The sequence below is a fragment of the Chryseobacterium sp. DZ-32 genome (assembly GCF_059587025.1).
The window spans coordinates 1-57,671 of record NZ_JCAIOM010000023.1; the positions used below are offsets into that span (position 1 = coordinate 1).

A 57,671-nucleotide genomic window follows, 5' to 3' on the forward strand; every position below is an offset into this window, starting at 1 on the left:
TGAGTTATTTAGCCAAAACTGTTCTCTCACCCCTTTTGCTTTGTATGTAAATTTATTCTTTTGCAAACATAGGAGCCGAAACTTAAAATATTTTCTAACATAAGTGATTAAATTTTAAAGCCGTATCTTTACGTCACCAAACAAAATATTACAATATGTCATTTATAACACCAGAAGGAGCCAGGAAGGCTCAGCTATCCCTATCTGAAAGAGCACCCGTTGCTCATTCCATTCTCTCTGGGGAAGAGAATATTTCGAAATACAACAGTGGAGTATGTCATGATGTGGTTGCCTATGCATTGTATATGCGTGGTGCCAGGATAAGTCCTACTCAGCTTGCCGAATCTGCAGGACAAAAATGGTTAACCTTATTCAATTATCCTGCTGGAGAAAAATGGGACGGATACACACCCATTCCGGCAGGGAAGGCCATTGGTTTTTACAGGCTTATTGATAAAACATTCTTTCACTCAGCAATTACTACAGGAAACGGAAATGAAATCAGATCTGTGAACGGATTTTCATTAGGATCGGCATGGACAGTACCTGTGGATATGAAATGGGTATTGGGCAAAAAGAATTCTGACGGAACCTTCAATTATGATGGTACCAAGATAGAAGTCTATATTTCTTCTTTATAACAGAATTTATATTTCAGTACAACAAAAGGCAGATCAGCATATTCGCTTTTCTGCCTTTTTCTTTTTCAGGCATCAGCACATTTCGGGCATATCCCGCTGATAATAAAATTATATTCCTGTGCAATAAAATGTTCCGGCAGACTGATTTCCGGAATAGCATTTTCAATACACGTAACGGAATGACATTCCTTACAGTTGAAATGAACATGATTATGAAAATGCTGTTCATGGGTACATTTTCCACTGCACTTTGCAAAATTCACTACACCATCAATATTGACGATCTTGTGTATCGCACCTTCGTTTTCAAGCCTTTCCAGGACCCTGTAGATGGTTACTCTGTTGCACAGATCTCCAAGTTTCTTCTGAATATCAGAATGGGTAAGGGCAACATCCGAACTATTAATAAGGTTTAAAATTTCAGTTTTGGCGTGAGTATTTCTGACCTGTTTCATATTTTAATGCAACAAAGTTGCGTTATTTGAATTTTTATTTCTACTTTTGCAACAAAGTTAAGATAAGAAAAATTAATCCATACTATTATGAAATCAAAAATTCTTGATGCTGTAGGAATCTCCGCTGCTGTTTTATGCCTGATTCATTGTATTGTCTTTCCACTGCTATTAATTGTTCCATTGGGAATCTCCCATAATCCTTATATTGACCTGGTTTTCCTTTTTATAGGAACCGTTGTGGTATTGAGAATAACAAAGAAAATGGAAAACCGGTGGCTGAAGTTTCAGTTCTGGATATCATTAAGCCTTATTTTCATTTCTATATTGACAGATTTTCTGTTTGAAGTTCATCTTCCTCTGATCTATATCGGAGCTGTCGGTTTGATTACAGGTCATATCATCAATTTTAAAAATCATAAACATTAAAACATGACTAAGAAACTTCCTGTAACGGTACTCAGCGGCTTTCTGGGAGCGGGTAAAACGACATTATTGAATCATATTCTACACAACAAACAAGGTTTGAAAGTAGCTGTGATAGTGAACGATATGAGCGAAATTAATATCGACGCACGCCTGGTTGAAAATCAAAACACGCTTTCAAGAACAGAAGAAAAGCTTGTTGAAATGAGTAACGGATGCATCTGCTGTACACTTCGTGAAGATCTTATGGTAGAAGTAGAACGTCTTGCCAGTGAAAACCGTTTTGATTATCTCCTTATCGAAAGTACGGGAATCAGTGAACCGATTCCTGTAGCTCAAACCTTTACTTATATTGATGAAGAGAGCGGAATAGATCTTTCCCGTTTCAGTTATGTAGATACAATGGTAACGGTTGTAGATTGTTTTAATTTCATGAAAGATTTTGGATCTAATGAACTACTGATGGACCGCGATCTTACTGATATGGAAGGCGACTACAGAACGATTGTTAATCTTCTGACCGATCAGATTGAATTTGCCAACGTGATTATTTTAAACAAAACAGATCTTATCAATACTGAGACACTTGGCTTTTTAAAAGCAGCAATCAGGAAGTTAAATCCGGAGGCGACCCTTTTACAATCAGAGTTTGGAAAAATTGATCCTCAAAAGATTTTGAATACACAGCTTTTTGATTTCGAAAAAGCACAGTCATCCGCTGGCTGGCAAAAAGAGTTACAATCCGGTCATCACACACCGGAAACTGAAGAATATGGAATAAGTTCACTTGTTTTCAGAGATAAAAAACCCTTCCATCCTATAAGACTCTGGGAATATCTGAACCATCATTATCCGGAAGGAACCATCAGAGCAAAAGGCCTGTTCTGGCTGGCTTCAAGACCTGACGATGCATTGAATTTCTCTCAGGCAGGAGGTTCATTCAGGCTCGAAAAAGCAGGAGTCTGGTGGTGCAGCATGCCAATGAGTCACAGGGTTCAGTATTCTTCATTTTCAGATAATCAGAAGTTTATAGAAAGCAGATGGGATAAAAACTGGGGCGACAGAATCAATGAACTGGTGTTTATCGGGCAGAATCTGGACAAAAATCAGATGCTGGCAGATCTTCAGCAATGTCTTATTAATGAAAGGGAAAAGGAACTATTTGACAAAAAACAAAGTTTTGAAGATCCGTTTCCAAAGAACATTTAAAATTAACTTTTAATTAATGCAACAATGTTACGATAAAAATTTAAATACAATAACTTACAGCATTATTTCAAAAACAATATGGACAGAAGAAAATTTCTAAAAGGATCTGCATTACTTTCAGGGTTATTGACCTTATCACCATCTGATTTATGGAGCTTCGGGAAAAATACGGAACTGCACCAGAAAGGAAAAGCGAAGAATATCATTTTCATGGTAAGTGACGGGATGAGCCTTGGAACACTTTCAATGGCAGATCTGTATTCACGGAATATTTTAGGAAAAGGAAGTAACTGGCTTAATCTGTATCATGATAAAAAGGTAACCCGTGCTTTGATGGACACCGCTTCAGCAAGTTCTGTTGTGACAGATTCTGCTGCCGCAAGTTCGGCCTTTGGAGGAGGAATCAGAGTGAAAAACGGAGTTTTAAACATCGGAGCTAATGGAGAGAAACATCTTCCGATATGGCAGCAATATAAAAAAGCAGGAAAAAAAGCAGGCTGCGTGACTACGGTAACCATTACTCATGCTACTCCTGCCGGATTCTGTGTAAATTCTTCGAAAAGAAATGCTGAACCTCAAATTGCTGAAATGTACGCCGAGCTTGAACTCGATGTGCTGTTAGGTGGTGGAGACGAATTTTTTAATCCTGCCAAAAGAGAAGATAAAAAAGACCTTTATTCTGTTTACAGCAAAAAAGGATACAGAATTCTGAAAACACAAAATGATCTGAAAGATGTCAATGAAGGGGAGAAGCTGCTAGGTATTTTCAATACAGGGGCATTGCCTTACAGCATCGACAGAGCTCATCTTCCGGAATATAAAAATACACCCACTCTTGCTGAAATGGCCGGTACTGCTATCCGTCAGATGAAAGATCATCCCGAAGGTTTTGTCCTTCAGATCGAGGCCGGAAAAGTAGACTGGTCTGCCCATGCCAATGATGTAGCGGCACTCATCCATGATCAGCTCGCATTTGATGAAGCGGTAAAAACAGTTATGGATTTTGCCGAAAAAGACGGAAATACTTTAGTCATCATCACTACAGACCATGGAAATGCTAATCCGGGAACTATTTACGGAGCAGAGGCTACTACGCATTTTAACAGCATTTCAGAATACAAATACACCAATGAATATATTCTGAACAAGATTAACAAAGATGATTCGGTAAAAGATATTAAAGACTGGATTTATGAAGGCAACAAAATTACTCTGAATGACGATGAAGCCAGACATATGCTAAGTTTCTACAATGGTCTTGAAAAAGAGGAAGCGGGACTTTATAATTACAAGAAACTACCTTTTAAACTGTATTCAGAAATTCAGAAAAGCAGAAACTCCGTAGGATGGATCAGTATGGATCATTCCGGAGATTACGTGGAAGTCGCTGCTTACGGCCCAGGAAATGAGCTTTTACAGCCGTTTATTAAAAATACAGACCTTCACGATCTGATGCTGAAGGCCTGTCTGGTTTAGACATTCATATTTTTTCATATTTAATTATTTGGGAGATACGAGGCGGATTGATTGTGTCCGCCTTGTTTTGTATCAACAGGGGTTTAGATTTCCCCCATTACAAACATATTTTCCATGGTAGGAACATTACTTCCACCTGCTTTTTCAAGTGTAATGGCAAAAGCCTGCGCTTTGGGAATATTGGCCAAAGCAATTCTGCTGTCTTTATCTTCGGTGTACATTCCTGCATTTACCGGTTTTCCATCTTCTATAGCCCAGAGCTGATACTGCATTCCTTCGGGAGCTTTAGGAAGTTTTTCCGCATTCAGATACACTTCTTTTGTTTTTTTATCCCAGAAAACCATTGCTTTGGCGTCTGTGTGCTTCTCTACGCCCTTCAGCATAACCATCTGCATATCGGGATTGGAAAGCATATCCATCTTTCGGTTCATTTTTTCCATAGCCTGATCCTTCTGCTTTTTATCAGCTATCATTAAAGCTATTTCTTTTTGACTGGCAGACTGGCTGTTCATCCAGAATACATTTCCGGCAACACTTACGAGGAACAATACAGAAGCTGCTATGGCATATGTTTTCCAGGGTGTATTTTTCCTGAAATCATTTCTTTCTGTAGTATTTTCTGTTTCTTTTTTTACTTCAGGAAGAACTGCCGGAAGAGCAGGAGTTATTTCTTCAACAACCTGTTCCTGCTGAATTTTGTTCCAGATCTTCGATTTCAAATCACTTGGAGGTGTTACAGCCTGAGCTGTAGCAAGATGTTCCAAAGTCTTCTGTGCTTCTTCAAAAGCTTCTTTTACTTCAGCATTATTCTTCATCACACACTCCAAAATCCCTGCTTCCTCAGGAGAAGCATGGCCAAGAATATAAGATTCTATAATTCCGGATGATATGTATTCTTTAGTGTTCAATTTATTGATAATCTTTTAGCAAATCCTTTAATTTCATCAGCGCATTCCGCATTTTCGTTTTTACCGTTCCCAGCGGTATCTTCAGTTTTTCTGATATTTCATGTTGAGTATATCCCTGGTAATAAGCAAGGTCGATGAGCTCCTGTTTATCTGTTTCCAGACCTTCCAGCACGTTTTTAAATCCGATATAATCGGAAGAATGGTTAGTCGTTGAAAGCTCTGCAGTATTATATACGAAATCCGGAAGTGCTTGGTTTTTAAGCTCATTCTGGAAAGCTTTTGATTTTAAATAATCAATGGCTGTATTCCTGGCAATATTGATGATCCAGGTATAAAACCTCCCTTTGGAAGCATCATACTGATGGATAGAATTCCATATTTTAACAAAAACATCCTGAATCACTTCTTCGGTATATTCCTTAGACTGAACGATCCGAAGAATAATCCCGTACAACGCACCGGAATAGTGGTCATACAGATAATGAAAACCAGTTTCGTTTTTCTCTTTCAATAAAACGATAAGCTCCTCTTCAGAATAGGTTGTTTTAATAGCTTTTATTTTTTCTTTCCAAATGTAATAAAATAAAACACATAGACAATAAAATCTAACACATCTTTTATTTCGTACACAATTTTATATAAATCATTGAAAAATATTCAATATCAGAAATTCTAACCTGTAAAGCTATAGAATAATCCTATTGAGAATATCATTATTGTACCTCAGAATTGGTTTAAAAAACGGTTTTTAAAAATCGAAAGTATTATAAAATCAATACGAGTTTAAAATTAAAAGACTAAAAATCAATACGTTAAAATAAATTTGCTTTTTTTTTCAATCTAAAATAAAACCAACCTCGTAAATGACATTAAAAGCACGAATTAAATATAATTAACAAAAAAATAACTACAATGAACACACAATCAAAAATCACAGTTCTAGCAATGGTAGCTCTATCATTTGCATTCAGTGGGAAGGTAACTGCACAAACGATGAAAGAAAAAACAGTAATGGTAGGGGGAGCTCCTATGTATCCTTCTAAGAACATTATTGAAAATGCAGTCAACTCAAAGGATCACAAAACCCTTGTCGCTGCGGTAAAAGCTGCCGGACTGGTAGAAACATTACAGGGTGCGGGACCTTTTACAGTATTAGCACCTACAGATGCAGCCTTTGCCAAACTTCCGAAAGGTACCGTAGAAAACCTTGTAAAACCTGAAAATAAAGCGATGCTTACTTCTATTTTAACCTATCATGTTCTTCCGGGAAGATATAGCGCTAAAGAAATATGGGCCGCTGTAAAAGCAGGAAACGGAAAAAGCATGATGAAAACTGTACAGGGTGAAGATCTTACATTCTGGACAAAAGGTAAAAATCTTTACATAAAAGACGCAAAAGGAAACAGCGCCAAAGTAACGATTGCTGATGTGAACCAGTCTAATGGAGTGATTCATGTAATTGATACAGTATTGATGCCATAACAAATTCTAAGATTTCAGACAGCATATTCCAATATGCTGTTTTTATCTCTTATTTATCCAACACTAAAAATAAATACTATGAAAAAAACAATTCAGGTTTCTAATCAGGGTGCAACCCTTGATACCAGCAGAAGAAGCTTTTTAAAACTAAGTGGAGTAGGATTGGCTATTGCAGGCCTTACCATCATCGGATGTAATGATGATGATGACTTCCAGATTATAGAAGAATCAAAGTACGATCTTGGAACCGGAGATGTAGGGGTATTAAATTATGCCTATGCTTTGGAACAGCTTGAAGCAGATTTTTATACAAAAGTGGTCAACAATTTTTATACAGGAATTTCCAGTATTGAAAAAGAGATTTTTACAGACCTCTATCATCATGAGGTGATTCACAGGGATTTTTTCAAAGTTGCCATTAGTGGTGCTACAGATCATGTGCTTCCCAAGCTTGAATTTCAGTATCCGAATGTGAATTTTAATGATAGAAATTCAGTACTGGCTACAGCAAAGGCACTGGAAGATACCGGTGTTGCAGCTTACAATGGAGCAGGAAAATACATTTCCAATCCGGCTTATCTCGTTATTGCCGGTAAAATAGTTTCTGTGGAAGCCAGACATGCTTCTGCCATCAGAAATTTAATCAATCCCGGATCTGCAGATTTTTCAGGAGATGATGTGATCGACGCCAACGGACTTGATCTTGCCAAAGAGCCGAAAGATATCGTAATGGCTGCCGGAGCATTTATCAAAACACCATTTACCTGGAAAGAAAGAGGAATCAACTAAACATCACCCTAAAAACTCACATTATGAATATTCTTAGATTACTGGATAAACTTTCTGATGATAAATTTTTCACCAAGGAAGCATCAAGATTAGAAACGATTACTGATATTTCATTATTCGGGAAAAAAGCAGCTACAGCAGCTGTACCCCTTGGTTTGGGTGCTATAATGGCCACTCCTGCCAAAGCAGAAACTACCAAAACAGCATTAACAGGTACTGCTTTAAAAAGTACACTTACAGATGCTTTACAACTAGCGCTGGTACTGGAATATCTTGAAAATGAATATTACAGCATAGGTTTGTCAACCCCGGGACTGATTCCCAATGGAGACCGAACTGTTTTTATGCAGATTTCGAAGCATGAATCGGCTCATGTAAGTTTTTTGAAAAGTACACTGACTTCTTTAGGAACAACTCCCGGAAATAAACCTATTTTTGACTTTACAGCCGGCGGAAACTTTATGCCTTTTACAGATTATAACCAGTTTCTTATCCTTGCGCAGGCTTTTGAAGATACCGGAGTGAGAGCTTACAAAGGGCAGGCAGGAAATGTGATGTCCAACAAAGTGGTTCTGCAGGCAGCGTTACAGATTCACTCCGTTGAAGCCAGACATGCCTCACAGGTAAGAAGAATGCGAGCGAATAAAGGATGGATTGAGCTTGCCAACGGAGGAAGTATGCCCTCCGCCACCAATCCGGTTTATGCAGGAGAAGAAAATACCAACCAGGCAGGTTATAATACCGGAACTTTATTTGGTGCCGCAGCAGGTTCTGCAGCCTACGACGAAATTTTAAGCGGTAGCGATGCACAAGCCATTGCTTCCCTGTTCATAGTATAGTTGTGATTTGGATGATAATAAGTGGTGAGTCCATTTCCGTATTTTCAGGGAATGGACTTTTTTCTAAATCAATCCTCAGGCCTTAAGAAAACACACAATCAATATCTTATATTCATCCCGATTCATCTTTTAAGTACCATATTCACTTATGGTGCTTTTATTTTCATAATGCTCGTTATTTCAATATAAATACAGAATTCACGTAAGCTAATTTAAAATAAATACACATATAGCTTTATTAACAAATTTACTGCAATACAATACAAAATTATTTTGTAATTTGGTTTACTTATTAAAATAATAATTTAAAGCGCTTAAAAATATTTAAAATATAAACTTTAAGGCCTTGATTATCATTTTTTAATAATCAAAAAAGAAAAGTCTCTAATTGTTGATATAATATATGAAGAAGTATCCAATTCCTGCGAATGAAGAAAGCCGAATGAAGAAACTGGAGTATTTTGGTCTTTTAAACCTTGAAAAAGACCCCCAGTTAGATATTTTCGCAGAAACAGCGTGTCTGGTGACAGACTGCCCGGCAGGGCTTATTGCCATGATGGAAAGCGAAACCCAGACTATCCAAAGCTGTGTGGGGCTTGCTCTTGATTTTGTAGACAGGAAGAATACTGTATGTCAATACTCTATCGCCAGTGGTGATATTGTTATTATCAACGATACTTTATTAGACGAAAGATCTTCTGATAACGCAATTATTCTGGCAGGTGGAATCCGGTTTTATGCGGGAGTTCCCCTGATTGATGATGAGGGATTTGTATTAGGAACACTCTGTGTTATCGACTACAAACCTAAAACAATTACAGATGATCAGATTTCAACCCTGAAAAAAATAGGAGAGGCAGTCACAAAAGTTCTCATGGGAAAAAGGAAAAATCTCCAGGCTGAGTATTTTCAGCAGACTTTTACCATTTCCAATAATCTGATCTGTGTTCTGGATAAGGATTTTGTGCTGAAGGATGTGAATCCGACTTTTGAGAGAGTGTTTCAATTAGATAAAGCAGAGGTTATTAATCAGAATTTCATGGATCTGATAGGGAATCACAATTCTCAGCTGCAAATGCTTTCCAAAAATCTTCCCGATACCAATGAAGAAGTTACATTTACGACTTCAACAAAGATAGATGATACTCAAACCATCATTATTGAATGGTATTTAAAGCTCAATCAAAATCACTCGGAGATTTTTTGTTTCGGAATCAATATCACCCAGCGTATAGAAGAAAAGGTTAAACTGGAAAGCTCTGAACGCCGCTTCAGAAGCTTCTTCGAAAACGCCATAGGATTGATGAGTATGCATGATATGGAAGGTAATATCATTGCTGTCAATGAAAAAGGAAGAGAAACCCTGCAATATTCTTCCGAAGAAGTAGAAAGATTGAATTTAAGAGACCTTGTTCCCCAAAAAAACTGGCACCTTCTCGAGCAATATCTCGAAAGAATCAATAAAAACGAGGAAGATTTCGGAACCATGATCCTGAAAACAAAAGGAGGTGAAGAAATGATCTGGATGTATCACAATCTTGTGGAAATCAACAAAGAAGGAAATCCTTATGTGGTAAGTACTGCCCTGAATGTTACTGAAAGAGTAAGTTTGGAAAAAGACCTTGTTCAAACCAAAAAGATGCTGGAACAGACAAGTGCTGTGGCACAGGTGGGTGGATGGGAAGTCAACCTGAAAAACAATACCGTTTTTTGGTCACAGTCTACCAGGGAAATCCATAAAATAGATAGAGATTTCCAGCCCGATTTTGAAAATGCACTGGGCTTTTACAGTGAAAAAAGTAGGGAAAAGCTGGAGTTTTTATTCGAAAAGGCTGTAAAAGAAGGCGTTCCCTACGATGAAGAATTACAGCTTATACAGAATGACGGCGTGATGATCTGGGTAAGGGTAAAAGGGATCCCGGAATTTGAGGATGGAGTATGCACCAGAGTCTATGGAATCATTCAGAATATTGATACCTTCAAAAATATCTACCTTGAGCTGGCCAGGAAAGAGGCTATGCTGCAATCTTTTGTAAAATACGTACCTGCTACAGTAGCCATGTTTGACAAAGATCTCAATTATGTTTCTGTAAGCAGAAGCTGGAAAGATGAGTTTCAGATGAATGACATCAGGCTTATTGGTGAAAATATGTTTAAGATATCGCCCAATGTACCGGATGAAAGAATAAAAATATATCAGGATGCACTGGCCGGAAAGGCCTATAAGAATGAAGACATGGCCATAGAAATTCCTGGTAAAGAAATCATTCAGCATTACAGCGTAGAGGTGACACCATGGTATCTTTCCAATCATGTTATAGGAGGAATTATTGTTTCTGCCCAGAATATTACAGCCTCAGTAAGAATCAACAGAGAACTGAAAAATGCCAAGAAAATGGCAGATATTGCCAGCAAAGCAAAAACTGAATTCCTGGCCAACATGAGCCATGAAATCCGGACTCCGCTGAACGGGGTAATCGGTTTTTCCGACCTTCTTTTAAAAACTCCATTGAACGAAATACAGACTCAATATCTCCACTATATTAATGAATCAGGAGAAAATCTGTTGAATATCATCAATGACATCCTTGATTTTTCTAAGGTAGAATCCGGAAAAATGGATCTTATTGTGGAAAAAGCCAATATTTACGACATGGTAAGTCAGGTAATCAATGTTATCCTTTACCAGTCGCAGAAAAAAAATATAGAATTGCTGCTGAATATAGAACCGGGACTTCCTGAAACAATCTGGCTGGATGAATCAAGGCTGAAACAGATTTTGATCAATCTTCTTGGAAATGCCGTAAAATTTACAGAACAGGGAGAAATAGAACTTAAAGTAGAAAAACTGAATCTGGACAGCAAAAATATCACCCTGAGATTTTCCGTAAGAGACACCGGAATTGGTATTCCTAAGGAAAAACAGCAGCATATTTTCGATGCCTTTACCCAGGAAAACAGCTCGATCAGCAAACGCTATGGAGGAACAGGTCTCGGATTGACCATCTCCAATAATATTCTGAAATATATGGGAAGCAGCTTGTCATTGGTAAGCGAACTTCATAAAGGTTCTGTCTTCTATTTTGATATAGAGGTTCCTTATGAAATGTCCGACCGTCATGAAGATGAAGAGCTGCCAATCAATAAGGTTCTTATCGTAGATGACAATGAAGCCAACAGGATTATTATTCAGCACATGCTGGCTTATAAAAATATAGATTCAAAGCTGGCTGCCAATGGAATGGAGGCGCTTCAGATCTTACTTGCGGGAGAACGCTTTGATGTTATCCTGATGGATTACCATATGCCAATTATTTCCGGGCTGGAAACCATAGAAAAAATCAAAGACCTGTTTAATCAGCAGAATGAATCCTCACCTTTGATTATCCTTCATACCTCATCTGAAGAACATGATGTGATTAATTATTTCCGTCAGGAAAGCGATTCATACTTCCTGTTAAAACCTATTAAATCAGAAGAACTCTATAAAACATTAAGCCGGGCTGTGAAAAATACGGAAAAAGACGTAACCAGCATTTCACAGCAGGAAACCGAATCTTCCTTTTTGATGCAGTCACCACAGGTTTTACTCGTGGACGATAATCCGGTTAACATGGTTCTCAACCATAAAATGATAGGTTCATTGATTCCTGATGCGGAGCTTACAGAAGCTACGGATGGGCTCCAGGCATGGCAGCTTTGTCAGGGAAAAAAATTCAATATCATTTTAATGGATGTCCAGATGCCGGTAATGGATGGTATTGAAGCTACAAAACAAATCCGTTTGCTTCCGGAATATTCTGATATCCCAATTATTGGCGTCACTGCCGGTAATGTGTTGGGAGAGAAGGAAAAGTGTCTGGATTCCGGGATGAATGACTTCCTTCCTAAACCTTTAAGACAAAATGATCTGCTGGAAATACTGAAAAAATACATTCCTGGTGAAAATAATATTCCAGAGGAGAATAATGTTCCGGACGAGAATACCACAGATACAGAAAATGATCTTGATATAAATCTTCTGAACGAACAGATAGGTGATGATGATGAAGATTTTAGAAAAATATTCCTGGATCTTGTCATGCAACAGCTTACTCAGGCTGAAGAAGATATTAAAAAAAGCGCAGCTGAAAAAGACAGTACCAATCTGAAACTGATCCTTCATAAGCTCAAAGGAACAGCAGGAACAGCAGGATTGGTAACGCTTACAAAAAATGCGGCCAGCTGGGAGAGTAAAGCGGAACCCGACATAGATTTTATCTCCATGGAAAAAGAAATGATCCGGGAAATAACAAAAGGATTACAATTAATTAAAAATTTAATACAATAAAAAACCAAATTATGCTGATTCTAATCGCCGAAGACGACGAACTGATTCTAAAAACGATTGAACACAAATTATTAAAAGAAGGGCACGAAGTGATCCTGACCCGAAACGGGAAAGACGCTATTGAAACCCTTAAAACGAGAGAGGTAGATCTGGCTATCACTGATATTATGATGCCTTTTGCCTCCGGAATTGAAATACTTTCTGCCATTAAAACCATGGGCAAGCAGATACCGGTAATCATGCTTTCCAGTATGGGGCAGGAGGAAGTAGTATTGAATGCATTCGATTTGGGCGCAGCCGATTTTATTGTAAAGCCATTCAGTCCCAATGAATTGATATTAAGAATAAAAAGATTTTCTTCAAAATAAACTACAGCCATGTTTCTCACCACTTCTGTGCATTTTCTTTTTCTTGTTTTCCTGGGAATGCTATCTTTAGTACTTTTACTGATCATCGTTGTACTGATCTACAGCTTTTATCAGTACAGAGAATCTATCCGGGTTTTAAGATGGTCTGAGGTGATCAATAAAAAGATCTCAGAAGTGATTGTATATGGTGAAGAAGAATTGGCTGCAGACACTAATTTTTCAACAGCATCTGGTAGTGCTTCATTCAGAAATCTGTTTCTTCAGAAACTGGCAGAATCCGAGAAAAAATTTTCCGGAGCAGCACAGAATAAACTTAAAGATTTATTTCATGAATATGGCCTTCAGGAAGAAGCATTGAAAAAACTCAATCAAAAGAAGGAACATATTATTGCAGGAGGAATACAGGAACTTACCGCCATGCACGTACAGGAAGCGTTGCCAAAAATTTCTACATTTTTAACCCATCCTTCAGCTCAGGTGTATCAGGAGGCGCAATATGCAATGGTTAACTTTAAAGGATTCGAAGGTCTTCATTTCCTGAACAGCATTTCCTCCAAAATATCAGAATGGCAGCAGCTTCGTCTGCTTATTTCCGTAACACATATTCCGGAGAATTCCCGAGACAGCATTAAAAGCTGGATGGAAAGCTCTAATGAATCCGTAGTTATTTTTACCCTTAAACTCTTAAGAAAATTTCAGATATTATCACTTTATCCAACAGTGACTGATTTGTTGAATCATCCATCTGCTGATGTACGGATTCAGGCGGTGCAAACTTTATTATCGCTGGAAAATTCTTCAACAATCGCTGATCTTATGGAAATCTATCCCCATCAGCCAGCTGAAGTACAGAAAGAGATTCTCAAAGTCATGAAAAAGTCAAAAGACCAATACAGTACGGATTTTCTGAAAGATCAGTTATTGGAAAATCCAGATTCAGGGATAAAAGTATATGCAGCAGAAGCTTTATGTGCATTGGAGAAACAGGAATTACTGAAAGAGATATCCCAAAAGGAAACCTCTCCTGAAGAATTAATTCAAATTATTAAATACGCATTACAGGAAAAAGCATGTTAGAATTCTCACACATCATCTATGAAGTTGTTATCTGGCTGTTTCTGATTTACGGAACAGCAGTAGCCCTTATCTATGGCTGGATAGGAATTTATGCGCTTGGCGCTGTATTACGTTATAAAAAAGAAAATACATTTACAGACTACAGCATTATTGCGGCCAATCCCAATGCTCCGGTATTCAGCGTTATAGCTCCGGCATATAATGAAGGAATGACCATTGTAGAAAATGTACGTTCACTGTTATCCCTTTACTATCATAATCTGGAAATTATCATTGTAAATGACGGAAGTAAAGATGATTCCATGCAAAAGCTGATTGAGGCTTACGAACTTGAGTCTGTAGCTTATTTTATTCAGGGAAAAATTGAAACCAATGCGGTAAGAGGAGTTTATAAAAGTAAAAATCCGGCCTTCAAAAAACTGATTGTTGTTGATAAAGAAAACGGAGGAAAAGCCGATGCCTTAAATGTTGGAGTCAATATTTCTTCCGGAGACTATCTGGTCTGTATTGATGTTGACTGTATTCTCGAGCAGGATTCGATTTTAAAACTCGCAAAACCAATGCTGGAGCAGACTGATAAAAAGTTTATTGCCTGCGGTGGAGTGATTCGTCTGGCCAACAACTGTGTCATTGAAAACGGAAAAGTAGTAAGTGTCAATATGCCCAAATCTCTTTTGGGAAGAACACAGGCATTGGAATATATCCGGGCTTTTGTACTGGGACGTATGGCATGGTCCAGAGCATCAGGACTGATCCTGATCTCCGGGGCTTTTGGAGTCTTTGACCGGAAAATTGTACTGGCCTGCGGCGGCTATGATAAAAACACAGTGGGAGAAGACATGGAGCTGGTGGTAAGAATGAGAAAGTACATGGAGGAAAAAAACGAGCCTTACGAAGTACTTACCATTCCGGATCCGCTATGCTGGACAGAAGTTCCGGAATCTAAAGATATTCTCAGAAAACAACGAAACCGATGGATGCGCGGAACCATGGAAACTCTGTGGAAACACAGAAAACTCATGTTCAATCCGAAATATAAAAAATTAGGAATGATCAGTCTTCCTTACTGGTTCTTCTTTGAATTTCTGGGGCCGCTCATCGAATTTTCAGGGTATATTATCTTTATCATCTTTTTATTGCTTGGGATTATCAACTGGCCCTTCTTTCTGATCTTGTTTGCCCTCGTCATCTCAATGGGATTCCTCTATTCCATCTATGCGATATTGGTGGATCTTGTCAGCCATCAGGTTTATACCAAAAGGAAAGACTTCCTTAGACTAATTTTTACCGCTTTTTCCGAACCTTTTTATTTTCATCCTATTGTCGTAAAAGCAGGCGTTAACGGATTTATAGATTATTTCAAAAAATCCCATGGCTGGGGCGAAATGACAAGACAGGGCTTCAACCAAAGCACACAGCATTTACCGCTGAAAGAAAGGATATATGCCATTCTTCAGGCAGGACTTAAAAAATGGGGAATGCTGGCATTGGCTTTCTTTGCCTTATTTTTATTAGGAATAACCGCAGAATCACTGTGGTACAAATATACTTTTCCAAAATTTGAAACATCAGCCATTATTGGTCATCTTTTCTTAGAAAACATTTTATTTGCGCTTCAACTGACATTCTGTGTCGGAATTATATATCTGATTATTAATTTTGTTAAAGAAGGATGGGCAAAAATTCTGGGAATAATCACCCTGGTTATTGTAGCAGTTACTCAATATATTTTGTTCCTGTATTTTTCTGAAACCCGAAATGTTTTGGGTGCCGACCTTTTATACTACAGCAAAGAAGAGATGAAGCAGATTTTGCAGGCAAGCGGAATGCTGAACTTCAAAAACTTTGCATTGCTGGGAATTTTAATCGTGGGATCCTTGATTCCTTTGTGGATTGCAGGAAAAGGAGCTTTAAAATCAATCTATCCGGGAATAATACTATTGATTTTCGGGTTAACAGCATTTTTTATTCCTTCCAATGTAGTGGGAGCAAAGATTTTGAGTTCCGAAAGTGAGTTTAATCAAAATGCAGCAAAAAGTAAATGGGCTTATTTTTTTAAATCCAATAAAGACAATTTTATCAGCGACCATCCGGAACTCACTGAATTGCTGAGTGATAATGAAGATTTTACTGCCAATGCAGAAATGATTGATAAAAACTATCCGTTCTGGAGAAAAGAAAACACACCGGATTTTTTAGGTTCTTACTTTAATCGATCTGAGAAAGTTCCCAATCTTGTTTTTCTTGTGATGGAAGGTTTCGGACATGCGTATACTTCCCCAAAAGGATATATCGGAAACTTCACTCCTTATCTTGATTCACTGTCCCATAAAGGATTGTATTGGGAAAACAGTTTAAGCTCAGCAGGAAGAACATTCGGAGCATTACCGTCATTAACAGGATCTCTTCCTTTCGGAAAGAACGGCTTTCTTGAAATAGAAAAAACACCGGAGAATTTCAATCTTTATAATATCCTTAAAGCAAACGGTTTTGAAACAGGATTTTATTACGGAGGTCATGCATCATTTGACCGCTACCGTGAGTTTCTGGAATACAGCGGAGTAGATCATATTATTGACCAGGCTTCCTTCAGCAGTCCTTACCGTAAACTTCCTGCCAACAACGGGGAGAGCTGGGGATATGAAGATCAGGCTGTTTTAAGTAAAATGCAACAGCAGCAGAAACCACAGAATCAACCGTATTTCAATATGATACTTACGCTTTCAACCCATAATCCTTTTTTAATCAACAATAAGGATTATTATGAAAAGCTGTACAATCAAAGGCTTAATTCAGGAATTTTAACTCCTGAACAGAAAAAATGGGCATCTGCCCACAAAAATCAGCTCATTTCGGTATTGAATGCAGATGATGCAATGAAAGATTTCTTTGAAAATTACAGCAAACGACCGGACTTCAAAAACACCATTTTCATCATTACAGGAGATCACAGTATGCCTGAAATTACATTACAGTCTAAAATTGACAGATTCCATGTGCCATTATTAATCTATTCTCCGTTATTAAAAGAATCAAAGCGATTCTATAAAACGGTAAGTCATTTTGATATTGCGCCTTCGATTCTGGCGTACTACAGAAATAATTATCAAATCAAAACACCTTCTACCGTTACATGGGTAGGACGTGGCTTTTCTGCAGATTCTGAAATCAGCAAGGCCGGAATCCCTATGATGCAAAGTAAAAACCAGCTTATCGATTTTGTTTCTGAGAAATATTATATCCATGACGGGCAGCTTTTCACCCTTAAGAACATGGAGGAAGATAATTCCAATGATGCAGCATCCCTGAACAAGATCAATACCCGGTTCAATCAGTATAAAAGCATGAATGCCCGGTTTTATTCCACAAAGAAACTGATGCCGGATTCGGTAATGGTTAATTTTAAGAAAAAAACAAGGTCAAAGTTTTAAAACTTCCGGGTGTAACCTAAAGTAATGTCAAACTGATTTCCTCTCTCACCAGGACGGAATTCCTGGTTATAATACATGGTTCCTAAAGAAAAAAGATTGACAGAACGGTAAGAGAAATTATACTCAGCACCTATTTTAAAGGTTTTAAGCTTAAAGGTTTCATTTTCCAGAAGGTTATTTCGGTATTCTTCCGGGCTTATCCCGGTTCCGATCTGAAAGGCAACATAATCCTGAGCGCCTTTTGTGTAATATCTCACCGTTCCGGTATAAGAATGTGAAATATTTTTATTGTCAGGTGTAATATAAGTACGAAGGTTGAACCAGAAATTTTTATAATATTTTCCTACAGCCGCAGTATACATCCAGATATTGTTGCTGAAATGAAGCTGACGGTAACCCAGCTCTGCCTCAAAACTATGAGGAAGATTGGCATTCAGGGAAACTCCGGTACGGTATTTCGGAAACAGACCTACATCATCAGAATATCCTCCGCCAACATATAAATAGAACATTTTGGAAAGTCTTGGATACGCTTCCAGCTCAATCTGTGTTCCGCCTTGTGCAAACTTATTGGCATAATTGCCACGAAGGATTACAGAACCAATAGATGTAATTCTTTTGTAACTTACTCCCACAATATGCCAGTCATCATCAAACTGCTTGTCAAAATGGGAATAGTTGTAAATAATTCCAATAGCATTTTTAGAAGACAGATCCTTGATTCTTACTGCAAGAGCCCTCGCTTCTGTATTTTTGGGATTAATAGATAATAGAGTGGTTACCGCTTTGTCAGCTTCTTCATAATTATCCATTCCAAAATATACTTTTGCCTTTAGCAGCAGTAATGCCTCAGATTTTGAATGATAAGAAAGTCCTTTATCTATAATTTCAATTGCCTTTGTATTCTGATCATTCCAGTATTCCAATGAAGCATACGCCAGAAAATAATCTTCATCCTGAACCTCTCTTTTTCCGAGATCTTCAAACACAGCTCTTGCCGCTTCAATATCTTTATTCCAGGTATATAACCTTCCCAAAAAAACAGAAATATCGGTATAATTGGGAGCTTTTGCCAACGCCTCTTTTGCCAGGGCAATAGATGTAGTATAATCTTTCTGTTCAAAAGCGGTGGTGCGGGCTTTAACAAACAGTTCATCAGCAGTAAGATTCTGCTGGCTATACATGGTAATGGGAAAAAGTAATGCTAATAAAAAGGTCGGATATCTTTTCATCGAAGTTTATTATTAATGAGCTACATCTTTAACACAAATATATTGAACTTTTATCTCTCTACCCAGAGATTATTCACCAAAACTTATCTTTTTAAGATTATTCTTCCACAAAATATCAAATAACAGATATTTATGATGGAATAATTATTGTCGTAATTGAAAATAATTGATTTTCTAAAAACCTTCCTCATGAAAATAGCAACCTATAATGTTAACGGAATCAATGGCCGGCTTCCTGTTTTACTGAAGTGGCTGAAGGAAGCTTCACCAGACATCGTCTGCCTTCAGGAGCTAAAGACCCCACAGGAACGTTTCCCTATACAGGAAATCAATAAAGCAGGATATCAGGCGATATGGAAAGGGCAGAAAAGCTGGAACGGAGTAGCCATATTGGCCAAAAATAAAGAAATAACTGAAGTACAAAGATCTTTGCCAGGTAACGCAGAAGATGTTCAAAGCCGATATATAGAAGCGATTATAGATCAAATGGTCATCTGCTGCCTGTATCTTCCCAATGGAAATCCTTATCCGGGACCTAAATTTGATTATAAATTGTCCTGGCTGAAACGTTTTAAGAGACGAACCAACCAGCTTATCAAAATGGAACTTCCCGCCATCCTTATCGGCGATTTCAATATTATTCCGGAACCTGTTGATGTTTATAAACCTGAGCGCTGGGAAAATGATGCCTTATACAGAACAGAAGTAAGAAAAGCATTTAAAGAACTCCAGAAAAAAGGCTGGCTGGATTCTCTGCGAAGTCTTTATCCTGATGAGAAAATCTATACATTCTGGGATTATTTATACAAAGCCTACGACCGCAATGCAGGAATGAGGCTTGATCATATTTTATTAAGTCCTTATCTACAGCCCAGACTGACTTCCGGTGGAGTAGACACACATGTACGGGGTTGGGAAAAAAGCAGCGATCACGCTCCGGTTTGGATTGAACTTTCGGATCATCCCTGATAACTGAAGTTCATATATAAAAAACTCCCGGAATAAACCAGGAGTCTTTATATGATATCTATTTTAACTATTAAGATTGTTTGCGGCGGCGGCCTGAAACCTTTTTGTCAAGATCCCTGATATCCTGTCTCAATTCACGGAACATCTCTTTAAAGTTGTAGCTCTCATAATCACCCGGCTCGAAATCTTCCGGGAAAATTCCTGAAGCATATTGCCAGATTTCCACTACTTCTTCAAAAGGGATATCATAAGGCTCATAAAATGAATTATCAGCACTTACACAAATTGCATTTTCCTTTCTTTCTTTAAAACGTTTGTAGGTAATTCCGTCATTTAAAGTAACAAAAACATAGGTTTTACCCTGTTTCAGTTCATTGATTCCTTCTACATATTTTCCTACAATATAAGATCCGCTTCTGAAAGGAGGCATAGAATCACCATCCGCAGGAAAAGCCCTGTATTTACCATTGGTAAGAAAAGGAAGAGCAATACGCTGAAGACTTTCGATGTATTCTATATCGCTATAACCTTCCAGATATCCCATTGATGCCTTCTGAGGAATAATTTCTATGGTATCATTTCCATGAGTATCCACTGCAACCGGAAGAACGATTCTGTTATCCGGAAGCTTTAACATTTCATCTATCGGATGCTTCTCAATATCTACTGAAAGCATAAGGTCAATACTCACATGGAAATATTTTGAAATTTTTACAAGCAGTTCGATAGGAGGCTCCGAAATTCCGTTTTCATATTTTGAATACCGGACTCTTGAAATCATGAGTTCATCGGCTACATTTTGCTGGGAGAGCTTTCTCCTGGCTCTTAAAAAGCGTATATTATTTGAAAAAACTGACATTGATATAAGTATGTCAGCAAAAATACAAAATTTGATTCCTTTATCAATCAACCCAAGTGGGTTTTACCCGATAAGAATACAAATTTCATTGATGTTTTTTTATTTTTTATCTAAAACTAGGAAATCCAGGTATTTCAGGTCATCCATTTTACCTGTTACAGCACCATTGGAAACTGTTTTAGTCACATTGAAAAATAAATATCAATAATTAACATTTAATGCAAAAATAATAACTCTAAATTCCACAAATTGAGTTATGCTTTTTAACTTTTAGAAAATCAATCACATATAAGTGAAAATAATATTATCAATTATTTGTATTTATATTAATGAAATATTAAATAATATAAACATATAATTAATTTATTTAAAATAATTTGCAATTTCATTATTATTATTCATATATTCGTGATGTAATAATCATATAAAATTATAGTTATGAAAAACTTAAAAAAATTGGACAGAAACGAATTAAAAGCTATTTCAGGTAACGGATTACTAGATCCAATCGGCGGACTTCTAGGTGGACTAGGAGGAGTAGTTGGTGGAGTAGTAGGCGGTGTAGGTACTATCGTTGGTGGCGTAGTTACAGGCGTAGGATCTACAGTAGGTGGAGTAGTTGGCGGTGTAAGCACTGTTGTAACTAACGCTTTATGCCAGACACAATGTGTTGTTAATGGTGTAATCCACATCAAATTACTTGAGTGCGGATCAACTTGCTAGTCAGAAAGCATTACATGTAAAAAACAGACCGCCCTTTTCAGGGCGGTTTTTTTCTTATCCATATCATTCCTTTTCAGTGACTTAGATTTATTAAATGGCTTTTGATAAACCGCAATAAAGCAACAATGTTGCATTAATAAATTTAATTTTCTAGCTTTGCCGAATCATTAAAGTATATGCATATGAAAAGGACCTTTTATTTTTTGGCAGGCAGCTCACTTATTTGTTCGTCATCACTTCTGAAAGCGCAGAAAATTATCCCCGAAAAAAGAACGGTAAAAGACATAGAGTCCATTCAGGTACAGGGAAAAACAAATTATAACGCTGCCAATATTTCAAGAAAAAAACTGGATTTCATTCAATCCAATACACTGGGAGAAACATTGAGTAAAATTCCAGGAATTCAAAATTCGGGATATGGACCGAATTCCGGAGCTCCCGTTATCAGAAGCTTAAGCGGAAACCGGGTAAAAATACTGGAAAACGGAATGGCAGTGAATGACCTTTCGGGATTAAGCCCGGATTTTAATACGGATATCGAAATGAACAGTGTTCAGAATATCACTGTTTACAAAAATTCTGCATCGGTTTTGTATGGTGGAAAAGCTATTGGAGGAGCTGTAGATATTGAAACAGATTATATTGCCAGACAGCTTCCGGAAAAAAAGATAAATTTCAAAGGCCTCCTTGAAGGAGGCAGTAATAGAGGTCAGAAACAGGCTTTTTCAGCCAGAGGAATTATTGCTAAAAACTGGGTCTGGACGGTTGGAGCATCCAATCAGAAGCAGGAAATAGTCAGAATTCCGGGAAAATCAAAAGACGGCAGATGTTATGATCCCGAGCTTGTAGGTTTCAACAGTATTTTACAGTCACTTTGCCAGATCAATGTAGATTCCAGACGTGTCCTGAACAAGAGCCTTTTTCCTTATATCAGCCAGTTTGCCAAAGATCATATGATAGAGTATGAGCTTTCGGAAGATGATCTGTATACATTCAGTTCCACGTATTACAATCCTGCTGACGGTAAATATTATCCCAACCCGAAAAACGATTTGTATGTTCCTGGTCAGGATGCCGTGAAAGACCGATATAAAAGTGAAGTAAACGGAATCAAAGATTATGTGGAAACAAAAGATGGTGAGATCCCCAACAGTCATTCGGAAAGCAATTCATTTTATGTAGGCACCAGTTATATCGGAAAATCATTGTATGCAGGAGGCGCGTATCAGAATTCTTACTCCTATTTTGGGGTTCCGGGATATGCAATCCCTAAAATCCCCAAACATAGCCATGGAAAACCACAACCCAAAATAGAATATAGTCCCATCAACATCAGAAGCCTATCTCATAAAGCCATATTTGAATCCGGTTACAAGTTTACCCATTCTCCGATTTCAAGCATCAAACTGAATTATATGGGGGTATTTTCAAAAAATGCTGAACTTCTGGATCGGTACCGTGCCAACCAGTTTACTGTGAATCAACACAATGGACGCCTGGAAATCAACCAGCAGAAATTACAATTTCTTACCGGAACTACGGGGCTTGAAATACAATACAGAGATATGGAAGGCACCGGAGGCCAGAGATACTTACCCAATAATATAAGCCGTGAAATTGGAATCTTTACCATGCAGCACCTTGATTTTAATTTTCTTCAACTGGATCTTGGGTACAGAAACGATCATGTACAACGCAGGGCAGAAGCAGATAACAAGTATGTCAGAAGCCGCGGACTTTCCGGAGGAAAACTCAGTGACAGAGATTTCACTCTTCATCAGTTCCATAGTTCCGCTCAATGGACTCTCTTTAAAAAAGGGTATCTGAAAGTACAATACAATCACTCGGAAAGAGCACCGGAGGTGAATGAGCTTTATTCAGGAAACAATCATTTTGCGATCCTGACAGAAGAAAATGGTGATGATACACTGGATAAGGAAACAGCCAATACCGTTGAAATCGGGACCGGAGTGAATCTGAAGAACCTGCGGGTATCTGCCAGCTGGTATCATACTTCTTATAAAAACTATATTTATCTTGCCCACACCGGAATTTCCAGAGAAGTTTTTCTGGTAAAAGAATGGCGCTCCGATGATACGGAAATCAATGGAATTGAAGCGGAAGCTGCTTATAAAGCAGATCTCGGAAAAGCAGGAAAGTGGGAGATAGGCGGATATTATGATCTGGTACGAAATATAAGCGTTGCCGACAGCTCCATAAGAAAATGGAGTGATGGCGATTATATGCCCAACATGCCTACCAGCCGTTTCGGATTCAATCTGGAAGGAAATGTACAGAACTTTAGTATGAATGTAAGTTTAGACCATTATTTAAAACAAAAATATTTAGGAAAGAATATCAATCCTGAGCTTCCTATGCCGGCATTTTCATTGCTAAATGTACGTTTGGCCTATAAGGATAACAGTTTAGGCATAGGTGATCTGGAGTATTATATTATAGGAAATAATCTGCTGAACACCGAGGCAAGACTTCAGAACTCTCAGTTAAAATTTCTCAGCCCGCTTCCCGGAATTACTATTTCCGCCGGTGTGAAAATCACCATATAAATCAATCTGTTTTCTGCAGTTATTATTACTTAATAGCTGCAGATTTTTTTTAGGTTATCCATGTAAAACCACCTTTTTTAGGATACAGACTATTTCTGGTAGTTTTTACGCTGTTTTTTATACAAAAATTAATCAAAAAAAAAGAAAAAAAAGAGGGAAAGACTTTTAATACGACGAGTTTTGTCGCTGTGCGCCAGTACCTTTGTATCAGAGATAAGATAAAGAATCCCGGGAAATTAATTGTCTTACCCAAACCAATTTTAACCTTAAAACAACTTTTTTAAATTATGTGTAAAAAACAACTAATAATCATTTTTCTCCTTTTATTTTGCATTTCCTATGCGCAGAATGAATTTACTACCATCTGGAAACCCAATGCAAACGGCGTCATTGATCATTCAATAAGATTCGGCGGCACAGGAACCGATTACACCATTTACTGGCACGAAGTAGGATATCCTGAGCATAACGGGATGTTTGATTATGTAAACTCCATCAGTAGTGAGCCTTTACTTATATATTTTGGGCCATCATTCCATCCAGATCCTCTGCAGGCCACTTACGAATTAAAAGTATCCAGCGGTAACGGATCATTTTACGGATTCAGGGCCAATACCGAAATCATACCTCCGGGTGGAAATCAGGAACTTATAGAACTTAGCCAGTGGGGAAATACGACATGGCTTCAGCAATTCGACAGAGCATTCGCCAACTGTCCCAATCTTAACGTAACGGCTGCAGATACTCCTGATTTGACACAGATAACCAGTTTATCACAAATGTTCCTTAACTGTTCATCTTTGACAGGCCATACTTCATTTTCTTACTGGAATCCATTCCGTATTACGGACATGAGCGGTATGTTCAGCGGAGCGACGCTGTTTAATCAGAATATCGGAAACTGGGATACGGCAAAAGTAACCAATTTCAGCAGCATGTTTTCTTCTGCATCTTCTTTCAATCAGGATATTTCTGCCTGGAATACGATATCCGGAACTGATTTTTCCTCCATGTTTGCAGATGCCACCGCTTTCAACCAGCCATTAAATTCATGGAATACAGAAAATGCGACTAACTTCCGCTATACATTCTATAATGCGGAAGCATTTAATCAGCCCCTTGATAACTGGAATACAGGTAAAGTGACAGATTTTGAGCATATGTTTGAAAATGCAGTATCGTTCAATCAGCCCATCGGAAACTGGGATGTAAGTAAGGCTGATTATTTCGCCGGATTTAATATGTTTGCTGGTGCTTCACATTTTGACCAGGATATTTCTTCGTGGAATATCAAGCTTCAAAACTTCAGCTGGAATACAATCTATTTCGGATTAAAAAATGCAGGCTTATCATGTACGAATTACAGCAATTTTCTCATCGCTCTGAATAATAATCCTACCTGGGCGAGCTCAACAATAACGTCCGGAACTATAGATGCAACAGGATTGGTTTATTCTACACCGCAAGCGATGCTGGCCAGAGCCCAGCTGATCAGCAAAGGGTTTAATATTATAGGAGATTCCTATATTTCAGGTTGTTTTCTGTCAACAAGAGAAGCTTCTCCAAAAACAAAAACTTCCGCTTATCCTAATCCAACGACAGGAGTGATCAACGTGGAATCCTCAGTAGATGAAAATGTTTATTTATATGATAATAACGGTAACCTCATTAAAAATATATTGTTCAGAAAAGGGAAAAACACCGTCGATCTGACTGAATATCCTTCAGGAGACTATATCTTTAAAGGTGATACTTTTTTCCATAAAATCACCAAGCAATAGTAGAACAGCCGAAAGGTTAGCTATTTAAACCCTGCTCCAAAATCTGCGGATTTTGGAGCTTTATGGTTTTCCTCATTTTATATATAAATAACTGTGTTATATTTGTGTACACTGGAATAATCAACTGCAAACTAAGAATTGAATTTCCAATATACAAAATAACAATTATGAAAAAAACAATTACTTTTTTTACTATTCTCTTATCGATAGTAAATATTCAAGCTCAGGAAAATATTGATTTATTGACCTACGAAAACACACAGGATATTAATTTCTTCAACACTATTAAAAACGGTGCTCAGGTTAAGGAATATATAACAGCGAGTAAAAATAGTGTGAAGGTAGGTGATACTTTAATATTAGGATCTCCAACCTCTGAAGAGCTGAATACAAGGACTTATTCAGGAAGTTATGGAAATAAAGCAAGAGGAGGGATTTCACAATCAAGAAGTACTTCCAAAAAGACTTATGACTTTGTACAAATGGGAAGACCGGCTGGATTTGGAAGTATTATGTCTGCTATGGGTGGTGAAGCACAAAATATGGCAGATATCAGCTTAAAAAATACTAAAGTGATTGTCAGAGAAATAAAAACTTATCATAGAGGCAGCAAAAATAAGCCTTTGTACGTAGTTATGGTTTTGGGAGAAATAAATGACAGAGCTTTTGGAATCAATAAATATTTAAGCGTGATGGATACGGAGCTAGGGATTGAATCTGGTGAAATTCTTTTAAAAAATAGAAAAATGACCAGAGAAGAAGCGATTGCAAAATTAAAAGAAGCAAAAGAACTCGTGGAAATTGATATGATGAGCAAGGAGAAGTTTGAAGAATTGAAAAAAGAACTTGCTCCGATTATTAACAATAATAACTAAGAATTACACTTGTATTGATAGTATGGTCAGCAACTTCCCGGATATTTTAACGAACAAAAAGGATAATGAAAAAAAGCCAGAATTTCGAAATGCACTGTTTAATTTAGACAAAAGCATTATCAACAATGACAATGTAGAACATCTGATTACTATTTACAACTCAGCAAAACAATTAGATATTCGAAATAAAATATTGAAATTGCTATATGATTTTAATTATCCATTATTGAAGGATTTTTTCCTGAATGCCTATAAGAAAGAGCGTTACCTGGATATGAAAATATATGCGTTACGCGGGCTTTCTCATTGTATTGAGGAGAAGGAAATTGCTCAGCTTTTAAAAAAATTTAACCTATCACTGGCTAAAAGACAGCAAACGACACCTTATAACTTTCAGGAGTACGAACTTTTAAAAGGAGGAAATGCTTTGCCGTACTTAGTTGAAAAATATGGTTATCCTTGTTTTACAGAAACATTAGAACAAGTAAACAGACAATACGATGCAATGCCTGATGCTTTTAAAGGGCATTATAGAATTGATGACAATGGAGATATCAAAATGCTGAAAAGCCCGGGAGAATCTAAGGCAATTATGGACAGATTCTGGGAAGAGGAGAGAAGCAAGCTAAAATAACTCATTTAAATTTTAAAAAAAGATTTATCAAATCATCCAAAACATAGGATGATTTTTTTGTGATTTATTAACAATCCCATCATCAAAATAAACTTTATATTCGTAGCATAAATGGCTTTATAAAATTATATCAATTAAACTGAGCCTGAAAACAAAACGTAACCATCTAAAATCTAAGAATTAAATACAGAAAAAATGAGAAACACTATTTATGCTTTGTTATTATTATTTTTATTCACAGGCGCTAATGCTCAGGAATACTCAAAATTAATAATTGAAGCTGATCAATTATACAGGGCAAAAGATTATAAAATGTCTACTGATGTATATGGTAAAGCTTTTAAAATCGAAAGCGAAAATCCAAGTCACTTATATAATGGCGCATGCTCATCTTCCTTGGCAGGAAATACAAAACAAGCATTCAAATGGCTGAACCTATCCATAGATAAAGGCTGGACCAATCTCAAGCACTTAAAATCTGATTCTGATTTGGATAATCTACATTCAAAAAAAGAATGGGGGAAAACAATTGAAAAGCTAGAAAAGAAAATAGCGGTCATAGAAGCCAATTATGACAAACCATTGCAGGCTGAATTACTGGCAATTCTTGAGGAAGACCAAAAATATAGAATGCAAATGGATGAAACGCAAAAAAAATTCGGTCCGCAATCTAAGGAAATGAATGACCTTTGAAAAAAAACAATGCAGAAAGACTCGCTTAACCTGTTAAAAGTAAAAAAAATATTAGATGAAAAAGGCTGGGTGGGTAAAGACAAAGTAGGTGCACAGGCTAATAGTGCCTTATTTCTTGTGATTCAGCATTCAGATCTGGAAACGCAGAAAAAATATCTACCGATGATGAAAGAAGCTGTCACAAAAGGAAATGCAAGTGCCGGTTCTTTAGCGTTGTTAATTGACAGAATAGAAATCCGGGAAGGCAGAAAACAAATATACGGAAGCCAGATAGGAATCAATCAAAGTAATAATACTTACTATGTTTTACCTTTACTAGATCCGGATAATGTAGATAAAAGAAGAACAGAAGTTGGCCTGGGTCCAATCTCTGACTACGTTAAAAACTGGAATTTAGCTTGGGACGTTGAAAAGTACAAAAAAGATTTACCTGAATTAGAAAAATTAAATAAAAAGAATTAAATCAATAGAAAAACTTCTGATCACAGCAGTTTATAATATGGCGGATTAAGGGTGTTAAAATCCTTTAATCCGCCATTTCTAATTAGCACAATCTTGAATAGAGTTGTGTATTACCTGAAAAACCCGATATTAAGATCAGGAGAGCAAAGTAATGAAACCTAAGATGTTCTGTGAATCTTTGAAACCAGAATAATATACAATTTAACATAATATAAATTATAGGATTTTTATTATAAAAAAGAAATAGAGCACTAACTGTCTGAAAATCAGGTATTCTTAAACTTTTTCTACCCAATAGCTTTTAACGAATTCTCGGAACTCTTCTCTGTCGTAAACCTATCCGGAAAATCTCCGGCTTATCGTCATCCAATTCTTTAAAATTTTGGTAAGGATAAAACAAAACGAAAAATTTTATTTCAGAGCTTTTTACAACTCCTCGTAAATATTTTTTCTCTATAAGCCGTACAGCTCTTCATAATATTCTGAATTTTCTCTAAGCGATGTAAAACTCAATTATATAGCTTTTAAAATTCAAATAATTTCGCTGTGCCATTGACCGCGTAGAATCCTTTAATTTTTGATAAAGGAAAAACTTTCCTGGTTCAATTATTTGAAAAAATTAGTTGTGGAGAGCAACCCTTGTCAAGGTTTTGAACCTTGACAAGGGTCTTTAAGGGGGTCTTCGATCATTAATTATAACTTAACTCTTTATATTATGTTAAATTACCCAACAGGAAATTTAGAAGGAAACCCATCATAAAAGTCAGCCCTTACGCTCTTAATATTTGAATCTAATTCCTGAAGTATAGTTTCCATAATGTTCATTTACCCCTTAAAAATACGAAATCTTGTCCCATGACAGTTTTTATTCTGTAAAAACAAAATACCTTTATCCTAACCAAAATAGTACTGATATGAAACCTAAAATGATCTGGGCCAATCTGGCCGTAGCCGACCTTGGACGCACACAGAAATTCTATACTGAACTGGGTTTCAGGCCCAATAATCCACATACATCCAATGAACTGGTAAGTTTTTTTATGGCTGGAAATGAATTTATTATTCACTTTTTCTTACAAACTGTTATTGAAAACAATCTGAAAAGTATGAATTTTGGAGATCCCCACCACTCCAACGAAATCATATTTACCCTTTCTGCAGAAAATAAAAGCCAGGTAGACAATTGGGCTGAAGAAGTTAAAAAAGCTGGCGGAACCATTGTGTCAGAGCCTGAGACTTTTGGAGACAATTACTACGGTTTTGTATTTGCAGATCCGGATGGACATAAGTTTAATATATTTTTTATGTAACCCCTTACAAAAACTAAATAATCAGGCTGAAATACAATTTGCCCGTATATCTCCTCTGTTTTCAGTCAGATAGCATAGTTACTGACTCGATAAAAACGGCTTTTTTGGGAGGTTTTATTGCTTTTTTTATAATTGACTAATATTTAACACTTTGTATGATTTAAAGGTTTAAGTTTTATTTTAAACTTCTGAACTCAAGTGTTTAAAAATGATAGCTTTTATAATTTTGTGGTTTTGTACAGCTTACATACGTTTACTATAAAAACAAAACCGGACACTTAAGTAATTTTAAGTGTCCGGTTTATATCATAAGTTTATGTATTACCCGTTCAATCCCAAACTGTTATACAGCTGCACCTGCCATATTCCCAGTAGTTCTTTAAGCATCACAAAAGTAAATGCTGCGTTATAGCTGTTAGGAAACCAGGTAATTTCCGTATCTATAAAATCTGAAGCTTGCGGAACAGGTTTTACTCCAAATGTCTGAAACAAAGCCACAGACCTTTTCATATGAAAACCGGAAGTTACCAGGTAGACATCAGAAGGAGCCATCTGTTTAAGGATCTTGCTGGAATATTTTGCATTTTCATAGGTATTCATACTTTTGTCTTCTTTGATGATATCAGCATCCGGAACCCCCATGTTTTTAAAATTTTCGCTGAAGAGTTCTGCTTCACTTGTATGTCCTCTCCCCTTTCCTGAAATGACTATTTTACAAGGCAGATTATTTTTCCTGTATTCATGATACAGCTGATAAGCCGTCACCAGTCTGGAATAAGACAATGTATGCAGCTTTTCTGTATGGTTAAAATCTACAATGCCGCCACCCAATACAACGATAACAGGATTCTGAGAAGCCCCATTTTTATTCGCAATAGTATTCACATAACTTTTCTGCAGATATTCTGCGGTGAACTTTCCGAGAAAACCGTTCCCTATAAAAATGATCATTAAAACGGCAACAATGCCAATTCCTATCCGTAGGTTTTTACGCTTGTTTTTTCTTCTTAAAAGTGCAATGATAACCACTGCAAGAAATACTAAGAAATAAGGCTCTGTAAAAAGCTGGATCATACGAAACAAAAGGTCTAATAAAAACTTCATCTTCAAATACTATTATTTAATACCTGCAAACATTAAAAGCCCAAAGATAAAGCAATTTTCTGAGTATAACTTTTTACAGCAGCAGACCATTCCATATAATCAGGATGATTTCGTCTTATTTTTCTTTTGATTTTTTCCATTTATTTTATACATTTGCACACAACACACTTTTTAGTGTGTTAAATTAAAATACCTACCCCAGTGAAAAAGCAGAAAAGTATCACCGTTTTGATGACCGTACTCCATATATTTTTGGAAAGGCATTTTTGTAAAGGAAAAAACAAAAATTCTTCCTCACGTATAAAAAAACGATTTCTACTTTAATAAACTGAAAGCCAAACTGATCTATTCAATTAAAAACAAGAAGAGATCTCACCGATAATTTCCGGACTGTATTTATTACAAAACCTTAATAGATTTACTGTTAAAATTAATGTTGTCTCAATGCAATATGGCCTTTAAAAAAAGTACATTTGCTGAAAACTATAATACAACATCTGTGAAATGTCAACAGTCCTCAAAACATTTGTAGCTTATCTTAAAAGGCCCCCTCTTTATCCTGAACTGGGCAGGAAAATTATCAAAAACACATTCAACAGAAGAAGTCCATCCAAAGGAAAAGCCAGAGCAAATTTCTGGGCTGCATCCATAGCCGTTTCTCAGGAAGAGGTGATCTCCAGACTTTTCTCCAGCAATGCTGATCATTTCAGATCTGCTTATGCCGATATCCTGCAAAAAGCCGGTGTAAAAGAAAAAGAATGCCCTGTTAAAATGGGTGAACATGGTGCGTTGGAGCTTATTTATTATGCATGTGAATTCACCAAAGCACAAAACGTTCTTGAAACCGGAGTGGCTTATGGATGGTCTTCACTGGCTATATTGCTTTCGCTTCAAAAAAGAAACGGTATACTCTATAGTTCAGATATGCCTTTTCTTGCTCAGAATGGAGATCAGTATGCAGGATGTGTTGTTCCTGATCATCTTAAAAAATACTGGAAGTTATTCCGTTTTGCCGATAGAGAATCTCTGCCTAAAATTTTCAAACAGGCTTCCTCTTTTGATGTTTTCCACTATGATTCCGATAAAAGTTACCACGGAAGAATGTGGGCATACCATCAGATCTATAAAAAACTGAGACCTGGCGGAGTGTTTATCAGTGATGATATCGGAGACAATTCTGCGTATCAGGATTTTTGCAACCGAATGAATATCAGCACTTGTGTTGTAGAATATAATGGAAAATATATCGGCATTTTTGTAAAAGAATATATTCCGCTCATCAGAGCTAAATAACGCGATTGATGAGATAAAACTATACTTAATTTAAAAACCATTAAGAAAGCGGTAAGCTGTTAAGGATATGAAGAGAACACAAGACATTCATGAAGCCTTACCGCTCTATTCAAATGCATTCTCAATGAAGGCTGAAGCGAAGCTTATCTTAATCCTCTTAACCTCTTCACACAATCTTAATGGTTCAAAATAAAAAAACTTTAATTTTAAAAATTTAAGCCTCCTGATGGTTTAAAATTATACTTTCACTCATAGCTCACTTCCCTTTCCAAAATAATCTGGTTCCTGCTTACGGTAACCAATATTTTATCTCCTGCCTGAAAGCCACATTGCTGTACCCACTTTCCTGTAATTCTTATTTCGGGAAAGTACACGATTCTGCCATACGCCCTTGAAAACGATTTGAGGAAAACCGTAAGGTTACGATTGTGCAGTTCATTATATTTGCTGCTGTTCATTCTTCTTTTTCTTTTCATCTTTGTTATTTTTCAACAAATGAAGGGATAATAAGAAGAATAAACCATCCGGATAAAGGATATTTTATTCTTAAAGACGGATATTTTAGAATAGTATTTATTTTAAAACAGAGCATTATTTTTTTGTTCTAAAGCTTTATATTTGTTATTATGATTGACACAGATATGCAAAATAAAAAAATACATCAGGGTAGAAATATAAAGCGTTTCCGCGAAATGCTGGGCATCAAACAGGAAGCTCTGGCTTTTGAGCTGGGCGACGACTGGAACCAAAAGAAAATCTCCCTTCTGGAACAAAAAGAAACCGTAGAATCTGATATTCTGGCACAGGTAGCCCGGATTTTGAAAGTTCCCGCGGAAGCGATTGAGAATTTTGATGAAGAACAGGCGGTGAATATTATTTCTAATACTGTCAATAACAATGATAATGCTACAGGTAATTCCTTATACAGTTATCAACCTACCTTTAATCCTATTGATAAAATGGTGGAGCTTTATGAGCGTATGCTGGAGCAGCAGAGGGAAATGATTGAGAAATTGGAGAGGTTGATTGAGAAAAATTAACTAAACTATTTCACAGAAACTAATAACAATGAATCGTATAATATTAATCGGGAATGGTTTTGACCTTGCTCATGGGATGCCAACAAGCTATGGAGACTTCATAGATAACTATTGGGGAAATAAAAGAAAGGAGGTTTTAGACAAAAAATATTATGGTAAGTACTATCAAGATGATAATATTACAATTAAACGGGTTCCATTAGTCTCATACCATGAAGCAGCTAAAGGTGAATCTGAATATAAAAGTCTTTTAACAAGTTTAAAATTTAATAAGGGTTATATAGATTATCAAAATAAATTTCTTGAAATATTAACAGAAAAAAAACATTCCCTAAATTGGGTAGATATTGAAAAGGAATATTATTCTTTGTTAAAAAAGAGTTATAAAGAACGATCTGCACGAAGTTACGATATAAGTAATCTGAATAAACATTTCCAAATTATTGAATCTTTATTAGAAGAATATCTTACAACAATTCAAACAGAATTTAATAAGAATTTTGCAAGTACTGATTATCAGATGTGCTTAAAAAGATCAATACATGAAGTGATATATTCCGATTTTAATTTTAGAGATTTTTCAGAGTTATACATTAATCAATTAACAGAAGAAATTTTTCAGACTGTTTACCCTAATATTAAACATTTAGATTCAAATGATATTAACACCCTAGAACTTGATTTATCAGATCGAGAAAAGAGGTTATATCAAGAGTTAATGAGCTTAGATGATAAAGGGACTAAAACAAAAATTAAAAAACTACTAAAATCAGAGGCATCAGCAAATTACTTTCGATATAGACCGGATGAAGTTTTATTCTTAAACTTTAATTATACATCAACTGAGATTCACTATCATAATCCTCCAATCGATAAAGAATTTGATAATGATATATCAATTGATGTAATACATATCCATGGGATTTTAAATAACAAAATAGATAATAGAATCATCTTTGGTTTTGGAGATGAAATAGATAAAGATTATTTAGAAATTGAAGATCTTGATGACAATGAATATCTTCAAAATATTAAATCTATGAAATATCTTGAAAGCGATTCCTATAAAAGGCTTCTGGACTTTATAAATTCAAATAATTATCAAGTTTTTATATTTGGACACTCTTGTGGGATTTCAGATAGAACTTTACTTAACACTCTTTTTGAACATAAAAACTGTTGTTCTGTTAAACCTTACTATCGCAAAAAAGATAATGGAACGGATAATTACAGTGAAATGATTAGAAATATCTCTAGAAACTTCACAGATAAGGCATCGATGAGAGACAAAGTAGTTAATAAAAAATATACTCAAGCTTTATTTAGCTAATAAAATGGAGAGCATTAAGTTCTCCATTTTTTCTTTTAATAATCAGGTTTTTACTTATTTGATCAAAATTTTTCAAAAAAAACTTGCGTAGCTAAATAACTACACATATATTTGTAGTCAAATAACTACACAATGAATTTAAGAAGAGATGTATTTCAGGCGATAGCAGATCCTACAAGACGGTCTATATTGATGTTGGTGGCGGCACAGTCGATGACAGCAGGAGCCATTGCTTCCAATTTTGATACGGCAAGACCTACCGTTTCAAAGCATCTCCAGATCCTTACAGAGTGCGAACTGCTGAGCTCTGAACAAAACGGCAGAGAAATTATCTATCACCTAAATCCCAATAAAATGAAAGAAATAGCCGATTTTATAGAACCTTTCCGCAAAATGTGGGATGAAAAGTTCAACAAGCTGGAAAGTGTGATGAAAGCGTATCAGAACAGAGAAGCGTGATGCGAAGTGCGAGATACGTGTTTCGGGGTGCAAAGTTCCGAGATCGATTGGATAAATGAATGGCAAATTTAAAATCCAAAATACCTCGAATTTCTTACCTCGAACCTCGCAAACACAAAACCCCGAATCCGCAAAAAACAAACCCCGAAACACGAAACCCGAAACCCGCATCAAACTCTCCCACTCTAACACTCTCAAACCCTCAAACTTAAACACCCAACTCAAAATATGGAACTTAAAACAAAAATCCACGCAGAAGACGGAAAACAGGAAATCTTCATCATCAGAGAATTTGACCTTCCTGTAGAACTTCTTTTCAAGGCATATACAGAAGCTGAACTTTTCGGGCAATGGATGGGAACGAAAGTCACCAAATTCGAAAACAAACCGCACGGAAGCTACCGTTTTGAAACCTTAAATCCTCAGGGCGATGTGGTCTTCAGTGCCAACGGAACCATTCATGATATCGTTCAGAACGAGAAGATTATAAGAACTTTCCAGATGGAAAACACGCCTTTTCCTGCTCAGATCGAGTTTTTAACATTTGAAAAATTAACCGATATCACCAGCAAAATTACCATCCAAACCATTTATAAATCTGTAGACTTCAGAGACCAGCACCTGAAAATGCCATTTGCACAGGGCATTAATATGGCGCATAACCGTTTGCAGGAATTGTTGGGTGGAAGGTAGCAGATTATAGATAAAAGATAATAGACGAAGAGATAATAGACAATGGGCAACAGGGCTCAAATTGTGAACATCAATGTCAATAGTGAGTTTTGCTTTGCAAGTGAATCGTCAATGATCAGTGAAGGATAACAACTTTAAACATCAAACTTTAAACATTAAACCTTGAACCCTTATACTCTCCCACTCTAATACTCTCAAACCCTCCGACATAAATAATCCCGAAACCCAAAACTCTCCCACTCTCAAACCCTCTAACCCAAAAACCCAGAACTATGAATCCAAAAGTTAATTTTTTCTTCGAAAATGCCGGACAATGGCAGGAAGAATTTGAGAAATTAAGAACGATTGCTCTTAGTACAGAACTTACAGAAGATTTAAAATGGGGCTGTCCCTGTTATACTTATGAAGGGAAAAATATTTTCCTGATCCACGGTTTTAAGGAATATTGTGCGCTTCTCTTTTTTAAAGGAGCTTTAATGAAAGACCCGGACCATATCCTGATTCAGCAGTCTAAAAATGTACAGGCGGCCAGACAGATCCGCTTTACAGAGGTAGGGCAAATCAATGATCTGGAAGATGTTCTTCGTGGTTATATGTTTGAAGCCGTTGAAATTGAAGAATCGGGCGCTAAAGTGGAAATGAAGAAAACAAAAGAGTTTGAAATGGCTGAAGAGTTTCAGGAGAAACTGGATCAAAATCCTGCTTTACAGGAAGCTTTCAAAGCACTAACTCCCGGAAGACAAAGAGCTTATCTACTCCACTTTTCTTCTGCCAAACAATCTAAAACCCGCGAAGCCCGCATTGAAAAATGCATTCCACAAATCATGGACGGAATAGGATTAAACGACTAATTATAAAAAAAACAATCATGAACACACCACAACCCTCACAAAAAAGAACAAAAATCATCTATTGGATATTCACCCTATGGATGGCTCTGGGCATGGTTTCAACAGCTATTGTCCAACTGATGAAAAACAAAGATGAACTGGCCAATTTTACCAATCTCGGCTATCCTTCTTATCTGATGACGATCATCGGAGTATGGAAAATTCTTGGCGTTATCGCTATTTTAATTCCTAAGCGTTTGCTTTTAAAAGAATGGGCTTACGCAGGATTTTTCTTTGTGATGTCAGGCGCTGTTATTTCCCACCTTATCGTTGGCGATACAGCCGGCAGAACTTTTCCGGCAGTATTACTATTGGTATTAGTACTTATTTCCTGGTATTTCAGACCTGCAGAAAGAAAAATTACTATCATTGATTAATCATTATGATATTAAAATTTTTTAAACTTTTATTTTGGAACATTAAGATTGTATTAAGCTATTTAGAATATTAAGATGAGCTTCGCTTTAAGCTTAAAGTCAGAATAATTCATCTTAATATTTATCAATTAAATCCTTCTTAATGGTTCAATATATACTGAACATTCTTTGATAGGTTTAAACAGTTTTTATTAAAATCATTTAAGATTAAAAAAGAAAGAAATTTTATCGAAGATAAAATCTTTGCGCCTTTAAACAAGCCATTATTAATAAAATTTGCGTCTTCGCGATTTCCAACAACACCAATCAGCATATCCACATAACAAAACAAAATTTGACATGAAAAAGAAACTAACCCCGGAACAAACCAACGAGCTTTTAAAAACACTAAAAACCCGTTTCGAAAAAAATATGAACCGCCATAAAGACCTGAAATGGGAAAAAATCCAGCAAAAACTGGAAGTCCATCCCGAAAAAATCCGGTCTTTATACGAAATGGAAGCCACAGATGGCGAACCCGACGTGGTAGATTATAATAAAAAAACAGATGAATACTCTTTCGTTGACTGCTCTCCCGAAAGCCCCAAACGCCGAAGCTTATGTTATGATTATCAAGCCTGGGATGCCAGAAAAGCCAACAAACCGGAAAGTAACGTCATCGACACCGCTAAAGAAATGGGTATTGAACTTTTGACAGAAGAACAATACCGTCATCTTCAGGAATTGGGAAAATTTGACCAAAAGACTTCAAGCTGGATCAAAACACCACCGCAGATCCGTGAACTTGGAGGTGCTGTTTTCTGCGACAGACGATACAATACCGTATTTACGTATCACAATGGTGCAGATTCTTATTATGCCGCAAGAGGTTTCAGAGGAATATTAAAAGTATAAGGAGAATAATCAACTGGGATCTCTCAGCCAGGGAGATTCCACACTCCAGAATATAATTTTTACACCCAGATAGTTTTCAGCATATTCTGTAAATTCTTCTTTGGTGAAAGGCTTTTTAGTTTTCGGATTTATATACGTCAAAGTCGGCTCCTGAACAGCCATCGCTACCAGAGAAAGTTTTCCTTTGTACTGATTAAAAAAAGGATAAGAATTTTTCATTTGGGCTTTCTTATCCGGAACAATATCCGGTCCGCCCAGTCCTATATTATTTTGGTAAGCAAAATCGAAAAGTCTTGACATATACTGGTGATCATTTTCCCATTCGCACGGAAAGAAATTGACATATTGCAGAACGTAAGAATGGTGGAAAGCATTTCTTGCAAACTTTAGATTTTCCAATTCGGCCTGAAAATAACGGTCGCAGCTGAAACCTGTCTTATCTTTCTTCATATCAATATCGATCGATGTTTCCGGAAGATTAATCCCCTGAATCTTTCCGTCAAATTTCTTTGCGAGTTCTCCTATCAGCTTCTGAAATCTCATCCGGACAGCTGGATTCCATTGCTGGGCAACCCAGCCGTTTCCAACAGGTTTATTCTCTCCCGGATTATCATATTGAGGTACCAATCCCCCGTTATATTCTTTATCTTTCAATATATAATCAGGAACATATCGCGCCTGTGGCTCAAAAAATCTGTCCTGAAGCTGAATAAACAGTTTTTTGTTAAGGCTCGTCAGATAATTCAGATCTTTCTCAATAACCGAAAAATCATAGACATCTTTTGATTTTTCCAAAGCCTTCCAGTTGTAGACAATCTGTACACCGCCGATATCTTTACGGGTAATCAGTTTTTCAATTCCATGCAGTTCTCCCGAGGAAGTGTAAATATAATTCTGAGGAGTCTGTCCCCCGACAAAACATACACCTAAAATAAATAATCCCAAGCTCAGCACTTTAGTAATCTTTTTCATTACAATCAATTTAAAAAAGTAAATCATTTTCCGTGCCTAAAAACATCAGACATTTTTAAGAGCATTAAAATAGTATTTCATTATGGACAATATTTTTAAGCATTGTTGTCCAATTAGATTAAAATATAATTAACAGGTCGCTCCTCTGGAGCTTTATTATTACGAAGACTTCATTTTTTCTATTAACAGTAGATCCCAATGGGATCAAATTCAGCTCCAATAGGAGCTAACTGTTAATAGGACGTATTTGTTTTAAAATTATAGCTCCAGAGGAGCGACCTGTTAATACATGCTGTAAGTATTGGTAATTTCAATGTATATTTTAATTAATATTTTTCCTTAAAATCCATTTTATGAAATATTAATTTTAACCAAAAAACCATTATCTCTTCATATCCTATTTTTAATATACAAATACTATTATTATTTTAGCAGAATAGAAATTTGATTTTTAACAATGAAGGATATGAAAAAATTAATCTTATTGGGCGCTGTATCAGCTTTTTTAATCAACTGTAATAAGAAAACTGAAGCTCCGGCTCCCAAAGTGGAAGCAGATACCATTGCTGTGGAAGAACCGGTAATTGATACCCTTGGGCCAAAATCGTTCTGTTATATCGGGGTTACAGGAAAAGACAGTGTTTTTGCTTCTATTGATGACAATTTAGGAACAATCACCGGAAAATTATCCTATAAAAACAGTGAAAAAGACAGCTCAAAAGGGGATGTAACAGGTTTCAAATCGGGAGACACCCTGAAACTAACCTATGAATTCAGCTCTGAAGGGAAAAAGAGCAAAAGAGATATCTACTTCCTTCAAAAGGATAATGTTTTGACGGAAGGTATTGGTGATCATAAGGAAGAGGACGGACAAACCAAATATGCTGACGAGAAAAAAATCAGCTATAAAGACGGACAGAAGCTAAGCCCTGCAGACTGTAAAGTCGTCAATGAAGCTTTGAAAAAATAATTCATTATAAAATAAAAAAAGGCTGTCTCGAAAGTCCACTAGTGGATTTTTGAGACAGCCTTTTCATTTTATGCTAGTTCTGTTCAATCATTTCAATAAAACGGTTCACAGCGTCATCTCCTGTACTCCACGAAGTAATAAGACGAATGGCGGAAAAATTTTCATCTACTTTTTTCCAGACATAGAATTCAAATTTTTCAGATAATACCTCTATAAGCTGGTTACTGAGAATAGGAAAAATCTGGTTGGTATAAGTGTCTGAAAGAAATTCAGTTCCTCTTTTTTGCAAAGCTTTCTTAATCTTCATGGCCTGCTGATTGGCATGTTGTGCCAGCTCAAAATACAGATTATCCTTCATCAGCTCTGAAAACTGGATTCCCAACAATCTTCCTTTTGCCAGTAATGCTCCTTTCTGTTTGATATTAAAAGCAAAATCTTCCTGTAGCAAAGGATTATTGATTACAATTGCCTCACCTATTAATGCTCCGTTTTTCGTTCCTCCAAGATAAAAAATATCGGTAAGAGCGGCTACTTTCTCCAGGGTAAGATCACTGATTTCTGCAGTCAGTCCATGACCAAGCCTTGCCCCATCCATAAACAGGTATAATTTATTTTCCTTACAAAATGCAGAAAGTTCTTCCAGTTCTTTTGCCTGATAGATTGTTCCCAGCTCTGTAGAATTGGAAATATAAACCAGTTTAGGCATCACCTGATGCGGTACATTACTGTGTCCCTCTAAAATTGGAACAATATCTGATGGTTTTATTTTACCGTCTGCCGTTTCGATGCTCAGTACTTTATGACCTGTAGCTTCGATAGCTCCCGTCTCGTTATTCAGGATATGGCCTGAAGAGGCAGAAATAACACATTGATAAGGTTTTAAAATAGCAGAAATAACAATTAAATTGGCCTGTGTTCCTCCGGAAACAAAATAAATATCCGAATGCTGATTATTGATTTTTTCCTTAATCAAAGCTTTGGCCTTCAGTGAAAATTCATCTTCGCCATAGCCGGCCTGCTGAACAAGGTTATGCTGTAAAAGTGCCTGTAAGATAGTAGGGTGACAACCCTCAGAATAGTCGTTTTTGAATGAAAATTTCATAGAGTAAAAGTAAAAAAAGTTAAAATAACAAGAGCGAACTTTTCATTTTATTTTGTTAGATTTGTAGTGAAAATCATCTAACATTTTGAGAACAACCCTAACAGAAGAGAATTACCTGAAAGCTTTGTTTCATTTAGTTGACAATGAAGGAAAGGTTACGATTAATGAACTCAGCAAATTTTTGAATGTAAAAATGCCGAGTGTCAATAACATGATGAAGAAATTTGCCGAGAAAAAATGGGTGGTCTATGAGACCTACAAACCCTTGATCGTTACAGAAAGCGGAAGACGTGAAGCTGCGCTGGTGGTTCGTAAACACAGGCTTACCGAAATGTTTCTGGTTAAAAAGATGAATTTCGGCTGGGAAAACGTTCATGAGATTGCAGAACAGCTTGAGCATGTACATTCTCAAATCTTTTTTGATAAAATGGATGAAATTCTGGATCATCCTAAATTCGATCCTCATGGAGAACCTATTCCTGATAAAGATGGGAATATCATTGCCCAGGATCTGCAAAAATTAAGCAGTTGTGAACCGGGAGAGACCGTCACCTTTGCCTCTGTTACCCTTTCCGACGATGCTTTCCTTACCTATCTGAATGACAGGAAATTGCTGCTCAATACAAAAGTGAAAATTGTAAAAATAGAAAGTTTTGATAAATCAATGACGATAGAAATTGAGGGAAAGACAGAAATTTTAAGCAAAAAGGCTGCTGAGAAAATACTCGTAAAGAAATAAATCATTACAACTGAAAAGATAAACCTAACAGGTTTTCATTAAAAAATTCAGACTTTTCAAGAATTTCAACCATTAAGAAATTTAAGGCGAAAAGTATAGTTAAGATGAATCATTCTGATTTTCAGCTTACAGCGAAACTTTACTTATGCTAAACCTAACAGGTTTTAAAAACCTGTTAGGTTTGTCATTTTACCAAAAGCACTATAAAAACTCAACGCTAATATTTTTCAATTTAAAATAATTTAAATCAGTCTGCTCTTTCCTGTATTATTTTGACTTTCTTAGGTTTTATGCTCAACAGAAAAATAGTTGAAATAATAAATATACTTCCAATCCAATCGATTAAAGAGTAAGAAACATTAAGCCAAAGCACCGCTAAGATTGTGGCAGAAAGAGGTTCCATAGACGCAAGAAGACTTGTTTTCTGACCTCCAATGATCTGAACAGCCGACAGATAAAAATAAAAAGCGATCAATGTCCCGAATAGTACAATAAATGCCGTATACCCAAATGTCTGCATGTCCCATACTCCCTGAATATCCCATGGAGCTTTTACAAAACTGAATACGATGCCCGCACAAAACATTCCCCATCCAATGATGAGAGAAGATTTGTATTTTGATAAAAGTTTCACCGGCTGTAATGTATAAACAGCCAATGCAACAGCTGAAGCCAGACCAAAGAACAAAGCTATTCCCGAGACAGAAAGACTGGATGTATCTCCATGAGTTACCAGTAGAAAAGTTCCTAAAACCGCTAAAACAATCGCTGCTATTTCAACCAGAACAGGAACTCTTTTATTTTTAAAAGCAAGATATACAGCAATGATAACAGGTCCTGCATACTGCAGAACAGTTGCAGTAGCAGCATTAGAATATTTTATAGCTGCAAAGTAAGTATATTGAACTGCCAGCATTCCTGTAATGCTGAAAACAACAAGTTGTATAGCGTCTTTTTTATTTTTCCAGATCTCAAAAAGCTCTGTTTTATCTGCAAGTTTTGCATACAGCAAAAGGCATATCCCCGAAATGAGTAAACGTATGGTAATAAGCCATTCAATATTAATACCCCGCTGTTGAAAAAGAAATTGTGCAAATGTCCCGGAAACACCCCAAAATAAAGCAGCTAGTACTGCCAAACAAAAACCTTTTAGTACATTCATAATGATAAATTCTATTTGAAATGCAAAATTGCATCAAATATGACTTGATTTTTCACGAAATTTGAGTATAAATTTGCAATTTTGTTTCATAAAACTCTTTAATTTTGAAAAAATGAATGAACTTGATCAATTTGACCTGCAAATCCTTGAAATTCTGCAAAAGAATAATCTTACTCCACAAAGAGATATTGGAGAACATATAGGGCTATCTGCTGCTGCAGTACAGAGACGAATCAAAAGAATGCGGGAAACGGGAATCGTCAAAGCAGATGTTTCTGTGATTGATACGGAGAAAGTAAAACATTCTGTTACTCTTATTGTAGAAGTTTTTCTTGAAAGAGATAAAATTGACCTGATAGATCAAGCGCAAAGACTATTTACTTCTGCTCCGGAAGTTCAGCAATGTTACTACGTAACGGGAGAATCGGATTTTGTACTGATCATTGTTGTTTCTTCTATGAAAGATTATGAACAGCTTACCCGCAGAATATTTTATGGGAATGATAATATCAAACATTTCAGAACATTAGTCTCCATGAATACAGTAAAATCAGGACTTGAAATTCCAATTAATATGTTGCTATAACATTATAATATGCGGAAGTAATTTTACCTGAAATCGTTAAAAAACGGTTAAACTCTATTTTTAAAAGAGCCGAAAATTTATTTTTACCTAGGTTTGCAAAACTTTCTACAGGCTTTGTCTTTCCGGCAAATACCCAACCTTTAACTATTACTTAAAAAAATTATGAAAAAAAGCATTCCGTTTTTTATTATTTCGATGTTGCTAAGTCCATTGGCAACGGCTCAGACCACTCAGGTAAGAGATTTTGTCATTGAACCACAGATTCAGCCCAATTTTTATATTTATAAAACTTTCGGAGTATTCGGAGGGAAAGAATATTCTACCAATGCGGTTTATCTGGTGACCAAAAAAGGAGTTGTCTTATTCGATGTTCCGTGGCAGAAAACACAGTATCAAAGTCTTTTAGATACTATTCAGAAAAGACATAATCTTCCTGTTATTGCGGTATTTGCCACTCATTCGCATGAAGACAGAGCCGGAGATTTAAGCTTTTATAATAAGAAAGGTATCAAAACCTACGCTACAGCGAAAACCAATGAGTTTTTGAAGAAAGATGGAAAAGCAACTTCTACTGAACTGATTAAAACAGGAAAACCTTACCGCATTGGTGGAGAAGAGTTTATAGTAGATTTTCTTGGGGAAGGACATACTGCGGATAATGTAGTGGTATGGTTCCCGAAATATAAAATACTGGACGGAGGTTGTCTTGTAAAAAGTAAAGCAGCAGCTGATCTTGGCTACACCGGAGAAGCCAATGTTGCAGAATGGCCGAAAACCATGACAAAACTTAAAGACAAATATTCACAGGCAACTTTGATTATCCCCGGACACGATGAATGGAAAGGAGGCGGACACGTAGAACATACACTTGATCTTCTGAATAAAAAATAAATTAGAAGCGCCCTGGCGAATTGCCAGGGCGCTTCGATTTTTAAACCATCATATTAATAATTACTATTTTCTAAAAGTTGTGATACTTTTTCAATTTCTTCCATTGTATTGAAATAATGAGGGGATAAACGGATCGCATGATCTACATTTTTAGAGGTAAAATCTATTAATGCATCCTGTCTGCGGTTTTCCTTAAAAAACACGTTATGATCACTCAAAGCTTTATGAATTTTTTCAACCTTTCCATCTGCCTGGCAGAAAGTTACAATACTGCTTAATCTGTTTCCCTGATCCAACACTCTGAAACCGTAGTTCTGCAGATTGATTCTTAAAGTATCTGCCAACTTGCGGTTATAGCTTTCAATCTGATCCATTCCAATCGCATTGGCATAGCGTAAAGCCTCTGCAAATCCAGCCAAAGCAGCATAAGGTCTTTCAAAAAGTTCAAATCTTTTAGCAGTATCATTGAGCTGAAAATCATCAAATGATGTCCATTGAGCCCCAAAACTATCTAAAAACAGAGGATACATTTTCTGGTTTAATACTTTATCTGAAACATATAAAAATCCTGTCCCTCTAGGTCCTCGCATGAACTTTCTTCCGGTTGCCGTCAGAAAATCACAATGGATTTTTTCTACATCCACTACAATCTGGCCTACTGACTGACAGGCATCCACAAGATATAGAACATCATATTGTTTGCATAACTTCCCCACTCCTTCCACATTTTGAATTAAACCGGAATTGGTCGGAATATGAGTGACAGCAATTAATTTGGGGTTATGTTTTTTAATTAATCTTTCAAAGTCTTCCAGATCCAATTCATGGTCAGGAAGGTTGGCAACCCTTACAATTTCAATATGATATCTTTTCTGCAGAGAAATAAAAGCAATCTGATTGGAGATATAATCATCATTGGTGGTAATGATACAGTCACCTTCTTTAAAATCAATACTGGATAAAGCTTTTGCATATCCATCTGTAGAACTGCTTACAAATGCTATGTTGGAAGGTTTTGCATTAATCAGTTTTGCGGTTTCATCATAAAACCGGTTGATGAGACCTGTGTTTTTAGTTGCGGCTGTATAGCCTCCAAGCTGCTGCTCTTCATATAAAAACTTAATTGTTGCCTCTACAACGGCTTTTGGCATCAGTGATGCGCCTGCACTGTTTAAAAATATCTTATCCGAACATCCCGGAGTCTCCTGTCTTATAACCTCTAAATTCATTTTATCAATCCTTACAACAAATTTACTTTTAATTTTTCCTAAATACGACCATAAAAAATCCCGAATTTTCATCCGGGACTTTATTTTTAATTAATGATTTTAATCTAAAACACTCCAACCTCTTTTTGGGTTCGTGTTCGTGGATACTTCCTGCTCATTAACGATAATATTTTCTTTTCTCTGACCGATATAATCAAGCTCGCTCAGTTTAGAGAAAATAATTTCAAGGCTTCTCAACATCTGTTGAATATAAAGCAATGGTTCACCACAATTATGGTGGTCATAATTCGTTTCTGCTACAATAGAAAGCTGATTTAATAAGGTATGAGGAGCAATCTCACTCCACTCTAAGCTGTAGTTCAGCATTTCCTCCAGTTCTGCCGGAACAAGAAGCTGGGTTGAATTGTATAAATGAAGCGCCAGTCTTGCAAAAGACTCAATTAAAAATACAGGTGGCTGCCAAGGTGTAATATTTCTGAACTGGAAATACATATCACCAAAAGTATTGATCATGGTAGTACACAAAAACTTAACGTTTTGTGCTAACGCTGTATTCTGATTTTTGTGAGAAGCTTTCTGGATAATTTTAAAAGCATACTGCTGAAGGTTTCCAATAGATTTTGCATAGCTGCTGTAATAATCTATCAAAGCCGGATGACTCTGCACAGAAGTACAAGGCGGAATAAAGTTGGAATCAACCTGGGCAATATTTCCTTTTAAATCTACCTTACCGATAATAAGATAATTTCCTCCTGAATAGCTGCTGTTCAAGGATGTTACTGGAAGCAGTTCTATATGATGATTCGGCTGTGCACTTGGGTGGCGTGGTGGAATTTCTTCAGGATCAATATCTCCGAAAGGTACTTTATCAAAAGGATTTACAGAGATCAGGATATAATATTCCCCGTCTGCCTGCTCTTCATTCATTGATTTCGCCAAAGACTTCACACTGATTCTTCTATCCGTAAGTTCAATACGGTATCCAGCCATAGTAACAGCGCTGCAACGCTTGATTACCAGCTGCACGTCGTTGGTTGCCGTATTGTGAACATCAAAAATGGTACGGTCTGTAAATTCATTGGAAATAGGCAGAAGCCCGTAGTTATATGTAGTAATTCCAAGGGAATTGGAATCTCTGATGGTATCGATTAAGAAATTATCCTGATCATTAAGGTGTCTCTGGGAAACTTTCATCCCATCCACCCAATTGATGGCAAAATGTTTAATAGGCTGTATCATGTTTAATACTTTTTAATTTTTTGTGTTATGATTTTCTTGTGACTCCCTCCTCTTCATGCTGAATAACTCTCTTACAAATCACCACTTCATTTTCAGAAATGTTGTTTGTCGTAATGTCGTGGTCGAAATCTATATATTTTCTAAAACTGAAAAACGATTTTTTGGTGTAGAAAATCCAGTAATAAGGCTCATTTCCCTCGTCTGAAAGATGAATAATGGAACCCGGATTTTTATGATTGTAATCATCTACTACCCTGTAGAACCAGTCTCCGAAAGTAACTCCGGTAGGAAGTGTTTTGGCTTTAATTCTGAAACGGTTGGTATCTTCTAATTTTTTGCTCAGTTCAACATTCAGGACCATTAATCTGTCAAAATCGGCACCTTCAAAATCAGGCAGTTTCTGCTCCGGAGAATATCTCCACGTTTTATAAATATCAAAAGGAATGCTGATAAACTGAATATAGCAGTAATAAAAAACCATCGGAACCACAAAGATCACCATACTTGTCGCTGCCATTACAGCATATCCTGTACCTTTACTCATCAGGTTGAAGAGCAGTGTAAAAAGATATCCGCCCAAAGCGATACACGTCAGAGAAAGGATAGATTCAAACAGAATGCTCATTGCCAGAGAATCGATGTGCTTTTTGAAATATTTATGCAGCAGATTCACATGAATAATCCCAAAAATAAGATAGATCACCTGTGCAATAAGATACCAGTACGGATTAAAAAGGTTTCCCGCAAACCCAAAAACACCCGGAATAGCCAGACATAAGCTGCAGAGCAGTACGTATATAATAATTACTTTAATTTTTATCGCAGGCTTATTTCTCCTGATTACACCGAGTATAACCATCATAATAATAGCGATTAAAGGCATTAAGATATACCTTAGAAAAATACCTTTTACTGAAGAAATTTCCATTTGTTTCTTTTCGAATTTATACTTTGTTGGTAGTTGTAAATATAATAAAATAATTTAGAGGAATGTAGAGTATCCAAGGCGGCTGGCATTTCTTTCATCGTCCTCAAGGCTGAATGAATATTCCTTCTTTTCGGTAACAAAATTCTCCTCTACGTCCACTGTTACAGGAAGAAAATAATCATACAGAGCCTGAAGCACATTTCTGAACGGACTTCCCGGAATATATTTCTTCATATCCCCGTAAGGAATAGGACCAATGTTTACCACCCAGTTTCGCTGCCCGTCCATATGAGGTCCGCTTGGAATATAGGTGACGCCCAATCTTGAATTTCCCAGTAACATGGAATTATCATTTTTCTCAATTCCGTCAATAATATTAGGTGAAAAACTTACTTTTACCGGTACCTGCAGAAAAGCAGTCATACATCTTTCAAACCATCTTTTGTCTCCTCTGATCTGATGGAAAAACGGTAAAATATGCATAAAAATATAAGCGTTCTGCTTGTCCAGCATTTTTATAAGAGGCCAAAGCTCACTCACTGTTTCCAGCAAAGAATCTGTATTGCTTGTAATATCAAATTCTGATTCTTTAAGCAAAGCACTTATTTCTGTAAAAAATACTTCCAGCTCAAAAGGCCGGAAAAACTTACGGGCATCATCTTCTACCCTTTTCTGCTTCCGGATTTCTCTTACTACAGTATCTACATTTTTTCTGGAAGCTCCGAGAGACGGCGGATGGAATAAACCTTCCGGAAGATAGTCATAAATGCCTTCCCTGTAAGTCTCTATAGTAAAAACTTCCTCATCAAATCCTAAATAACTGCTTGAAATACTTTTAATATCTTTCAGGTAAGCACGGTCGTTTACGCCCACACGCTCAATGAAGATATTGCTTACCGCACGATGGTATTTCAAGAGGTTTACAGCCACAGCTTCAGCCTTAAAGTCTGTCTGCAGCTTATTGTAATGCATATCTACAATATTATTCTCATACATAGTGTTTCCTCTGATTATGACTTGTAAAGATAATATATCTCATAAGTTTGAAAAAATATTTTTACAACAATTTTATCCTAAAAATAATAATTTATTGACATTAATAGGAATAATTTTCTACAAATTCCGTGAAAATACGGTAAACAGCCTATTTATTTGCTTTTTTAAATTTAAAATTAACTATTCAGAATCAATCGATTAAAGGGTTTTCATTTATCATTTAAGTTCAAGGTTTAAAATTTAAAGTGTAAGGTTGTGATTCAGATTCTAAACTATAATCCGTATTGTTCTCTTCTGTTACCTTTATTACCGGAAAAACCCAAGCGTCAAACCTACTGTAATTGCTTCTTTTATTTAAATTAAATTTTATTAACATCATCATATGGAATAAATTCAGGATAAAGCATGCTCATTCCGAAAGCGGGCCGTATCTTTGCAAACTGAAAATTGTTATTTAAAATGAAAAGTATTTATTCTAAAATTCTGATTTTAGCATTCATGGCCTCTTCACTTTATTCTTATGCGTGGGGATTAACGGGACACAGAGTGATTGCAGACATTGCACAAAACCACCTTTCCCGCAAAGCAAGAAGAGAGATTAAAAAGATCATGGGAAAAGAGCGTCTGGCTTACTGGGCAAACTGGCCGGATTTTATCAAATCTGATACAACAGGCGCATGGAAGCAGGCTTCATCATGGCATTATGTAAACATTGATCCGATGACTGATTTTAAAGCTTTCGAACAAAACTTAAAAGCACAGGCGGGACCAAGCCTTTATACTCAGGTAAATACCCTTTCCAGCCAGATCAAAGATAAAAACACTTCTGAAAAAGACAGAAAAATTGCTTTGATCTTCCTTATTCACATTATGGGAGATCTTGCTCAGCCTCTACACGTAGGAAGAGCTGAAGATTTAGGTGGAAACAAAATCAATGTTACCTATTTCGGGGAAAAAACAAATTTACACTCTGTTTGGGATGGAAAATTAGTAGATTCTCAAAAATACAGCTACACCGAATATTCTAAGCTTTTAGATATCAAATCTAAAGAAGAAGTAGCACAGATTCAGTCCGGAACACTGGAAGACTGGCTGTATGATTCTCACAAAATCGCCAATAAGATCTATGCACAGACTCCAAATGATTCTAAATTAGCTTACGATTACCAGTACAAGTTTAATGAAACGATGGAAAGACAGCTTCTATACGGAGGATTGAGACTGGCAAAAGTATTAAACGAGCTTTTCTAGTTACAAGTTACGGGTTGCAGGTTCATTAACCATAATAGCCTGCAATAGTAATCTTAGATATAAAGACGGGACTTCGGTTTCGTTTTTTTTTGTTTAAAGTTTAAGGTTTAGGATTTAGGATTTAGGATTTAGGATTTAGGATTTAGGGAAATTATAAAGTTTGTAAATGAATTTACCTCTTTTAGAATTTATATTTATTTTTTTAAATGATAAACCAAAACACACAACAATTTAGTTATCAGTTATTTAATCTATTATTAAAAAATCATTAATACATTTTATAGTATACTTTGCACAAAAATATTAAATCCTGTGTAACCTTTTTACCTTTTCATACGTATATATTATAGTAACTCTTTTTTGAGGAAAAAATAAATGAGACAATTAAAAATCACTAAGCAGGTTACCAACAGGGAAACTGCTTCATTAGACAAGTATTTGCAGGAAATTGGTAAAGTGGAACTGATTACTGCGGACGAGGAAGTAGAATTGGCACAAAGAATACGTGCCGGCGACAGAGCCGCACTTGAGAAATTAATCAAAGCCAACCTTCGTTTCGTAGTATCTGTATCTAAGCAATACCAAAATCAGGGTCTTTCTTTACCCGATTTGATCAATGAAGGTAACTTAGGATTAATGAAAGCGGCAAAAAGGTACGATGAAACTAGAGGTTTCAAATTTATCTCTTATGCAGTATGGTGGATCCGTCAATCAATTTTACAGGCATTGGCTGAACAGTCAAGAATTGTAAGATTACCATTGAACAAGATTGGATCTATCAACAAAATCAATAAAGCATACGCTCACCTTGAACAGGAAAATGAAAGACCACCTTCTCCGGAAGAATTGGCTGAAGTTCTTGACATGAGCGAGGAAGATATCAAAGAATCTATGAAAAACTCCGGAAGACACCTGTCTATGGATGCGCCTTTGGTAGAAGGTGAAGATTCTAATCTTTATGATGTATTACGTTCAGGAGAATCTCCAAGTCCTGATAAAGATCTGATGCTTGAATCTTTACAAATTGAGATTGAAAGAGCATTGAATACTTTGACGCCAAGAGAGGCTGATTTAGTAAGATTATACTTCGGACTGAACGGAAAACACCCAATGACTTTAGAGGAAATTGGTGAAACTTTCGATCTTACAAGAGAGAGAGTTCGTCAGATCAAAGAAAAAGCAATTAAGAGACTAAAACACAATACCAGAAGCAAGATCCTTAAATCTTACCTGGGTAAATAATTTTAGCGTAAAAATTTTATAGGCGGAGTCTGTTTTCAGGCTCCGTTTTTTTATGGATGTAACATTTTTCAAAGTTTATTCAACTAATTAAAATCATATCCTTTAATCCACTTGCGTTAGCATTGAAATGATTAACTTTAATAGCTTTGAATATGATGCTGATTTTCAACTAAAACAAAACATACTATGAAAAAAATACTTTTCGCTTCTATCCTTGCCTTGTCTCTATTTTCCTGCAGTGAAAACAAATCGCAGCACGCTCCTGTGGTAGAAAATGCAGTTGACAATGCTGAATCTTCAGTTTCCGGTGCTATTAAAAAAAATACCAGATACTCCTCACGTGAAGGAAATCTTGTTCAGGAAATCTATCTGGAGCTTATAAAAAATGATAAAACTTTACAGGATCTTGACTTAAGAATAGAAAATATTCAAAAGGAAACGGAAACCTCCATTTCGGAATATGATGATGTTATTCAAAAATCGGAAACATACTATAATGATGCGACTGTATTATCCGGTTCCATTACAGATTCCATTACCAAGAAACAAATTGAAAAAGAGATAAAAGCAAGCGCTGAAAAATATGATGTAAAAACACAGACGATCAGAGACCTCATCGCCAAAATAAAAGCAAACAGGACCACACTTCATGATCAATACCTTGTATTCAAAATCAGAAAAACACTTCCTGAAATTGAAAAATATCAAAAGGCCCATCCTCTGAAAACAGACAGTCTCAATCAATTTATCAATAAGCAGAATAAACTGCTGGAAGAGCTGAAAAATCTGAAATAAAATTATAACACCTTATGAAATATACGACCCAATGGCTTACCGATAAAAGCCGCGTAAAAGAACTTGTAGACTTTTTTATTACGCATAAAACAGATGCTTATATTTCTCATGGCGAAATGATGTCCGGCAGAGCCATAGACTCACACCACTGGAATCCTGATCTTGAACTGATCCTGACAGAACAGCTGATCACCGATTTTAATTCCGATGGCAGTTCCAAACTGAATATTCTGGTTGCAGAAAATGAAAATGGAGAAATAGTCGGCATGATGGTTTTCAACGTCATCAACAGTCCTTTTAAAAAGTATGCTATTCTGGAAGATATGCTTCTGGATCAGTCAGTGAGAGGCCAGTCTCTTGGAAGTAAACTGCTGGAGAAAGCTATTCATGAATCTAAAAGCTGGAACATCAGTTTTATCTTATTAGAAAGTGGAGTCAACAATCATGGCGCTCACAACTTTTTCAGTAAGTACGGTTTCAAAAAAGTGTCGGAGAGTTATATTTTAAGTTTATAAATTAAAATTCAGGTCCTAACTTATGAGCACCATTTCTATTATCGGAGCCGGAATCGGAGGACTTATCCTCGGAAATGTACTGAAACAGCATCAGTATGATTTCACGATCTATGAATCTGCGCCTGAAATAAAACCGGTAGGAGCAGGAATTATGATGGCCGTCAATGCAATGCAGATATTCGATAAATTAGGTTTAAAGGAAAAAATTAAAAAATCATCAACAATTTATTAATAACAACTAAAAATTAACAACATGAAAAAAATTTTTTATGTATTGCTCCTGCTCATAGGAGTTCATACGGCACAAGCTCAGGAAGTCCCGGTACTGGACAGAGCTTTATTCTTTGGTAACCCGGAAATTTCCGGAGGACAACTGAGTCCCGATGGGAAATGGATTTCCTTTACAAAAGAATATGAAGGGATTATGAATATCTGGGTAAAAAAAATTGATGAGCCTTTTGAAAAAGCACGTCCTTTAACAAACAGCAAACGCCCGTTGAATGGATATTTCTGGACAGAAGACGGAAAATATATTCTGTATGTAAAAGATAATAACGGGGATGAAAACATGAATATTTTTGCAGTAGATCCTATGGCAAAAGTAACAAAAGGAGTTCCGGAATCAAGAAATATTACACCGCTTAAAGACGTTACTGCAAGTATCTACATGGCAAGCAGAAAAGATCCCGATTTGCTGATGATTGGATTGAATAACCGCGATAAAGCATGGCATGATCTGTATTCGGTGAAAATTTCTACAGGAGAACTGAAAAAGATTTACGAAAATAGAGACCGTATCACCAGCTATGAATTTGACTGGGATGAAAAATTAAGGGTTCTTTCCAAAACGGATGATAAAGGAACGACACAGTTTTTTTATAAAGAAGGTGATAAACTGACTCCTATTTATGAAACACTGGTTACGGAAAGTGCTTATATCTCCAACTGGAACGAAGACAATTCTAAGTTTTATTTGGTAACCAATAAAGGAGATCTTGATAAATCTACACTATTCCTGATGGATCCGAAAACAAAACAGATTACAAAAATAGAAAGTGATCCTAAAGATAAAGTAGATTTCGGAGGACTGTTCCTGGACAGAAATACAAGAAAAATGATCTACACTTCTTATACCGGAGATAAAACAGAATATTACTGGAAAGATAAAGCCTGGGAAGCTAACTACAAATTCCTGCAAAGTAAATTCCATGGAAGAGAGGTTGGTTTTGCAAGTTCTACCAATGATTATTCTAAGTTCCTTGTTTCCGTAGGAGGAGATAAATATGCTTCAGAAGCTTATTTCTTCGATGCCAAGACAAAACAGCTGATATTCCAGTATACGCCAAGAACAGAACTGAAAAAAGTTGAAAAGTATCTGGCAGCAATGACTCCTATCAGCTATAAAAGTAGTGACGGACTTGAAATTCCGGCTTACCTGACTTTACCTGTAGGTTCTTCTGGAAAGAATGTTCCTGTTGTGGTTTTAGTACACGGAGGCCCGAAAGGTCCAAGAGATTATTGGGGATATAACTCAACCGTACAGTTTTTAGCCAACAGAGGATATGCTGTGCTTCAGCCTAACTTCAGAGCAAGTGGCGGATATGGTAAAAAGTTCCAGAATGGCGGAGATCTTCAGTGGGGAAAACTGATGCAGGATGACATTACCTGGGGCGTAAAATATCTGATCGATCAGGGAATTGCAGATAAAAACAAAGTGGTGATCATGGGAGGAAGCTATGGAGGCTATGCAACGCTGGCCGGGCTGGCTTTCACTCCGGATGTATATGCTGCGGGAGTAGATATCGTAGGACCAAGTAACTTATTTACATTACTGGATTCTGTTCCTGCTTATTGGGAATCTGCCCGTGCATTCCTTTATGGGATGGTAGGTGATCCAAAAACGGAGGAAGGTAAAAAACGTATGCATGATGCAAGCCCACTATTCAGTGTAGATAAAATCAATAAACCATTATTGATTGTTCAGGGAGCTAATGATCCAAGAGTAAAGCAGGCTGAAGCAGATCAGATTGTCATTGCTCTTCGTGATAAAGGTAAAAAGGTAAACTACATTCTTGCTGATGATGAAGGTCATGGATTCCGTAAACCTGTAAACAGCATGGCGATGTATGCTGAAACCGAAAAATTCCTTGCTGAAGTTATCGGAGGAAGATATCAGAAAGAAATGCCTGAAAATGTGGCAAAACGTCTGAAGGAAATGACGGTTGATATTTCAAAAGTTACTTATACACCAGCAAAGACTGAAAAAGCCGTGGGAGCTTCTAAATAAAAGCATCTTATATATTACATAAAACCATCTCGTGAAAATGAGGTGGCTTTTGCTTTTAGCTAAATTATTAACATTTTTCTTATAAAAATTATACCCATCAATTCCATAAAACCAACACATTACATTTGAGTAATTCATAATAAAAAATACTATTATGAATGTAAAAGAAAAAGAAAAAATTGAAAAGCTAGTTAAAAACCAATTAGCTCAATTTATTACTCTTAAAAGATTTACTATTCTTAAAATTAAATCTTTCTGATTTATTACAAACTTACCACGCAAAGGCTTCACTTTTGAATAGTAAAATTTTAAGGGAGCAAAGCCGGAATCAATTTCATTGATTCTTTTTAAGCGAATGTATTATTTAAAGCTTCATCAACGACAAAGTCGCAACTCTTTGCCCTCTAAAATTAAGCATTGCAATTATCTATTCTTTGCGTTTACATACAGTTTGCCAATAACTAACATCTATTTGAACTGCAGGAGCTTCTGAATAAAGTTTTTGTATCCACAAACAAAGCCATTCGTTTCAGAATGGCTTTTATCTTTTTAATTCTTATTGGCTTTATTATTTTCAGTCTGCACCAACTCTATCCAGCGGACCATTTCTTTTACCTGACTTTCAGAAAGCACAGCTTTCGGATGTAGATAAGTATAAGACGTAAGCGGCATTTTTTTCTGTTGGATCTGATTAGCAACAGATTCTAATTTATTGGCCTGCTTACGTTGACTGTAGCTACCCCATTCATTAAAATTCAATTCCTCTTTTCCTTTTTTAATATGCTTTTCAAGATAATAACTTAAAGGCTGTATATAGGAATAGAACGGATAATGCGTAGAATTGCTGTGACAGTCATAACAAGATTGCCTTAAAACAGATTGTACATTCTCGGGAACTTTATAAACCTTTGAAATATCTGTTGAAGGAACCTGCCCGTAATCAATATTACGGGCAGGCTGAATAATCTGAATAAGTAAAAAAATGAGAACAAACCCTAAAAATATGCTTTTAATGTGCCGGTTCATTTCTTTTTACATTTTAAAATACTTTTTTTACAGAGCCACAGTTAATCATTTTCTGTCCCTCATATGGATTGACAATCTCCTCCGACTCGCTGATCCAGGTTCCACCTTTTCCATTATTGTACATAGGACAGAAATCCTGGTATAATTTTAAACCGCCGGTTCCCTGTTCTTTTATTAAATCGGTGATATCATTACTCAGGGAAAACAGATGTTCTCTCTGATGAGCTATATCATCAGATTTTTTACCTATATGTTCTGCGTTCTCTGCTGCACTTTCTATAATATCACGCAACTCAGAATTGTTTTTTGCATCGGTTGTACTGATGTCTATTTTCTTTAAGATGGAAAACAGGTTTTTAGCCGCATCGGAAGCTTTTTTAGAATCATCCTGAGCAAGGGCATTTTTTAGAGGAAGGTAACCTTTGATAACTTGCTGAATCGGAAAAGGTGAAAGCTCCTCTGCTTCTTTTTTATTTTCCGGATTTTCTTTTAGCTCCTGACTTGAAGTTTCGCCAGCCTCAGTTGTTTCTATTGTTTTGATTTCCGGTTCTGCGGCCTTGTTTTCAGCTATTTTATGATCGGGTTTATTACAAGAATATAATGTAGCTCCTACAAACAATACGGTTATTATATTTTTCATTGTTTCTTAAATAATAGGGTTAAAAAATTAATATGTTAAAGTGACACCTGCGCCCCAGCCCAGTTCGTTATCATAATTTCCTGAAAGAGACAGCCATTTCTGAACGATATATCTCACTCCGGTTGAAAACTCACCGTCTGAATTGACAGAGAAATTTCCTCTCAGTCTTCTGGAAAGTGGTATATCTTCTCGGCTAAGTTCCAATAACACTTTTCCGTTTTGATCAACACTTGCGTCAGCAGTGATGAGCATTGGCAGCACATACTGCATACCCACCATGAATGTAAACTTATTCTTGGAGGCTTTCTGCTGCCCGAACCAGGTCTTTTTACCGTGAAAATCCGTTCCCATATCTTCTGCCATCTGTCTTTCCATGATCTCATGATTCTTTTGAACTCTGATTCCGGCATAAGGAAGCGCCCACTGGAATTTACCTAAAAAACGTCCCACTTTCGCACTTCCTTCGAAATGATCAAAGTTCCAGTTGGAATGAAACTCATTCAGGTTAGCCCATCTAGGCCCGAACATCGTCATCGTTTCTGCATGGATTCTATTGCTAGCTACATCCAGCATCGCCATAGAACTGGTCATTTTATTATCCTGTATGAAATTTTTCCAGGCTAATTTCCTGTTGGGAAGCTGCGGATTGGGCTTTGAGTTTTCATAACTGAAGATTCTTCCCATTCCTGCCATCATATGGTATAAAATGTGACAGTGGAAAAACCAGTCTCCATCCTGATTCGCAGCAAATTCTATCGTTACGGTTTCCATTGGCATGATATCCACAACATTTTTCAGTGGAGAATATTCTCCTTTTGAATTGATCAATCTGAAATCATGACCGTGAAGGTGCATCGGGTGACGCATCATAGAATTATTATACATCTTGATTCTAAGAACCTCTCCTTTTTTGATCAGAATTTTATCTGTCTCTGTTACGGTTTTATTATCCAGTGTCCACAGATAATGATTCATATTCCCTTCCAGCGTAAATTTCATTTCACGAATGCTGTCTGAGGGAAGAATGGTTTTCTCAGGAGATTTCAAAATATTGTAAGACAGTCTTTTGATTGTTTTCTCTTCCTTCATATCCATTCCGGCATGTTGAGAATGATCCTCTTTCTGATCTTCCTTCGTCTTCACACCCATCATTTCATTGATGTGCTTCGCTGTAGTCTTTCTCTGGCTTTCGGATAATTCAGGGTACATCACTTCGTTCATATCCATCATCTGATTTCCCATCGTCATATTCATCGGTTTCATATTTCCGCTCATCTCCATCATGCCGTTCATCATTTTCATCCCTTCAAAAAGCATCAGCCTTGGAAGGTTGGGAGCTTCAACCTTTTCTCCTGAACCCAGCCAGAGAGAAGCGTGTCCTATTCTGTCTTCAGAAGTCGCTCTGAATTCAAAGCTTTTGTTTTCAGGAATGGTCACTTCAATATCATAGGTTTCCGACACTCCTACAATCAGACGGTCAACTTCTAT

Annotated in this window: 55 protein-coding genes (1 of these 55 running past the window's edge); 38 read left to right on the forward strand and 17 right to left on the reverse strand. The window is 36.5% G+C overall.

The window, feature by feature from the left end; translation table 11 throughout:
* Positions 1-155 precede the first annotated feature (155 nt).
* Positions 156-641 carry a hypothetical protein gene (locus AC59HC_RS20345; protein WP_034697952.1) on the forward strand — a complete coding sequence of 162 codons (486 nt, stop codon included), beginning with the start codon at positions 156-158 and terminating at the stop codon, positions 639-641.
* A 65-nt stretch (positions 642-706) separates the two neighbouring features.
* On the opposite strand, the gene AC59HC_RS20350 is transcribed toward AC59HC_RS20345, so the two are convergent.
* On the reverse strand, positions 707-1,096 hold the full coding sequence (locus AC59HC_RS20350) for a Fur family transcriptional regulator (protein WP_110011593.1): 390 nt from the start codon (positions 1,094-1,096) through the stop codon (positions 707-709).
* Between the two features lie 87 nt (positions 1,097-1,183).
* Here AC59HC_RS20350 and AC59HC_RS20355 point away from each other — a divergent pair, with 87 nt between their 5' ends.
* From AC59HC_RS20355 to AC59HC_RS20365, 3 genes are all read left to right on the forward strand, one after another.
* Complete coding sequence (locus AC59HC_RS20355; RefSeq protein WP_202840548.1) at positions 1,184-1,522, forward strand: MerC domain-containing protein; 339 nt, start codon at positions 1,184-1,186, stop codon at positions 1,520-1,522.
* Between the two features lie 3 nt (positions 1,523-1,525).
* On the forward strand, positions 1,526-2,728 hold the full coding sequence (locus tag AC59HC_RS20360; protein WP_496559244.1) for a GTP-binding protein: 1,203 nt from the start codon (positions 1,526-1,528) through the stop codon (positions 2,726-2,728).
* 78 nt (positions 2,729-2,806) lie between these two features.
* On the forward strand, positions 2,807-4,204 hold the full coding sequence (locus AC59HC_RS20365; protein WP_496559245.1) for an alkaline phosphatase: 1,398 nt from the start codon (positions 2,807-2,809) through the stop codon (positions 4,202-4,204).
* A gap of 83 nt (positions 4,205-4,287) precedes the next feature.
* Here the strand turns inward: AC59HC_RS20365 and AC59HC_RS20370 are convergent, their stop codons facing one another.
* Positions 4,288-5,112 carry an anti-sigma factor gene (locus AC59HC_RS20370; protein ID WP_496559246.1) on the reverse strand — a complete coding sequence of 275 codons (825 nt, stop codon included), beginning with the start codon at positions 5,110-5,112 and terminating at the stop codon, positions 4,288-4,290.
* Between the two features lies 1 nt (position 5,113).
* A complete protein-coding gene (locus AC59HC_RS20375) occupies positions 5,114-5,623 on the reverse strand; it encodes an RNA polymerase sigma factor (RefSeq protein WP_496559247.1) in 510 nt (169 codons plus the stop codon).
* A 401-nt stretch (positions 5,624-6,024) separates the two neighbouring features.
* Here AC59HC_RS20375 and AC59HC_RS20380 point away from each other — a divergent pair, with 401 nt between their 5' ends.
* From AC59HC_RS20380 to AC59HC_RS20410, 7 genes are all read left to right on the forward strand, one after another.
* A complete protein-coding gene (locus tag AC59HC_RS20380; protein WP_110011588.1) occupies positions 6,025-6,594 on the forward strand; it encodes a fasciclin domain-containing protein in 570 nt (189 codons plus the stop codon).
* Between the two features lie 78 nt (positions 6,595-6,672).
* Positions 6,673-7,383 carry a ferritin-like domain-containing protein gene (locus tag AC59HC_RS20385; protein ID WP_110011587.1) on the forward strand — a complete coding sequence of 237 codons (711 nt, stop codon included), beginning with the start codon at positions 6,673-6,675 and terminating at the stop codon, positions 7,381-7,383.
* Positions 7,384-7,406: 23 nt separating this feature from the next.
* Positions 7,407-8,222, forward strand: a complete 816-nt coding sequence (locus AC59HC_RS20390) for a ferritin-like domain-containing protein (protein WP_496559248.1) — start codon at positions 7,407-7,409, stop codon at positions 8,220-8,222.
* Positions 8,223-8,625: 403 nt separating this feature from the next.
* The gene (locus tag AC59HC_RS20395) at positions 8,626-12,552 is read left to right on the forward strand and encodes a response regulator (protein ID WP_482400234.1); all 3,927 of its coding nucleotides are present in this window, start codon (positions 8,626-8,628) and stop codon (positions 12,550-12,552) included.
* Positions 12,553-12,563: 11 nt separating this feature from the next.
* Positions 12,564-12,920, forward strand: a complete 357-nt coding sequence (locus AC59HC_RS20400; protein WP_110011584.1) for a response regulator transcription factor — start codon at positions 12,564-12,566, stop codon at positions 12,918-12,920.
* Between the two features lie 9 nt (positions 12,921-12,929).
* The gene (locus tag AC59HC_RS20405; RefSeq protein ID WP_343641654.1) at positions 12,930-13,997 is read left to right on the forward strand and encodes a HEAT repeat domain-containing protein; all 1,068 of its coding nucleotides are present in this window, start codon (positions 12,930-12,932) and stop codon (positions 13,995-13,997) included.
* Positions 13,991-17,428, forward strand: a complete 3,438-nt coding sequence (locus tag AC59HC_RS20410) for a sulfatase-like hydrolase/transferase (RefSeq protein WP_482400235.1) — start codon at positions 13,991-13,993, stop codon at positions 17,426-17,428. The genes AC59HC_RS20405 and AC59HC_RS20410 overlap by 7 nt, the downstream gene beginning before the upstream one ends.
* On the opposite strand, the gene AC59HC_RS20415 is transcribed toward AC59HC_RS20410, so the two are convergent.
* Positions 17,425-18,660, reverse strand: coding sequence for a YaiO family outer membrane beta-barrel protein (locus AC59HC_RS20415; RefSeq protein ID WP_411413137.1), 1,236 nt, complete (start codon positions 18,658-18,660; stop codon positions 17,425-17,427). The genes AC59HC_RS20410 and AC59HC_RS20415 overlap by 4 nt on opposite strands.
* Positions 18,661-18,849: 189 nt before the next feature.
* Here AC59HC_RS20415 and xth point away from each other — a divergent pair, with 189 nt between their 5' ends.
* Positions 18,850-19,629, forward strand: coding sequence for an exodeoxyribonuclease III (gene xth, locus AC59HC_RS20420; protein ID WP_343641660.1), 780 nt, complete (start codon positions 18,850-18,852; stop codon positions 19,627-19,629).
* 70 nt (positions 19,630-19,699) lie between these two features.
* On the opposite strand, the gene AC59HC_RS20425 is transcribed toward xth, so the two are convergent.
* Positions 19,700-20,488 (reverse strand): XRE family transcriptional regulator, encoded by a 789-nt coding sequence (locus AC59HC_RS20425; protein WP_202840564.1) that lies wholly within the window; start codon positions 20,486-20,488, stop codon positions 19,700-19,702.
* 438 nt (positions 20,489-20,926) lie between these two features.
* On the opposite strand from AC59HC_RS20425, the gene AC59HC_RS20430 reads away from it, so the two are divergent.
* The 8 genes from AC59HC_RS20430 (at position 20,927) to AC59HC_RS20465 (ending at position 29,533) form a co-directional block, all read left to right on the forward strand.
* Positions 20,927-21,211 carry a bacteriocin-like protein gene (locus tag AC59HC_RS20430; protein WP_002979306.1) on the forward strand — a complete coding sequence of 95 codons (285 nt, stop codon included), beginning with the start codon at positions 20,927-20,929 and terminating at the stop codon, positions 21,209-21,211.
* Positions 21,212-21,393: 182 nt separating this feature from the next.
* Positions 21,394-23,778 carry a TonB-dependent receptor gene (locus AC59HC_RS20435; RefSeq protein WP_496559249.1) on the forward strand — a complete coding sequence of 795 codons (2,385 nt, stop codon included), beginning with the start codon at positions 21,394-21,396 and terminating at the stop codon, positions 23,776-23,778.
* 287 nt (positions 23,779-24,065) lie between these two features.
* Positions 24,066-25,559 (forward strand): BspA family leucine-rich repeat surface protein, encoded by a 1,494-nt coding sequence (locus AC59HC_RS20440; protein WP_496559250.1) that lies wholly within the window; start codon positions 24,066-24,068, stop codon positions 25,557-25,559.
* A gap of 167 nt (positions 25,560-25,726) precedes the next feature.
* The gene (locus tag AC59HC_RS20445; RefSeq protein ID WP_496559251.1) at positions 25,727-26,434 is read left to right on the forward strand and encodes a hypothetical protein; all 708 of its coding nucleotides are present in this window, start codon (positions 25,727-25,729) and stop codon (positions 26,432-26,434) included.
* Between the two features lie 22 nt (positions 26,435-26,456).
* The gene (locus AC59HC_RS20450; RefSeq protein ID WP_429814464.1) at positions 26,457-27,068 is read left to right on the forward strand and encodes a hypothetical protein; all 612 of its coding nucleotides are present in this window, start codon (positions 26,457-26,459) and stop codon (positions 27,066-27,068) included.
* Positions 27,069-27,263: 195 nt separating this feature from the next.
* On the forward strand, positions 27,264-27,761 hold the full coding sequence (locus AC59HC_RS20455) for a TPR end-of-group domain-containing protein (RefSeq protein ID WP_496559252.1): 498 nt from the start codon (positions 27,264-27,266) through the stop codon (positions 27,759-27,761).
* Between the two features lie 9 nt (positions 27,762-27,770).
* Positions 27,771-28,223, forward strand: a complete 453-nt coding sequence (locus AC59HC_RS20460) for a DUF6624 domain-containing protein (RefSeq protein WP_496559253.1) — start codon at positions 27,771-27,773, stop codon at positions 28,221-28,223.
* A 914-nt stretch (positions 28,224-29,137) separates the two neighbouring features.
* Positions 29,138-29,533 (forward strand): VOC family protein, encoded by a 396-nt coding sequence (locus AC59HC_RS20465; protein WP_496559254.1) that lies wholly within the window; start codon positions 29,138-29,140, stop codon positions 29,531-29,533.
* Between the two features lie 321 nt (positions 29,534-29,854).
* Here the strand turns inward: AC59HC_RS20465 and AC59HC_RS20470 are convergent, their stop codons facing one another.
* On the reverse strand, positions 29,855-30,637 hold the full coding sequence (locus tag AC59HC_RS20470; protein ID WP_496559255.1) for a YdcF family protein: 783 nt from the start codon (positions 30,635-30,637) through the stop codon (positions 29,855-29,857).
* A 504-nt stretch (positions 30,638-31,141) separates the two neighbouring features.
* On the opposite strand from AC59HC_RS20470, the gene AC59HC_RS20475 reads away from it, so the two are divergent.
* Positions 31,142-31,930 (forward strand): O-methyltransferase, encoded by a 789-nt coding sequence (locus tag AC59HC_RS20475; protein WP_496559256.1) that lies wholly within the window; start codon positions 31,142-31,144, stop codon positions 31,928-31,930.
* Between the two features lie 245 nt (positions 31,931-32,175).
* Here the strand turns inward: AC59HC_RS20475 and AC59HC_RS20480 are convergent, their stop codons facing one another.
* Entirely contained in the window at positions 32,176-32,406 is a 231-nt protein-coding gene (locus AC59HC_RS20480) for a SymE family type I addiction module toxin (protein WP_228406585.1), read from the reverse strand.
* Positions 32,407-32,556: 150 nt separating this feature from the next.
* Here AC59HC_RS20480 and AC59HC_RS20485 point away from each other — a divergent pair, with 150 nt between their 5' ends.
* From AC59HC_RS20485 to AC59HC_RS20515, 7 genes are all read left to right on the forward strand, one after another.
* Complete coding sequence (locus AC59HC_RS20485; RefSeq protein ID WP_496559257.1) at positions 32,557-32,970, forward strand: helix-turn-helix transcriptional regulator; 414 nt, start codon at positions 32,557-32,559, stop codon at positions 32,968-32,970.
* A 28-nt stretch (positions 32,971-32,998) separates the two neighbouring features.
* The gene (locus tag AC59HC_RS20490) at positions 32,999-34,300 is read left to right on the forward strand and encodes an AbiH family protein (protein ID WP_496559258.1); all 1,302 of its coding nucleotides are present in this window, start codon (positions 32,999-33,001) and stop codon (positions 34,298-34,300) included.
* Positions 34,301-34,432: 132 nt separating this feature from the next.
* On the forward strand, positions 34,433-34,759 hold the full coding sequence (locus tag AC59HC_RS20495; protein ID WP_496559259.1) for an ArsR/SmtB family transcription factor: 327 nt from the start codon (positions 34,433-34,435) through the stop codon (positions 34,757-34,759).
* A 228-nt stretch (positions 34,760-34,987) separates the two neighbouring features.
* A complete protein-coding gene (locus AC59HC_RS20500) occupies positions 34,988-35,452 on the forward strand; it encodes an SRPBCC domain-containing protein (RefSeq protein WP_496559260.1) in 465 nt (154 codons plus the stop codon).
* Positions 35,453-35,724: 272 nt separating this feature from the next.
* A complete protein-coding gene (locus tag AC59HC_RS20505) occupies positions 35,725-36,303 on the forward strand; it encodes a YdeI/OmpD-associated family protein (protein WP_202840578.1) in 579 nt (192 codons plus the stop codon).
* A 17-nt stretch (positions 36,304-36,320) separates the two neighbouring features.
* Positions 36,321-36,719 (forward strand): DoxX family protein, encoded by a 399-nt coding sequence (locus AC59HC_RS20510; RefSeq protein WP_202840580.1) that lies wholly within the window; start codon positions 36,321-36,323, stop codon positions 36,717-36,719.
* A gap of 339 nt (positions 36,720-37,058) precedes the next feature.
* Positions 37,059-37,613: a DUF4256 domain-containing protein gene (locus tag AC59HC_RS20515; RefSeq protein WP_202840582.1), complete on the forward strand. Its 555-nt coding sequence runs from the start codon at positions 37,059-37,061 to the stop codon at positions 37,611-37,613.
* A gap of 9 nt (positions 37,614-37,622) precedes the next feature.
* Here the strand turns inward: AC59HC_RS20515 and AC59HC_RS20520 are convergent, their stop codons facing one another.
* Positions 37,623-38,585 carry a hypothetical protein gene (locus AC59HC_RS20520; RefSeq protein WP_496559261.1) on the reverse strand — a complete coding sequence of 321 codons (963 nt, stop codon included), beginning with the start codon at positions 38,583-38,585 and terminating at the stop codon, positions 37,623-37,625.
* A 466-nt stretch (positions 38,586-39,051) separates the two neighbouring features.
* Here AC59HC_RS20520 and AC59HC_RS20525 point away from each other — a divergent pair, with 466 nt between their 5' ends.
* The gene (locus tag AC59HC_RS20525; protein WP_496559262.1) at positions 39,052-39,555 is read left to right on the forward strand and encodes a hypothetical protein; all 504 of its coding nucleotides are present in this window, start codon (positions 39,052-39,054) and stop codon (positions 39,553-39,555) included.
* A 73-nt stretch (positions 39,556-39,628) separates the two neighbouring features.
* On the opposite strand, the gene AC59HC_RS20530 is transcribed toward AC59HC_RS20525, so the two are convergent.
* Positions 39,629-40,657 carry a threonine aldolase family protein gene (locus AC59HC_RS20530; protein WP_496559263.1) on the reverse strand — a complete coding sequence of 343 codons (1,029 nt, stop codon included), beginning with the start codon at positions 40,655-40,657 and terminating at the stop codon, positions 39,629-39,631.
* A gap of 85 nt (positions 40,658-40,742) precedes the next feature.
* Between AC59HC_RS20530 and AC59HC_RS20535 the strand changes: the two genes are divergently transcribed.
* On the forward strand, positions 40,743-41,396 hold the full coding sequence (locus AC59HC_RS20535) for a metal-dependent transcriptional regulator (RefSeq protein ID WP_202840590.1): 654 nt from the start codon (positions 40,743-40,745) through the stop codon (positions 41,394-41,396).
* Positions 41,397-41,643: 247 nt separating this feature from the next.
* Here the strand turns inward: AC59HC_RS20535 and AC59HC_RS20540 are convergent, their stop codons facing one another.
* Entirely contained in the window at positions 41,644-42,558 is a 915-nt protein-coding gene (locus AC59HC_RS20540) for a DMT family transporter (protein ID WP_202840592.1), read from the reverse strand.
* Positions 42,559-42,670: 112 nt separating this feature from the next.
* Here AC59HC_RS20540 and AC59HC_RS20545 point away from each other — a divergent pair, with 112 nt between their 5' ends.
* Together AC59HC_RS20545 and blaIND are read left to right on the forward strand one after the other, a co-directional pair.
* Entirely contained in the window at positions 42,671-43,144 is a 474-nt protein-coding gene (locus AC59HC_RS20545; RefSeq protein ID WP_202840594.1) for an Lrp/AsnC family transcriptional regulator, read from the forward strand.
* 162 nt (positions 43,145-43,306) lie between these two features.
* Positions 43,307-44,035: an IND family subclass B1 metallo-beta-lactamase gene (gene blaIND, locus AC59HC_RS20550; RefSeq protein WP_343641709.1), complete on the forward strand. Its 729-nt coding sequence runs from the start codon at positions 43,307-43,309 to the stop codon at positions 44,033-44,035.
* A 53-nt stretch (positions 44,036-44,088) separates the two neighbouring features.
* Here the strand turns inward: blaIND and AC59HC_RS20555 are convergent, their stop codons facing one another.
* The 4 genes from AC59HC_RS20555 to AC59HC_RS20570 form a co-directional block, all read right to left on the reverse strand.
* Entirely contained in the window at positions 44,089-45,264 is a 1,176-nt protein-coding gene (locus AC59HC_RS20555; protein ID WP_496559264.1) for an aminotransferase class V-fold PLP-dependent enzyme, read from the reverse strand.
* Between the two features lie 99 nt (positions 45,265-45,363).
* Positions 45,364-46,503 carry a hypothetical protein gene (locus AC59HC_RS20560; protein ID WP_110011563.1) on the reverse strand — a complete coding sequence of 380 codons (1,140 nt, stop codon included), beginning with the start codon at positions 46,501-46,503 and terminating at the stop codon, positions 45,364-45,366.
* A gap of 25 nt (positions 46,504-46,528) precedes the next feature.
* On the reverse strand, positions 46,529-47,431 hold the full coding sequence (locus AC59HC_RS20565) for a TssN family type VI secretion system protein (protein WP_110011562.1): 903 nt from the start codon (positions 47,429-47,431) through the stop codon (positions 46,529-46,531).
* Between the two features lie 54 nt (positions 47,432-47,485).
* Positions 47,486-48,427: a type VI secretion system baseplate subunit TssG gene (locus AC59HC_RS20570; protein WP_202840599.1), complete on the reverse strand. Its 942-nt coding sequence runs from the start codon at positions 48,425-48,427 to the stop codon at positions 47,486-47,488.
* A 459-nt stretch (positions 48,428-48,886) separates the two neighbouring features.
* Between AC59HC_RS20570 and AC59HC_RS20575 the strand changes: the two genes are divergently transcribed.
* The 6 genes from AC59HC_RS20575 to AC59HC_RS20600 all read left to right on the forward strand — a co-directional run bounded on the left by AC59HC_RS20575 (position 48,887) and on the right by AC59HC_RS20600 (position 54,517).
* Positions 48,887-49,678 (forward strand): S1/P1 nuclease, encoded by a 792-nt coding sequence (locus AC59HC_RS20575; protein ID WP_110011560.1) that lies wholly within the window; start codon positions 48,887-48,889, stop codon positions 49,676-49,678.
* 375 nt (positions 49,679-50,053) lie between these two features.
* Complete coding sequence (locus AC59HC_RS20580; RefSeq protein ID WP_002979276.1) at positions 50,054-50,920, forward strand: sigma-70 family RNA polymerase sigma factor; 867 nt, start codon at positions 50,054-50,056, stop codon at positions 50,918-50,920.
* Positions 50,921-51,106: 186 nt separating this feature from the next.
* A complete protein-coding gene (locus AC59HC_RS20585; protein ID WP_120231317.1) occupies positions 51,107-51,715 on the forward strand; it encodes a hypothetical protein in 609 nt (202 codons plus the stop codon).
* Between the two features lie 14 nt (positions 51,716-51,729).
* A complete protein-coding gene (locus AC59HC_RS20590; protein WP_202840601.1) occupies positions 51,730-52,230 on the forward strand; it encodes a GNAT family N-acetyltransferase in 501 nt (166 codons plus the stop codon).
* A gap of 22 nt (positions 52,231-52,252) precedes the next feature.
* Positions 52,253-52,462 carry an NAD(P)-binding protein gene (locus tag AC59HC_RS20595; RefSeq protein WP_228436669.1) on the forward strand — a complete coding sequence of 70 codons (210 nt, stop codon included), beginning with the start codon at positions 52,253-52,255 and terminating at the stop codon, positions 52,460-52,462.
* Positions 52,463-52,483: 21 nt separating this feature from the next.
* The gene (locus AC59HC_RS20600; protein ID WP_496559265.1) at positions 52,484-54,517 is read left to right on the forward strand and encodes a S9 family peptidase; all 2,034 of its coding nucleotides are present in this window, start codon (positions 52,484-52,486) and stop codon (positions 54,515-54,517) included.
* A gap of 549 nt (positions 54,518-55,066) precedes the next feature.
* On the opposite strand, the gene AC59HC_RS20605 is transcribed toward AC59HC_RS20600, so the two are convergent.
* The 3 genes in view from AC59HC_RS20605 to AC59HC_RS20615 are tightly spaced (at most 27 nt apart) and all read right to left on the reverse strand, a layout consistent with a single transcriptional unit that may run on beyond the window.
* The gene (locus tag AC59HC_RS20605; protein ID WP_202840605.1) at positions 55,067-55,543 is read right to left on the reverse strand and encodes a heme-binding domain-containing protein; all 477 of its coding nucleotides are present in this window, start codon (positions 55,541-55,543) and stop codon (positions 55,067-55,069) included.
* Positions 55,544-55,556: 13 nt separating this feature from the next.
* Positions 55,557-56,183: a DUF3347 domain-containing protein gene (locus AC59HC_RS20610; RefSeq protein WP_411413118.1), complete on the reverse strand. Its 627-nt coding sequence runs from the start codon at positions 56,181-56,183 to the stop codon at positions 55,557-55,559.
* 27 nt (positions 56,184-56,210) lie between these two features.
* Positions 56,211-57,671, reverse strand: partial view of a multicopper oxidase domain-containing protein gene (locus AC59HC_RS20615; RefSeq protein ID WP_496559269.1) — the 3' portion only. The gene runs 1,308 nt beyond the window's last position; 1,461 of the gene's 2,769 nt are visible here — the last part of the coding sequence; the start codon falls outside the window, past its right edge; the stop codon is at positions 56,211-56,213.

Coding starts and splice junctions, on each gene's coding strand:
- AC59HC_RS20345 (WP_034697952.1), top strand. CDS start 156: ATGTCATTTATAACACCAGAAGGAGCCAGGAAGGCTCAGCTATCCCTA.
- AC59HC_RS20350 (WP_110011593.1), bottom strand. CDS start 1,096: ATGAAACAGGTCAGAAATACTCACGCCAAAACTGAAATTTTAAACCTT.
- AC59HC_RS20355 (WP_202840548.1), top strand. CDS start 1,184: ATGAAATCAAAAATTCTTGATGCTGTAGGAATCTCCGCTGCTGTTTTA.
- AC59HC_RS20360 (WP_496559244.1), top strand. CDS start 1,526: ATGACTAAGAAACTTCCTGTAACGGTACTCAGCGGCTTTCTGGGAGCG.
- AC59HC_RS20365 (WP_496559245.1), top strand. CDS start 2,807: ATGGACAGAAGAAAATTTCTAAAAGGATCTGCATTACTTTCAGGGTTA.
- AC59HC_RS20380 (WP_110011588.1), top strand. CDS start 6,025: ATGAACACACAATCAAAAATCACAGTTCTAGCAATGGTAGCTCTATCA.
- AC59HC_RS20385 (WP_110011587.1), top strand. CDS start 6,673: ATGAAAAAAACAATTCAGGTTTCTAATCAGGGTGCAACCCTTGATACC.
- AC59HC_RS20390 (WP_496559248.1), top strand. CDS start 7,407: ATGAATATTCTTAGATTACTGGATAAACTTTCTGATGATAAATTTTTC.
- AC59HC_RS20395 (WP_482400234.1), top strand. CDS start 8,626: ATGAAGAAGTATCCAATTCCTGCGAATGAAGAAAGCCGAATGAAGAAA.
- AC59HC_RS20400 (WP_110011584.1), top strand. CDS start 12,564: ATGCTGATTCTAATCGCCGAAGACGACGAACTGATTCTAAAAACGATT.
- AC59HC_RS20405 (WP_343641654.1), top strand. CDS start 12,930: ATGTTTCTCACCACTTCTGTGCATTTTCTTTTTCTTGTTTTCCTGGGA.
- AC59HC_RS20410 (WP_482400235.1), top strand. CDS start 13,991: ATGTTAGAATTCTCACACATCATCTATGAAGTTGTTATCTGGCTGTTT.
- AC59HC_RS20415 (WP_411413137.1), bottom strand. CDS start 18,660: ATGAAAAGATATCCGACCTTTTTATTAGCATTACTTTTTCCCATTACC.
- xth (WP_343641660.1), top strand. CDS start 18,850: ATGAAAATAGCAACCTATAATGTTAACGGAATCAATGGCCGGCTTCCT.
- AC59HC_RS20425 (WP_202840564.1), bottom strand. CDS start 20,488: ATGTCAGTTTTTTCAAATAATATACGCTTTTTAAGAGCCAGGAGAAAG.
- AC59HC_RS20430 (WP_002979306.1), top strand. CDS start 20,927: ATGAAAAACTTAAAAAAATTGGACAGAAACGAATTAAAAGCTATTTCA.
- AC59HC_RS20435 (WP_496559249.1), top strand. CDS start 21,394: ATGAAAAGGACCTTTTATTTTTTGGCAGGCAGCTCACTTATTTGTTCG.
- AC59HC_RS20440 (WP_496559250.1), top strand. CDS start 24,066: ATGTGTAAAAAACAACTAATAATCATTTTTCTCCTTTTATTTTGCATT.
- AC59HC_RS20445 (WP_496559251.1), top strand. CDS start 25,727: ATGAAAAAAACAATTACTTTTTTTACTATTCTCTTATCGATAGTAAAT.
- AC59HC_RS20450 (WP_429814464.1), top strand. CDS start 26,457: ATGGTCAGCAACTTCCCGGATATTTTAACGAACAAAAAGGATAATGAA.
- AC59HC_RS20455 (WP_496559252.1), top strand. CDS start 27,264: ATGAGAAACACTATTTATGCTTTGTTATTATTATTTTTATTCACAGGC.
- AC59HC_RS20460 (WP_496559253.1), top strand. CDS start 27,771: ATGCAGAAAGACTCGCTTAACCTGTTAAAAGTAAAAAAAATATTAGAT.
- AC59HC_RS20465 (WP_496559254.1), top strand. CDS start 29,138: ATGAAACCTAAAATGATCTGGGCCAATCTGGCCGTAGCCGACCTTGGA.
- AC59HC_RS20470 (WP_496559255.1), bottom strand. CDS start 30,637: ATGAAGTTTTTATTAGACCTTTTGTTTCGTATGATCCAGCTTTTTACA.
- AC59HC_RS20475 (WP_496559256.1), top strand. CDS start 31,142: ATGTCAACAGTCCTCAAAACATTTGTAGCTTATCTTAAAAGGCCCCCT.
- AC59HC_RS20480 (WP_228406585.1), bottom strand. CDS start 32,406: ATGAAAAGAAAAAGAAGAATGAACAGCAGCAAATATAATGAACTGCAC.
- AC59HC_RS20485 (WP_496559257.1), top strand. CDS start 32,557: ATGATTGACACAGATATGCAAAATAAAAAAATACATCAGGGTAGAAAT.
- AC59HC_RS20490 (WP_496559258.1), top strand. CDS start 32,999: ATGAATCGTATAATATTAATCGGGAATGGTTTTGACCTTGCTCATGGG.
- AC59HC_RS20495 (WP_496559259.1), top strand. CDS start 34,433: ATGAATTTAAGAAGAGATGTATTTCAGGCGATAGCAGATCCTACAAGA.
- AC59HC_RS20500 (WP_496559260.1), top strand. CDS start 34,988: ATGGAACTTAAAACAAAAATCCACGCAGAAGACGGAAAACAGGAAATC.
- AC59HC_RS20505 (WP_202840578.1), top strand. CDS start 35,725: ATGAATCCAAAAGTTAATTTTTTCTTCGAAAATGCCGGACAATGGCAG.
- AC59HC_RS20510 (WP_202840580.1), top strand. CDS start 36,321: ATGAACACACCACAACCCTCACAAAAAAGAACAAAAATCATCTATTGG.
- AC59HC_RS20515 (WP_202840582.1), top strand. CDS start 37,059: ATGAAAAAGAAACTAACCCCGGAACAAACCAACGAGCTTTTAAAAACA.
- AC59HC_RS20520 (WP_496559261.1), bottom strand. CDS start 38,585: ATGAAAAAGATTACTAAAGTGCTGAGCTTGGGATTATTTATTTTAGGT.
- AC59HC_RS20525 (WP_496559262.1), top strand. CDS start 39,052: ATGAAAAAATTAATCTTATTGGGCGCTGTATCAGCTTTTTTAATCAAC.
- AC59HC_RS20530 (WP_496559263.1), bottom strand. CDS start 40,657: ATGAAATTTTCATTCAAAAACGACTATTCTGAGGGTTGTCACCCTACT.
- AC59HC_RS20540 (WP_202840592.1), bottom strand. CDS start 42,558: ATGAATGTACTAAAAGGTTTTTGTTTGGCAGTACTAGCTGCTTTATTT.
- AC59HC_RS20545 (WP_202840594.1), top strand. CDS start 42,671: ATGAATGAACTTGATCAATTTGACCTGCAAATCCTTGAAATTCTGCAA.
- blaIND (WP_343641709.1), top strand. CDS start 43,307: ATGAAAAAAAGCATTCCGTTTTTTATTATTTCGATGTTGCTAAGTCCA.
- AC59HC_RS20555 (WP_496559264.1), bottom strand. CDS start 45,264: ATGAATTTAGAGGTTATAAGACAGGAGACTCCGGGATGTTCGGATAAG.
- AC59HC_RS20560 (WP_110011563.1), bottom strand. CDS start 46,503: ATGATACAGCCTATTAAACATTTTGCCATCAATTGGGTGGATGGGATG.
- AC59HC_RS20565 (WP_110011562.1), bottom strand. CDS start 47,431: ATGGAAATTTCTTCAGTAAAAGGTATTTTTCTAAGGTATATCTTAATG.
- AC59HC_RS20570 (WP_202840599.1), bottom strand. CDS start 48,427: ATGTATGAGAATAATATTGTAGATATGCATTACAATAAGCTGCAGACA.
- AC59HC_RS20575 (WP_110011560.1), top strand. CDS start 48,887: ATGAAAAGTATTTATTCTAAAATTCTGATTTTAGCATTCATGGCCTCT.
- AC59HC_RS20580 (WP_002979276.1), top strand. CDS start 50,054: ATGAGACAATTAAAAATCACTAAGCAGGTTACCAACAGGGAAACTGCT.
- AC59HC_RS20585 (WP_120231317.1), top strand. CDS start 51,107: ATGAAAAAAATACTTTTCGCTTCTATCCTTGCCTTGTCTCTATTTTCC.
- AC59HC_RS20590 (WP_202840601.1), top strand. CDS start 51,730: ATGAAATATACGACCCAATGGCTTACCGATAAAAGCCGCGTAAAAGAA.
- AC59HC_RS20595 (WP_228436669.1), top strand. CDS start 52,253: ATGAGCACCATTTCTATTATCGGAGCCGGAATCGGAGGACTTATCCTC.
- AC59HC_RS20600 (WP_496559265.1), top strand. CDS start 52,484: ATGAAAAAAATTTTTTATGTATTGCTCCTGCTCATAGGAGTTCATACG.
- AC59HC_RS20605 (WP_202840605.1), bottom strand. CDS start 55,543: ATGAACCGGCACATTAAAAGCATATTTTTAGGGTTTGTTCTCATTTTT.
- AC59HC_RS20610 (WP_411413118.1), bottom strand. CDS start 56,183: ATGAAAAATATAATAACCGTATTGTTTGTAGGAGCTACATTATATTCT.